General features: G+C 59.2%; 55 protein-coding genes and 3 pseudogenes (2 of these 58 only partly in view). 28 read left to right on the top strand and 30 right to left on the bottom strand.

Annotated elements, in window-relative coordinates:
* The 5 genes from ACEN2T_RS12965 to ACEN2T_RS12985 form a co-directional block, all read left to right on the top strand.
* Positions 1–349: the 3' end of a carbohydrate ABC transporter permease gene (locus tag ACEN2T_RS12965; protein ID WP_003175732.1), read on the top strand. It extends 560 nt beyond the left edge of the window; only the last 349 of its 909 coding nucleotides appear in the window; the start codon falls outside the window, past its left edge; the stop codon is at positions 347–349.
* Positions 342–1,187, top strand: coding sequence for a carbohydrate ABC transporter permease (locus ACEN2T_RS12970; protein ID WP_442116822.1), 846 nt, complete (start codon positions 342–344; stop codon positions 1,185–1,187). Before ACEN2T_RS12965 ends, ACEN2T_RS12970 begins: the two co-directional genes overlap by 8 nt.
* A 2-nt stretch (positions 1,188–1,189) precedes the next feature.
* Entirely contained in the window at positions 1,190–2,350 is a 1,161-nt protein-coding gene (locus tag ACEN2T_RS12975) for an ABC transporter ATP-binding protein (protein WP_032891003.1), read from the top strand.
* An 85-nt stretch (positions 2,351–2,435) separates the two neighbouring features.
* Positions 2,436–3,782 carry a carbohydrate porin gene (locus ACEN2T_RS12980; protein WP_032891004.1) on the top strand — a complete coding sequence of 449 codons (1,347 nt, stop codon included), beginning with the start codon at positions 2,436–2,438 and terminating at the stop codon, positions 3,780–3,782.
* Positions 3,783–3,881: 99 nt separating this feature from the next.
* Positions 3,882–4,727 (top strand): D-hexose-6-phosphate mutarotase, encoded by an 846-nt coding sequence (locus tag ACEN2T_RS12985; protein ID WP_032891005.1) that lies wholly within the window; start codon positions 3,882–3,884, stop codon positions 4,725–4,727.
* A gap of 122 nt (positions 4,728–4,849) precedes the next feature.
* Here ACEN2T_RS12985 and ACEN2T_RS12990 read toward each other — a convergent pair whose 3' ends face one another.
* Positions 4,850–5,710: a MurR/RpiR family transcriptional regulator gene (locus ACEN2T_RS12990; RefSeq protein ID WP_169851198.1), complete on the bottom strand. Its 861-nt coding sequence runs from the start codon at positions 5,708–5,710 to the stop codon at positions 4,850–4,852.
* Between the two features lie 219 nt (positions 5,711–5,929).
* On the opposite strand from ACEN2T_RS12990, the gene zwf reads away from it, so the two are divergent.
* Genes zwf through ACEN2T_RS13005 form a run of 3 tightly spaced genes read left to right on the top strand, consistent with a single transcriptional unit; the run spans position 5,930 to position 8,779 of the window.
* Positions 5,930–7,396, top strand: a complete 1,467-nt coding sequence (gene zwf, locus ACEN2T_RS12995; RefSeq protein ID WP_032891006.1) for a glucose-6-phosphate dehydrogenase — start codon at positions 5,930–5,932, stop codon at positions 7,394–7,396.
* Entirely contained in the window at positions 7,383–8,096 is a 714-nt protein-coding gene (gene pgl / locus ACEN2T_RS13000; RefSeq protein WP_095185733.1) for a 6-phosphogluconolactonase, read from the top strand. Before zwf ends, pgl begins: the two co-directional genes overlap by 14 nt.
* Positions 8,097–8,113: 17 nt before the next feature.
* Entirely contained in the window at positions 8,114–8,779 is a 666-nt protein-coding gene (locus ACEN2T_RS13005) for a bifunctional 4-hydroxy-2-oxoglutarate aldolase/2-dehydro-3-deoxy-phosphogluconate aldolase (protein WP_017735662.1), read from the top strand.
* Between the two features lie 92 nt (positions 8,780–8,871).
* Here the strand turns inward: ACEN2T_RS13005 and ACEN2T_RS13010 are convergent, their stop codons facing one another.
* Together ACEN2T_RS13010 and ACEN2T_RS13015 are read right to left on the bottom strand one after the other, a co-directional pair.
* Positions 8,872–10,047 carry an aminotransferase class V-fold PLP-dependent enzyme gene (locus tag ACEN2T_RS13010; RefSeq protein ID WP_095185732.1) on the bottom strand — a complete coding sequence of 392 codons (1,176 nt, stop codon included), beginning with the start codon at positions 10,045–10,047 and terminating at the stop codon, positions 8,872–8,874.
* Positions 10,048–10,061: 14 nt separating this feature from the next.
* Positions 10,062–10,298 carry a DUF3820 family protein gene (locus tag ACEN2T_RS13015; RefSeq protein ID WP_099602788.1) on the bottom strand — a complete coding sequence of 79 codons (237 nt, stop codon included), beginning with the start codon at positions 10,296–10,298 and terminating at the stop codon, positions 10,062–10,064.
* Between the two features lie 209 nt (positions 10,299–10,507).
* Between ACEN2T_RS13015 and ACEN2T_RS13020 the strand changes: the two genes are divergently transcribed.
* Positions 10,508–10,975: a ferritin-like domain-containing protein gene (locus ACEN2T_RS13020; protein ID WP_032891010.1), complete on the top strand. Its 468-nt coding sequence runs from the start codon at positions 10,508–10,510 to the stop codon at positions 10,973–10,975.
* Positions 10,976–11,111: 136 nt separating this feature from the next.
* Here ACEN2T_RS13020 and ACEN2T_RS13025 read toward each other — a convergent pair whose 3' ends face one another.
* Positions 11,112–11,582, bottom strand: a complete 471-nt coding sequence (locus tag ACEN2T_RS13025; protein WP_024077080.1) for a MaoC family dehydratase — start codon at positions 11,580–11,582, stop codon at positions 11,112–11,114.
* A 69-nt stretch (positions 11,583–11,651) separates the two neighbouring features.
* The gene (locus ACEN2T_RS13030) at positions 11,652–12,596 is read right to left on the bottom strand and encodes an alpha/beta hydrolase (protein ID WP_122680749.1); all 945 of its coding nucleotides are present in this window, start codon (positions 12,594–12,596) and stop codon (positions 11,652–11,654) included.
* 200 nt (positions 12,597–12,796) lie between these two features.
* Between ACEN2T_RS13030 and fadD2 the strand changes: the two genes are divergently transcribed.
* The gene (gene fadD2 / locus ACEN2T_RS13035) at positions 12,797–14,485 is read left to right on the top strand and encodes a long-chain-fatty-acid--CoA ligase FadD2 (RefSeq protein WP_442116823.1); all 1,689 of its coding nucleotides are present in this window, start codon (positions 12,797–12,799) and stop codon (positions 14,483–14,485) included.
* A gap of 388 nt (positions 14,486–14,873) precedes the next feature.
* Positions 14,874–16,565, top strand: coding sequence for a long-chain-fatty-acid--CoA ligase FadD1 (gene fadD1 / locus ACEN2T_RS13040; RefSeq protein ID WP_032891014.1), 1,692 nt, complete (start codon positions 14,874–14,876; stop codon positions 16,563–16,565).
* A gap of 196 nt (positions 16,566–16,761) precedes the next feature.
* Here fadD1 and ACEN2T_RS13045 read toward each other — a convergent pair whose 3' ends face one another.
* Positions 16,762–17,139 (bottom strand): hypothetical protein, encoded by a 378-nt coding sequence (locus ACEN2T_RS13045; RefSeq protein ID WP_032891015.1) that lies wholly within the window; start codon positions 17,137–17,139, stop codon positions 16,762–16,764.
* Positions 17,140–17,338: 199 nt separating this feature from the next.
* On the opposite strand from ACEN2T_RS13045, the gene ACEN2T_RS13050 reads away from it, so the two are divergent.
* From ACEN2T_RS13050 to def, 3 genes are all read left to right on the top strand, one after another.
* On the top strand, positions 17,339–17,524 hold the full coding sequence (locus tag ACEN2T_RS13050) for a CsbD family protein (RefSeq protein WP_032891017.1): 186 nt from the start codon (positions 17,339–17,341) through the stop codon (positions 17,522–17,524).
* Between the two features lie 181 nt (positions 17,525–17,705).
* Entirely contained in the window at positions 17,706–18,662 is a 957-nt protein-coding gene (locus ACEN2T_RS13055; RefSeq protein WP_032891018.1) for a YihY/virulence factor BrkB family protein, read from the top strand.
* Complete coding sequence (gene def / locus ACEN2T_RS13060; protein WP_032891019.1) at positions 18,659–19,198, top strand: peptide deformylase; 540 nt, start codon at positions 18,659–18,661, stop codon at positions 19,196–19,198. Before ACEN2T_RS13055 ends, def begins: the two co-directional genes overlap by 4 nt.
* Positions 19,199–19,268: 70 nt before the next feature.
* Here the strand turns inward: def and ACEN2T_RS13065 are convergent, their stop codons facing one another.
* Both ACEN2T_RS13065 and ACEN2T_RS13070 read right to left on the bottom strand, forming a co-directional pair.
* Positions 19,269–20,087 (bottom strand): class I SAM-dependent methyltransferase, encoded by an 819-nt coding sequence (locus tag ACEN2T_RS13065; RefSeq protein WP_442116824.1) that lies wholly within the window; start codon positions 20,085–20,087, stop codon positions 19,269–19,271.
* Positions 20,088–20,146: 59 nt separating this feature from the next.
* Positions 20,147–20,584, bottom strand: coding sequence for a GNAT family N-acetyltransferase (locus ACEN2T_RS13070; protein WP_442116825.1), 438 nt, complete (start codon positions 20,582–20,584; stop codon positions 20,147–20,149).
* A 501-nt stretch (positions 20,585–21,085) separates the two neighbouring features.
* Between ACEN2T_RS13070 and ACEN2T_RS13075 the strand changes: the two are divergent.
* Together ACEN2T_RS13075 and ACEN2T_RS13080 are read left to right on the top strand one after the other, a co-directional pair.
* Positions 21,086–21,862 (top strand): annotated as a pseudogene (locus tag ACEN2T_RS13075) (PAS domain-containing protein); the annotation flags it as partial.
* A gap of 138 nt (positions 21,863–22,000) precedes the next feature.
* Positions 22,001–22,405, top strand: a pseudogene (locus tag ACEN2T_RS13080) (methyl-accepting chemotaxis protein); the annotation flags it as partial.
* Between the two features lie 81 nt (positions 22,406–22,486).
* Here ACEN2T_RS13080 and ACEN2T_RS13085 read toward each other — a convergent pair.
* The 4 genes from ACEN2T_RS13085 to ACEN2T_RS13100 form a co-directional block, all read right to left on the bottom strand.
* Positions 22,487–22,993, bottom strand: coding sequence for a hypothetical protein (locus tag ACEN2T_RS13085; protein WP_442116826.1), 507 nt, complete (start codon positions 22,991–22,993; stop codon positions 22,487–22,489).
* A 142-nt stretch (positions 22,994–23,135) separates the two neighbouring features.
* Entirely contained in the window at positions 23,136–23,873 is a 738-nt protein-coding gene (locus ACEN2T_RS13090) for an NAD-dependent epimerase/dehydratase family protein (protein WP_442116827.1), read from the bottom strand.
* A 10-nt stretch (positions 23,874–23,883) separates the two neighbouring features.
* Positions 23,884–24,516 (bottom strand): glutathione S-transferase family protein, encoded by a 633-nt coding sequence (locus tag ACEN2T_RS13095; RefSeq protein ID WP_032891026.1) that lies wholly within the window; start codon positions 24,514–24,516, stop codon positions 23,884–23,886.
* A 121-nt stretch (positions 24,517–24,637) separates the two neighbouring features.
* Positions 24,638–25,669: a LacI family DNA-binding transcriptional regulator gene (locus tag ACEN2T_RS13100; RefSeq protein ID WP_442116839.1), complete on the bottom strand. Its 1,032-nt coding sequence runs from the start codon at positions 25,667–25,669 to the stop codon at positions 24,638–24,640.
* A 212-nt stretch (positions 25,670–25,881) separates the two neighbouring features.
* On the opposite strand from ACEN2T_RS13100, the gene ACEN2T_RS13105 reads away from it, so the two are divergent.
* Both ACEN2T_RS13105 and ACEN2T_RS13110 read left to right on the top strand, forming a co-directional pair.
* Positions 25,882–26,415 (top strand): gluconokinase, encoded by a 534-nt coding sequence (locus ACEN2T_RS13105; RefSeq protein ID WP_032891028.1) that lies wholly within the window; start codon positions 25,882–25,884, stop codon positions 26,413–26,415.
* A gap of 84 nt (positions 26,416–26,499) precedes the next feature.
* Entirely contained in the window at positions 26,500–27,852 is a 1,353-nt protein-coding gene (locus tag ACEN2T_RS13110) for a GntP family permease (protein ID WP_032891030.1), read from the top strand.
* 158 nt (positions 27,853–28,010) lie between these two features.
* Here ACEN2T_RS13110 and alaC read toward each other — a convergent pair whose 3' ends face one another.
* The gene (alaC, locus tag ACEN2T_RS13115; RefSeq protein ID WP_032891031.1) at positions 28,011–29,222 is read right to left on the bottom strand and encodes an alanine transaminase; all 1,212 of its coding nucleotides are present in this window, start codon (positions 29,220–29,222) and stop codon (positions 28,011–28,013) included.
* Between the two features lie 195 nt (positions 29,223–29,417).
* Between alaC and ACEN2T_RS13120 the strand changes: the two genes are divergently transcribed.
* Positions 29,418–29,897, top strand: a complete 480-nt coding sequence (locus tag ACEN2T_RS13120; protein ID WP_032891033.1) for a GyrI-like domain-containing protein — start codon at positions 29,418–29,420, stop codon at positions 29,895–29,897.
* Positions 29,898–29,938: 41 nt separating this feature from the next.
* On the opposite strand, the gene ACEN2T_RS13125 is transcribed toward ACEN2T_RS13120, so the two are convergent.
* The 3 genes from ACEN2T_RS13125 to ACEN2T_RS13135 form a co-directional block, all read right to left on the bottom strand.
* A complete protein-coding gene (locus ACEN2T_RS13125; RefSeq protein ID WP_442116828.1) occupies positions 29,939–31,120 on the bottom strand; it encodes a hypothetical protein in 1,182 nt (393 codons plus the stop codon).
* Positions 31,121–31,295: 175 nt separating this feature from the next.
* Complete coding sequence (locus ACEN2T_RS13130; RefSeq protein ID WP_442116829.1) at positions 31,296–31,805, bottom strand: GNAT family N-acetyltransferase; 510 nt, start codon at positions 31,803–31,805, stop codon at positions 31,296–31,298.
* A 124-nt stretch (positions 31,806–31,929) separates the two neighbouring features.
* Positions 31,930–32,787 carry a LysR family transcriptional regulator gene (locus tag ACEN2T_RS13135; RefSeq protein WP_122753100.1) on the bottom strand — a complete coding sequence of 286 codons (858 nt, stop codon included), beginning with the start codon at positions 32,785–32,787 and terminating at the stop codon, positions 31,930–31,932.
* 88 nt (positions 32,788–32,875) lie between these two features.
* Here ACEN2T_RS13135 and ACEN2T_RS13140 point away from each other — a divergent pair, with 88 nt between their 5' ends.
* The gene (locus ACEN2T_RS13140; RefSeq protein WP_442116830.1) at positions 32,876–33,388 is read left to right on the top strand and encodes a multidrug/biocide efflux PACE transporter; all 513 of its coding nucleotides are present in this window, start codon (positions 32,876–32,878) and stop codon (positions 33,386–33,388) included.
* On the opposite strand, the gene ACEN2T_RS13145 is transcribed toward ACEN2T_RS13140, so the two are convergent.
* A complete protein-coding gene (locus ACEN2T_RS13145; RefSeq protein WP_442116831.1) occupies positions 33,287–34,045 on the bottom strand; it encodes an SDR family NAD(P)-dependent oxidoreductase in 759 nt (252 codons plus the stop codon). The genes ACEN2T_RS13140 and ACEN2T_RS13145 overlap by 102 nt on opposite strands.
* A 108-nt stretch (positions 34,046–34,153) precedes the next feature.
* On the opposite strand from ACEN2T_RS13145, the gene ACEN2T_RS13150 reads away from it, so the two are divergent.
* Positions 34,154–35,050, top strand: a complete 897-nt coding sequence (locus tag ACEN2T_RS13150) for a LysR family transcriptional regulator (protein WP_032891043.1) — start codon at positions 34,154–34,156, stop codon at positions 35,048–35,050.
* On the opposite strand, the gene ACEN2T_RS13155 is transcribed toward ACEN2T_RS13150, so the two are convergent.
* Positions 35,047–35,964 carry a LysR family transcriptional regulator gene (locus ACEN2T_RS13155; RefSeq protein WP_032891044.1) on the bottom strand — a complete coding sequence of 306 codons (918 nt, stop codon included), beginning with the start codon at positions 35,962–35,964 and terminating at the stop codon, positions 35,047–35,049. The genes ACEN2T_RS13150 and ACEN2T_RS13155 overlap by 4 nt on opposite strands.
* Positions 35,965–36,069: 105 nt before the next feature.
* Here ACEN2T_RS13155 and ACEN2T_RS13160 point away from each other — a divergent pair, with 105 nt between their 5' ends.
* The 3 genes from ACEN2T_RS13160 to ACEN2T_RS13170 are packed head-to-tail and all read left to right on the top strand — an operon-like array spanning position 36,070 to position 38,734.
* Positions 36,070–36,825: a 5-oxoprolinase subunit PxpA gene (locus tag ACEN2T_RS13160; RefSeq protein ID WP_122756156.1), complete on the top strand. Its 756-nt coding sequence runs from the start codon at positions 36,070–36,072 to the stop codon at positions 36,823–36,825.
* 59 nt (positions 36,826–36,884) lie between these two features.
* Positions 36,885–37,763 (top strand): 5-oxoprolinase subunit B family protein, encoded by an 879-nt coding sequence (locus ACEN2T_RS13165; RefSeq protein WP_122753097.1) that lies wholly within the window; start codon positions 36,885–36,887, stop codon positions 37,761–37,763.
* A complete protein-coding gene (locus tag ACEN2T_RS13170; RefSeq protein WP_095185720.1) occupies positions 37,760–38,734 on the top strand; it encodes a biotin-dependent carboxyltransferase family protein in 975 nt (324 codons plus the stop codon). Before ACEN2T_RS13165 ends, ACEN2T_RS13170 begins: the two co-directional genes overlap by 4 nt.
* A 63-nt stretch (positions 38,735–38,797) precedes the next feature.
* Here the strand turns inward: ACEN2T_RS13170 and ACEN2T_RS13175 are convergent, their stop codons facing one another.
* Both ACEN2T_RS13175 and ACEN2T_RS13180 read right to left on the bottom strand, forming a co-directional pair.
* Positions 38,798–40,414 carry an inorganic phosphate transporter gene (locus ACEN2T_RS13175; RefSeq protein WP_442116832.1) on the bottom strand — a complete coding sequence of 539 codons (1,617 nt, stop codon included), beginning with the start codon at positions 40,412–40,414 and terminating at the stop codon, positions 38,798–38,800.
* Between the two features lie 264 nt (positions 40,415–40,678).
* Entirely contained in the window at positions 40,679–41,698 is a 1,020-nt protein-coding gene (locus ACEN2T_RS13180; RefSeq protein WP_032891053.1) for a transporter, read from the bottom strand.
* A 260-nt stretch (positions 41,699–41,958) separates the two neighbouring features.
* Here ACEN2T_RS13180 and ACEN2T_RS13185 point away from each other — a divergent pair, with 260 nt between their 5' ends.
* Positions 41,959–43,587 carry a methyl-accepting chemotaxis protein gene (locus ACEN2T_RS13185; RefSeq protein WP_032891055.1) on the top strand — a complete coding sequence of 543 codons (1,629 nt, stop codon included), beginning with the start codon at positions 41,959–41,961 and terminating at the stop codon, positions 43,585–43,587.
* Here ACEN2T_RS13185 and ACEN2T_RS13190 read toward each other — a convergent pair whose 3' ends face one another.
* The 3 genes from ACEN2T_RS13190 to ACEN2T_RS13200 all read right to left on the bottom strand — a co-directional run bounded on the left by ACEN2T_RS13190 (position 43,588) and on the right by ACEN2T_RS13200 (position 46,479).
* Positions 43,588–44,760, bottom strand: a complete 1,173-nt coding sequence (locus ACEN2T_RS13190) for a GAF domain-containing sensor histidine kinase (RefSeq protein ID WP_442116833.1) — start codon at positions 44,758–44,760, stop codon at positions 43,588–43,590. It lies immediately after the preceding gene.
* A 181-nt stretch (positions 44,761–44,941) separates the two neighbouring features.
* Entirely contained in the window at positions 44,942–45,256 is a 315-nt protein-coding gene (locus tag ACEN2T_RS13195) for a PepSY domain-containing protein (RefSeq protein ID WP_122753094.1), read from the bottom strand.
* Positions 45,257–45,351: 95 nt separating this feature from the next.
* Positions 45,352–46,479 (bottom strand): glycerophosphodiester phosphodiesterase family protein, encoded by a 1,128-nt coding sequence (locus ACEN2T_RS13200; protein WP_032891060.1) that lies wholly within the window; start codon positions 46,477–46,479, stop codon positions 45,352–45,354.
* A 232-nt stretch (positions 46,480–46,711) separates the two neighbouring features.
* Here ACEN2T_RS13200 and ACEN2T_RS13205 point away from each other — a divergent pair, with 232 nt between their 5' ends.
* Positions 46,712–47,035 carry a DUF2025 family protein gene (locus tag ACEN2T_RS13205; protein ID WP_032891062.1) on the top strand — a complete coding sequence of 108 codons (324 nt, stop codon included), beginning with the start codon at positions 46,712–46,714 and terminating at the stop codon, positions 47,033–47,035.
* Here the strand turns inward: ACEN2T_RS13205 and ACEN2T_RS13210 are convergent.
* Positions 47,032–47,355, bottom strand: a complete 324-nt coding sequence (locus ACEN2T_RS13210; RefSeq protein WP_179179962.1) for an antibiotic biosynthesis monooxygenase family protein — start codon at positions 47,353–47,355, stop codon at positions 47,032–47,034. The two genes, ACEN2T_RS13205 and ACEN2T_RS13210, sit on opposite strands and share 4 nt — an antisense overlap.
* Positions 47,352–48,053 carry a CTP synthase C-terminal region-related (seleno)protein gene (locus tag ACEN2T_RS13215; RefSeq protein ID WP_095185716.1) on the bottom strand — a complete coding sequence of 234 codons (702 nt, stop codon included), beginning with the start codon at positions 48,051–48,053 and terminating at the stop codon, positions 47,352–47,354. The genes ACEN2T_RS13210 and ACEN2T_RS13215 overlap by 4 nt, the downstream gene beginning before the upstream one ends.
* A gap of 80 nt (positions 48,054–48,133) precedes the next feature.
* On the opposite strand from ACEN2T_RS13215, the gene ACEN2T_RS13220 reads away from it, so the two are divergent.
* Entirely contained in the window at positions 48,134–49,018 is an 885-nt protein-coding gene (locus ACEN2T_RS13220; RefSeq protein WP_442116840.1) for a LysR family transcriptional regulator, read from the top strand.
* Here ACEN2T_RS13220 and ACEN2T_RS13225 read toward each other — a convergent pair.
* The 5 genes and pseudogenes from ACEN2T_RS13225 to ACEN2T_RS13245 all read right to left on the bottom strand — a co-directional run bounded on the left by ACEN2T_RS13225 (position 49,015) and on the right by ACEN2T_RS13245 (position 53,051).
* Positions 49,015–49,533, bottom strand: a complete 519-nt coding sequence (locus ACEN2T_RS13225) for a DUF1003 domain-containing protein (RefSeq protein WP_032891067.1) — start codon at positions 49,531–49,533, stop codon at positions 49,015–49,017. The two genes, ACEN2T_RS13220 and ACEN2T_RS13225, sit on opposite strands and share 4 nt — an antisense overlap.
* Positions 49,534–49,617: 84 nt before the next feature.
* Complete coding sequence (locus tag ACEN2T_RS13230; RefSeq protein WP_371260759.1) at positions 49,618–50,199, bottom strand: methyl-accepting chemotaxis protein; 582 nt, start codon at positions 50,197–50,199, stop codon at positions 49,618–49,620.
* 18 nt (positions 50,200–50,217) lie between these two features.
* Positions 50,218–51,024 (bottom strand): annotated as a pseudogene (locus ACEN2T_RS13235) (PAS domain-containing protein); the annotation flags it as partial.
* A 150-nt stretch (positions 51,025–51,174) separates the two neighbouring features.
* Entirely contained in the window at positions 51,175–52,233 is a 1,059-nt protein-coding gene (locus ACEN2T_RS13240; RefSeq protein ID WP_122680730.1) for a diguanylate cyclase, read from the bottom strand.
* A 191-nt stretch (positions 52,234–52,424) separates the two neighbouring features.
* Positions 52,425–53,051, bottom strand: coding sequence for a TetR/AcrR family transcriptional regulator (locus tag ACEN2T_RS13245; protein ID WP_032891070.1), 627 nt, complete (start codon positions 53,049–53,051; stop codon positions 52,425–52,427).
* A gap of 123 nt (positions 53,052–53,174) precedes the next feature.
* Between ACEN2T_RS13245 and ACEN2T_RS13250 the strand changes: the two genes are divergently transcribed.
* Positions 53,175–54,177, top strand: the 5' portion of a protein-coding gene (locus ACEN2T_RS13250; protein ID WP_032891071.1) for an MBL fold metallo-hydrolase. The gene runs 59 nt beyond the window's last position; the window shows 1,003 of its 1,062 coding nt (coding positions 1–1,003); the start codon lies at positions 53,175–53,177; its stop codon lies off the right edge, out of view.

Here is a 54,177-nt window from a genome sequence, read left to right on the forward strand (position 1 = left end):
CGGTTTGCGTGGCGTTGATCAATCGATCATCCGCGCCGCGCAGATCGACGGCGCGAGCCTGCCGCGCATCTACTGGAGCGTGGTGCTGCCGAGCCTGCGTCCAGTGTTCTTCAGTGCAGTGATGATCCTGGCGCACATTGCCATCAAGAGCTTCGACCTGGTGGCGGCGATGACCGCGGGAGGTCCGGGCTACTCGTCCGACCTGCCGGCGATGTTCATGTATTCGTTCACCTTCAGCCGTGGCCAGATGGGCATGGGGTCGGCGAGTGCAATCCTGATGCTCGGTGCGATCCTCGCGATCATCGTGCCTTACCTCTACTCCGAGCTGAGGACCAAACGTAATGACTAGTCTCGCCTCTAAACCGCCCATCAGCCTGAGCCGCATCGCGATTTACGCAGTGCTGATCCTCGCCGTGCTGCTGTACTTGGTGCCGCTGGTGGTGATGCTGCTCACCAGCTTCAAGACCCCGGAAGACATCACCAACGGCAACCTGCTGAGCTGGCCCACCGTGGTCACCGGCATCGGCTGGGTCAAGGCCTGGGACACCGTCGATGGTTACTTCTGGAACTCGATCAAGATCACCGTTCCGGCTGTACTCATTTCCACCGCCATCGGCGCATTGAACGGTTATGTGCTGTCGTTCTGGCGCTTCCGTGGCTCGCAGCTGTTCTTCGGTCTGCTGTTGTTCGGCTGCTTCCTGCCGTTCCAGACCGTGCTGCTGCCCGCGTCGTTCACCCTCGGCAAGATGGGCCTGGCCAGCACCACCACAGGCTTGGTGTTCATCCATGTGGTCTACGGCCTGGCGTTCACCACGCTGTTCTTCCGTAACTACTACGTGAGCATTCCGGATGCGCTGATCAAGGCTGCGCGCCTGGACGGTGCAGGATTCTTCACCATCTTCCGTCAGATCATTCTGCCGATGTCGACGCCGATCATCATGGTCTGCCTGATCTGGCAGTTCACTCAGATCTGGAACGACTTCCTGTTCGGCGTGGTGTTCTCCAGTGGCGACTCCCAGCCCATCACGGTGGCGCTGAACAACCTGGTCAACACGAGCACCGGGGCCAAGGAATATAACGTGGATATGGCGGCGGCGATGATCGCCGGGCTGCCGACCCTGCTGGTCTATGTGATCGCAGGCAAGTATTTCGTGCGCGGCCTGACGGCCGGCGCGGTCAAGGGGTAATCATGGCTACGCTTGAACTTCGCAATGTAAACAAGACCTATGGCGCCGGCCTGCCCGACACCTTGAAGAACATCGAACTGTCGATCAAGGAAGGTGAATTCCTGATCCTGGTCGGCCCTTCGGGTTGCGGTAAATCCACGCTGATGAACTGCATCGCCGGCCTTGAGACCATCACCGGCGGTGCGATCATGATCGGTGATCAGGATGTGAGCGGCATGAGCCCCAAGGATCGCGACATCGCCATGGTGTTCCAGTCCTACGCGCTGTACCCGACCATGAGCGTGCGCGAGAACATCGAGTTTGGCCTGAAGATCCGCAAGATGCCGCAAGCCGACATCGACGCCGAAGTGGCGCGCGTGGCCAAGCTGCTGCAAATCGAACACCTGCTTAACCGTAAGCCGGGCCAACTCTCCGGCGGCCAGCAACAGCGCGTGGCCATGGGCCGTGCCCTGGCGCGTCGGCCGAAGATCTACCTGTTCGACGAACCGCTGTCCAACCTCGACGCCAAGCTGCGCGTCGAGATGCGCACCGAAATGAAACTGATGCACCAGCGTCTGAAAACCACCACCGTTTACGTGACCCACGACCAGATCGAAGCCATGACCCTGGGCGACAAAGTGGCGGTGATGAAGGACGGCATCATCCAGCAGTTCGGCACGCCGAAAGAGATCTACAACAACCCGGCCAACCAGTTCGTGGCGAGCTTCATTGGTTCGCCACCGATGAACTTCGTACCTCTGCGCCTGCAACGCAAGGACGGTCGCCTGGTGGCACTGCTCGACAGTGGCCAGGCCCGTTGTGAGCTGGCGCTGAACGTGACGGATGCGGGGCTTGAAGACCGCGACGTGATCCTGGGCCTGCGCCCGGAGCAGATCATGTTGGCGACGGGCGAGGGCGACAGCGCATCGAGCATTCGTGCCGAAGTTCAGGTCACCGAGCCAACCGGACCGGACACCCTGGTGTTCGTGCAACTCAATGACACCAAGGTCTGCTGCCGCCTGGCGCCCGACGTGGCACCCCAGGTGGGCGAGACCCTGACCCTGCAATTCGATCCGGCCAAGGTGTTGCTGTTCGACGCCAAGACGGGGGAGCGTCTGGGCACTGCTGCCTCAGTGCCGACGCAGGGACATGCCGATAACGTGGCTCAGTTCAAGGGTCGATGAACGATATAAGTCGTTGTTTTAGTTAAAAAATGTAACCCGCGTTAGATAAAAACAGTTTAATAACAATAAAGACGAGGATGTAGGGATGAAAAAGCAACACAACAACACTCGGCTGATCTGCCAACTGTCAGCAGCAGCAGCCCTGGTATTGTCCGCCAATGCGATGGCGGCCGATGCATTCAGCGCCGATTCCAAGTGGATGACCGGCGATTGGGGCGGCGAGCGTACCAAGCTGATCGAGCAAGGTATCGATATCAAGGCCGACTACGTTGGGGAGATGGGCGCCAACCTGCATGGTGGCTACAACGACGACAAGACTGGTCGTTACTCCGACCAGTTTGGTTTGGGCGTAGCACTGGATCTGCAAAAGCTGTGGGGCTGGGATAACACTCAGGCCAAGATCCAGTTGACCAACCGTAATGGCCAGAACATCTCCAACGACCGCATTGGCGATCCGCGTGCCGGCACGCTGAGCTCGTCGATGGAAGTCTACGGTCGTGGCCACATGGTGCGTCTGACCCAGTTCTGGATTCAACACCAGATGTTCGACAACAAGCTGGATGTGAAGCTCGGCTACTTCGGTGAAGGCGAAGACTTCAACACCTTCCCATGCGACTTCCAGAACCTGTCGTTCTGCGGCTCGCAAGTCGGTAACTACGTGAACACTTGGTACAACTGGCCTGTCAGCCAGGCGGCCATTCGCGTGAAGTACAACATCACGCCTGAGTTGTACGCGCAGATCGGTGCCTACAACCAGAACCCATCGCAGCTTGAGCACGGCAATGGCTTCAAGCTCAGCGGCAGTGGCACCAAGGGCACCGTGATTCCGGTGGAATTGGTCTGGTCGCCGAAAGTTAACAACCTGCCGGGCGAATACCGTGTGGGTTACTACAAGAGTGCGGCTGATGCACCGGACGTGCGTGAAGACGTCAACGGCGGCAATGCGGTCCTCACTGGCGCAGACTTCCGTACCCGCAGCAGCAAGAAAGGCTACTGGTTCGTTGCACAACAGCAGCTCACCACGCACAACGGCGATGCTTCGCGCGGCCTGAACATCGCAGCGAACGCCACCTTCCACGACAAGGAAACCAACCTGGTCGACAACTACCAGTCCTTGATGCTGGTGTACAAAGGTCCATTCGACGCGCGTCCAAAAGATGACGTCGGCATTGGTGCTGCTCGTCTGCACGTCAACAATGATGTGAAGAAGAACGCTGAGCTGCTGAACGCCGATAATGGCGTAAGTGACTATGACAGTGCGCTGTACACGCCGATTCGCGAGACCGAGTACAACTTCGAAATCAACTACGGCTTCCACGTCACCAACTGGCTGACCGTGCGTCCCAACCTGCAATACGTTGTCCAACCGGGCGGCGTGGATAAAGTCGACAACGCGTTGGTGGCTGGCCTGAAAATTCAGTCTACGTTCTAACGTTGTTGCGATAAGCTCCTTCTCTCTGTGCGCATTTGCGGGTAGCCATGGCTATCCGCTTTTTTTTGGGTGGCACTGTGATATTTGGGACCGTGGCACATGCATGAGCATCCGCTGCAACGCTTTTTCAAATCCTTGCGCGAGCGTCCTGTGTTCGCCTGGGAGCGCTTTCAGATGCGCGATGTGTTGGTGATTGACCATCCGCTGTGTCAGGCGGTGTTCAGCCGGCAGGGCGCGCAACTGTTGCATTTCCAACCCCGTGGCCAGAAACCCTGGCTGTGGTGCGCGGCCAAGTGGCCGCAAGTCGGCGCCATCCGTGGTGGCGTGCCGGTGTGCTGGCCGTGGTACGGCCGTCACCCGAGCGAGAACGCGTGGCCATCCCATGGCTGGGCGCGATTGATCGACTGGAAACTGCTCGACAGCAGCACCGACGACGACGGTGTACGCCTGCACTGGCAATTGCAGTTGTGCGACTGGCAGGTCGACCTGCACGCGCACCTGGGTGAAACCCTGGAACTGCGCCTGAGCACCGAGCATCAAGACGAACTCCCATGCCAGTTGAGCCATGCTTTGCACGCTTACTGGCGTATTGGTCACGTCGACGAGATAGCGCTGTCTGGGCTCGACGGCGCCCAAGGTTATGACCAGCTCAATCGTCAGGCTTGTCAGCAGGAAGGCGAATTGCGGGTGGACGGTGGGTGCCAGCGGGTGTTCCAGCACGAAGGTGAACTGCAGCTCAAGGATCACGCCTGGCAGCGTGAACTGTGTATCGACACTGGCGACAGTGCGGACACCGTGGTGTGGCATCCAGGCAGCCGGCCGTTGCTGGGGGTCAGTTTTAACGAGGCGTCGGGGTTTGTGTGCGTGGAGTCGGCGATGGCTGGCGCAAGTCTGGCGCCGGGGGAGCGGGCGCATCTCAGCTTGCAGGCACGGGCTGGGGTTTAGCGGTGTGGCTGATGGCCCTATCGGGGGAAAGCCCCCTCCCACAGTTTGATTTGTGAATACATTTCAAATGTGGGAGGGGGCTTGCCCCCGATGAGGCCAGTGAAGCCAACACACAGACTGGCTTAGTTGAACTCATCCCCAACCGGATACCGGCTGTCATTCAAACTCTCTTTGATCTTGCGCAGATGCGGCTGGAAATCCACGCCGCGGCGCAACGTCATACCGGTGGCCAGCACATCCAGCACCGTCAGCTGAATGATCCGCGAGGTCATCGGCATATAGATGTCGGTGTCTTCCGGCAGCGGAATGTTCAGGCTCACGGTACTGGCCTTTGCCAGCGGTGAATTCTCGGCAGTCACGCCCAGCACCGATGCGCCGTTTTCCCGTGCGATACGCGCTACTTCCACCAACTCGCGGGTACGCCCGGTGTAGGAAATAATCACGAACAGCTCGCCGGTGTGCGCCACTGAGGCGATCATGCGTTGCATCAGCACGTCGGCGTGGGCGGTCACCGACAGGTTGAAGCGGAAAAACTTGTGCAGCGCATCCATGGCCACCGGCGCAGACGCGCCCAGGCCGAAGAAGTGGATCTGCCGCGCCTGGATCAACAAGTCCACGGCCTTGCTGATCAGGTTCGGGTCCAAGGCCTGGCAGGCGCTGTCCAGGGACGCAATGGCGCTGCCAAAGATCTTCTGGGTGTAGGCCTCGGGGTTATCATCGGCCTCCACGGCACGGCTGACATAAGCTGCGCCACTGGCCAGGCTTTGCGCCAACTGCAATTTGAGTTCAGGGTAACCGCTGACGCCGAACGAACGGCAGAAACGGTTGACCGTCGGTTCACTGACCGAAGCGGCCTGGGCAAGGGCGGCAATAGAGAAGCGGGTCGCCTGCTGCGGGTTGAGCAGGATGACCTCGGCGACTTTTTTCTCAGCCTTGTTCAATTCTTCGAGGCGGTTCCGGATCTGTTCCAGAAGATTTCGCACGCGGTCCATTCAGTCTTTCCTTCGGGCGACGATGCAAATAAAGGGCGGCAGCCAATCGACGAGTGGCTTTTCGCGGTGGCCTATCCTACTGAGGGTAGCTGAACACCACCACTCGGAATGCGTATTTCGGGAAAATGTTGTGGTTATTACTACATTTTTCCTTGAGTGATGCCTTGAAAAAAGGTATTTGTAGCTTAACTTGATAAAAGAACAAACATCATGCCTTCGATAACCGTAGAACCCTGCACCTTTGCCCTGTTTGGCGCCTTGGGTGATCTGGCGCTGCGCAAGTTATTTCCTGCCCTCTATCAACTTGATGGCGCTGGGCTGCTGCACGACGACACGCGCATCCTGGCCCTGGCCCGTGAAGCCGGTTCCGAGCAGCAGCACCTGGCTCATATCGAAAAAGAACTGCGTAAATATGTCGGCAACGAACTGGACGAAAGCATCGCCCAGCGTTTCCTGGCGCGCCTGACTTATGTCCACGTCGACTTCATGAAGGCCGACGACTACGTGGCCCTGGCTGAACTGGCGGGTACCGAGCAACGCCTGATCGCTTATTTCGCCACCCCGGCCGCGGTGTACGGCGCGATCTGCGAGAACCTATCCAAGGTCGGCCTGGCGGAAAACACCCGCGTGGTGTTGGAAAAACCCATCGGTTCGGACCTGGAGTCCTCGCGCAAGGTCAACGATGCCGTGGCGCAGTTTTTCCCGGAAAACCGCACCTACCGTATCGACCACTACCTGGGCAAAGAGACCGTCCAGAACCTGATCGCCCTGCGTTTTGCCAACAGCCTGTTCGAAACCCAGTGGAACCAGAACTACATCTCCCACGTGGAAATCACCGTGGCCGAGCAAGTCGGTATCGAAGGCCGTTGGGGCTACTTCGATAAGGCAGGCCAGTTGCGGGACATGATTCAGAACCACCTGTTGCAACTGCTTTGTCTGATCGCCATGGACCCGCCGGCCGATTTGTCGGCCGACAGCATCCGTGACGAGAAGGTCAAGGTGCTCAAGGCCCTGGCGCCGATCAGCCCGGATGGCCTGACCACTCAGGTCGTACGTGGCCAGTACATCGCCGGCTACAGCGCCGGTAAAGCGGTGCCGGGTTACCTGGAAGAAGAGAATTCCAACACCCAGAGCGACACCGAAACGTTCGTCGCACTGCGGGCCGATATTCGTAACTGGCGTTGGGCCGGGGTGCCGTTTTATCTGCGCACCGGCAAGCGCATGCCGCAGAAGCTGTCGCAGATCGTCATCCATTTCAAGGAACCGTCTCACTACATCTTCGCCCCCGAGCAGCGCTTGCAGATCAGCAACAAACTGATCATTCGCTTGCAGCCGGACGAAGGGATTTCCCTGCGTGTGATGACCAAGGAGCAGGGCCTGGACAAGGGCATGCAACTGCGTAGCGGGCCTCTGCAACTGAATTTTTCCGACACCTATCGCAGCGCGCGCATCCCCGATGCCTACGAGCGTTTGTTGTTGGAAGTGATGCGCGGCAATCAGAACCTGTTTGTCCGTAAAGATGAAATCGAAGCCGCGTGGAAGTGGTGTGACCAGTTGATCGCCGGGTGGAAAAAATCCGGTGATGCGCCCAAGCCGTATGCGGCGGGGTCCTGGGGGCCGATGAGCTCCATTGCACTGATCACGCGGGATGGGAGGTCTTGGTATGGCGATATCTGAATTGAAACTGCCTCGTGGCGTAACTGCCCATGAGTACCGCACGCCAGTGCAACTGGCGGACGGCCTGGCCAATGACGTGGCAGAGCAACTGCGCACGGCCATCAGTGCCCGTGGCGAAGCGACCCTGGTTGTGTCCGGTGGCCGCAGCCCTGTGGCGTTTTTCCAGAACTTGGCCAAGCAAGGCCTGGACTGGTCCAAGGTCACGATTACCCTGGCCGACGAGCGCTGGGTGCCGGTGGAACACGCCGACAGCAATGCTGGCTTGTTGAAACAGCATCTGTTGCAAGGCCCGGCCGCCAAGGCCAAGTTTTTGAGTCTGTACAGCGCCGCCGCCAATCTAGAAGACGCTGCCGAGCAGGCCGATCGCCTGCTGGCCGAGTTGCCAGCCATTGATGTGCTGGTACTGGGCATGGGCGATGACGGTCACACCGCATCGCTGTTTCCCAACAGTCCGAACCTCGCCGAAGCGTTGCAGACCGACGGTACCCGCCGTTGCTGGCCGATGCTGGCGCCGACCGTGCCGCACCAGCGCCTGACCATGAGTCGCGCGTTGCTGGCCACGGCCAACTACACCGTGCTGTCGATTTCCGGCAGTTCGAAATTGACCACCTTGAGCGCCGCCCTGGCCAGTGACGACGTTGCTGCCATGCCGATTCGCGCGTTTTTGCAACCTACTTTAGAGATTTACTGGTGCCCATGAGCCAAGGATCAGCCGCTATGAAAAGCCCCCAACCGACCGTGTCCATGGCGGATAAAGTTGCCTTGATCGACAGCCTCTGCGCCAAGGCGCGGATCCTGCCGGTGATCACCATCGCCCGCGAACAGGACATCCTGCCGCTGGCCGATGCCCTGGCAGCCGGTGGTTTGACCGCATTGGAAGTGACCCTGCGTTCCGAGTTCGGCCTCAAGGCCATTCAGGTACTGCGCGAGCAGCGTCCGGAACTATGCACTGGTGCCGGCACCGTGCTCGACCGTCACATGCTCGAAGCGGCCGAAGTGGCTGGCTCGCAATTTATCGTCACCCCCGGGATTACCCGCGACCTGCTGGAAGCCTCGGTGCACAGCCCGATTCCTCTGCTGCCAGGTATCAGCAACGCCTCCGGCATCATGGAAGGCTATGGCCTGGGCTACCGCCGCTTCAAGCTGTTCCCGGCCGAAGTCAGCGGCGGTGTGGCGGCGATCAAGGCTCTGGGTGGCCCGTTCGGCGAAGTGAAATTCTGCCCGACCGGCGGCGTTGGCCCGGCCAACATCAAGAGCTACATGGCGTTGAAAAACGTGATGTGCGTAGGCGGTAGCTGGATGCTTGACCCTGAGTGGATCAAGAACGGCGACTGGGCCCGTATCCAGGAAGTCACCGCCGAGGCGCTGGCGCTGCTGGATTGATCTGATTTACCGAATCGTTGTTGCTGTGCTTAACGGCATTTTTGCGGTGCACTTGGTCGGTGTACCGCTTTTTTTTGCCTGTAGAAAAGCGCTTATTCGGCGCTCAACTCGGTAATAGCGTTGATCAGCGCATGAATGTCCTGCGCGGAGGTCACCAACCCTGGCGTCACTCGAATACACGTGCCAAACGCTGCTCCGGTTCGCGTGGTGGCAAACAGGTCGTACTCTTTGAGTAGCCGATCGACCATGCCTTGCTGATCGCGGCCGACGAATTTGAACGCGGTAATCCCGCAATACAGCCGTGGATCATCCGAGGTCAGGACCTCAATGCCTTTCAGTGGTCGCACCTGACTTACCCATAAATCGCGCAGGTAATTCACCCGAGCACCTTTGGCTGCTGCGCCACCCAATGCCCGATGTTCTTCAAATACCAATGGCAGTGTCATCAGCGCCGGAAAGTTCGGCGTGCTGTAAGACGTGCGTGCGCGAACATCCGTGATGGGGTAGTGGAATTCGCCCATGTCCGGATCGATGTCTGCCAGGCGTTCCGGAGCGATATACAGAAAACCCAGGGTCAGCGGTGCACCGATCCATTTATGCAGGTTGAAGCCGGCGAACTGGATGCCCAGCTCGGCGAGGTTGAAGTCGATCTGGCCCAGGGCATGGGCGCCATCGAGGATCACGTCGACGTCATGTTCACGCGCCGCCTTGGCGATGGCTGCGACGGGCATCACCAGGCCGGTGCGGTGGGTGACGTGAGTCAGCGCCATCAGCTTTAAACGCGGGTACTCAGCGAAGGTACTGCGATAGGTCTGCAACAGACTGTCGAAACTGGCCGGGTGCGTGTGGGAAAGCTCGATCACCTCTACACCGCGAACCCCGGCCAGCCAACGCATGGCGCCCTTGACGGTGTCGTACTCCAAATCACTGATCAACACCTGGTCGCCCGGTTGCAGACGGTTGTAGTTGCGGATCAGCGACTGCAACGCTTCGGTGGCATTGCGGGTAAAGGCCACCGACTCAGGATCTACATCGATTAGTTCGGCCAATTGGCGGCGGATCTCGACGTTCTCGCCCTGTTCAAAGCGCTGGCGCACGTGCAGCGAATTGCTGCGGTTGATAAACGCCACATGGTCCAGATACTGCGCCTGTACTGCGCGGCTCATGCGCCCGAAGTAGCCGTTTTCCAGATTGATCGGACCCGGTTCCAGGTCATACCGCTGGGCGATGGCGTGCCAGTGACGTTCGTTGTTTGCATTCCCTTGCATGGCGCAGTTCCTGATTAATAGCGCGGGGCGGGCTTGCCGTGTTTAGTGCGCAAGGGTTCGAGCAGTTCCGACAAACCGTTGTGGTCGATTTCCTGCATCAAGGCCAGCAAACCGCCCAGCTCGCCGTGGGGAAAGCCTTCGCGGGCAAACCAGTTCAGGTAAGGACCCGGCAGGTCGGCGATGATCCGGCCCTTGTATTTGCCGAAGGGCATTTCGCGGGTGATCAGCAGTTCGAGTTTTTCGGGGTTCATGGGGGGATTCAATGGCGTGAGTCGAGACGTTCGAAAATACAGGCATTCTGCATGAAGGCCAAATGACAGATCATGCAAATAACGTACATACAGATCGTTCAAATATTTTTAAGTTGTTGAAATTAAACATAAAAGTTGTTTTTCAAAACCTGGCACGAGCGCTGCAATCATTAAGACAACCCTTCGTAACCTGCCTAAGGAATTGAAAAATGACTGACATCAATAAAGAATCGATCTCCGTACTCAATGACCTGATCGAGACCAGCATCGACGGCCAGAAAGGTTTCAAAGAATGCGCCGAAGACATCAAACACCCAGAACTCAAGGCGCTGTTTGCCAAGCGTTCCGCTGACTGTGCAACCGCCGCCGCCGAGCTGAAAACCGCCGTGCGTGCTCTGGGTGGTGATCCGGAAGATTCGGGTAGTGTGGCCGGCGCCCTGCACCGTGGCTGGGTCGACGTGAAGTCGATGGTTACCGGTAAAGATGAAGAGGCTGTTCTGAACGAAGCCGAGCGCGGCGAAGACCACGCACTCAAGGCTTATAAAGAAGCGATCGAGAAGATCAACAAGCACAACCTGCTGGGCATTCGTGACTTGGTTGAGCGTCAGTACCACGGCGTACAGCGCAACCACGACCAGGTGAAAGCCCTGCGTAACCAGGCTCGCGCTCAGTCGTAAGCCCTGCTGTGTAACAACTGTGGGAGGGGGCTTGCCCCCGATAGCGGTGGATCAGTCGATATTTCAATGACTGACACACCGCAATCGGGAGCAAGCCCCCTCCCACATTTGTATGGCGTTGGCCTTGAAACCAGACTCAGCCGATGCTGATCGGCGGCAGCTCGGTCAAGGTCACGACCTGCTGTTTGCGTGGCGCGAGGATTTCCGCCTCGCCATCCACTACCAACTCGTCACGCTGATTGAACACGCGAGTGGCGATACGTACGCGAAACTTCGGCAGCTTCTCGAGGATTTCCAGACGCACGGTCAGGGTATCGCCGATTTTTACCGGCTTCTGGAAGGTCATCTGCTGGCCGATATAGATAGTGCCCGGCCCAGGCAGCTCGCAGGCAACGGCCGCGCTGATCAAGGCGCCGCTGAACATACCGTGGGCGATACGCTCCTTGAACATGGTCGCCTTGGCGTATTCGGCATCCAGGTGCACCGGGTTGTGGTCACCGGACATGGCGGCGAACAGCTGGATGTCGCGCTCTTCGACGGTCTTGCTGTAGCTGGCGGTCTGGCCGACTTCAAGGGCTTCGTACGGGGTGTTGGTTACCTGAGTCATCTAAAGGTGCATCCTGTGGCTAAACGGTAATTATCGGCCGATTTTAAACGGCTGATTTTAAAAGAAAAGTTATTCGCAGCGGGCTGGCCTGCGCAAGGTCAGGGCTTGGTCGAGCCACGTCAGCACATCCGCGGTGACTTCATCGCGGTTGGTTTCGTTGAACACTTCGTGACGCGCCTGCGGGTACACATTCAATTGCAGATGCTGGCAGCCGGCCTCACGCAGGGCGTGGGCCAGGTTTTTGAGACGCTTGCCCTCACTCACCGGATCACATTCGCCGCCCATCACGAGGATCGGCAGGCCCGGATCAATCTGGGCGAGATTGGACGCTTTGCTGATTTGCTGCAAGCCGCCAAGCAGGTCGATCCACAGCTGGTTGGTACACCGGAAGCCGCAGAGTGGATCGCTGATGTATTTGTCCACTTCATCCGGGTCACGGCTTAGCCAGTCGAACGCCGTGCGGTTGGGCTTGAAGGCCTTGTTGAACGAGCCGAACGACAGGAACTCGATCAGCGCACTTCGTCCCCGTACACCCTGGCGCAGACGTTCGGCCCGAGCGATCACCCGCGCTGCGCGGTACAGCGCTACCGGTTGGAAATTCGAGCCACTGAGAATTGCCCCGTGCAGGCTGGCGCTGTGGTGCAGCAGGTAGGCTTGGGCGATGTAGCTGCCCATGCTGTGGCCCAGCAGGATGATCGGCAGCCCTGGTTGCTGCTGGCCGATGTGTTGATTGAGGCTTGCCAGGTCGCCTACCACTTTGTTCCAGCCATCCTTCTCGGCGTACAACCCCAGCGTACCTTCGTCGGCGGTACGTCCATGGCCACGCTGGTCCGGTGCATACACGCCATAGCCTGCGCTGCATAACGCTTCGGCCAAGCGTCCATAACGCCCGCTGTGCTCGGCCATGCCGTGGGACAGCATGACTACGGCGTGAACCGGGCCGTCGGGCATCCATTGATTGACGTACAGGCGGCTGCGGTCATTCGCGGTCAGCCAGAAGGTGCTGTGGTTCATGGCGCTTCCTTTGCTATGGGTCGTTGCAGTGTATAGCTGATCTGCCGAGGGGCGGGGTATCTGCCTACGCATCAGAGGCAAGATTCATACAATCAATGACACGATTTAGCGTATTTGCCTGTTTGGTCATAGCTGCTAACGTCCCCAAAGCTCCGCTTGTTATAAGCGGCCGGACATACTCAGGTAAGGGGACAAGAATAATGCAACCTGGTTTCTGGAATGACAAACGCGCGGCGGGCGTTCCCAACGATATCGACCTCACGGCCTACAAGTCGGTGATCGAAGTCTTCGAGCGCTCGTGCAAGGCCTTTGCCGACCGTCCGGCATTCAGCAACATGGGCATCACCCTGACCTACGCCGAGCTTGAGCGCCAGAGTGCGGCGTTCGCCGGTTACCTGCAACAGCACACCGACCTCAAGCCCGGCGAGCGCATCGCAGTGCAGATGCCTAACGTGCTGCATTATCCGATTGCCGTGTTCGGCGCCTTGCGCGCGGGGCTGATCGTGGTCAACACCAACCCGCTGTACACCCCGCGCGAGATGCGCCACCAGTTCAAGGACGCCGGCGTGCGTGCGCTGGTCTACCTGAACCTGTTTGGTTCGCGGGTACAGGAAGTGTGCAACGACACCGAGATCGACTACTTGATCGAAGCCAAGATGGGCGACTTCCTGCCCGCCGCCAAAGGCTGGCTGGTCAATACCGTGGTCGACAAGGTCAAGAAGATGGTCCCGGCCTATAGCCTGCCGCGCGCGGTGTCATTCAAGCGTGCCCTGCGCATGGGCTCGGGCCTGGCGGTGACCCGTCACCTCGTGAACCTGGATGACATCGCCGTGCTGCAATACACCGGCGGCACGACCGGCCTGGCCAAGGGCGCGATGCTCACCCATGGCAACCTGGTGGCAAACATGCAGCAGGCGCGTGCGTGCATGTCTCAGGTCGGCGACGACGGCCATCCTTTGATCAAGGAAGGGCAGGAGGTGATGATCGCGCCGCTGCCGCTTTACCACATCTATGCCTTCACCGCGAACTGCATGTGCATGATGGTCACGGGTAACCACAACGTACTGATCACCAACCCGCGGGACATCGGCGGGTTTATCAAGGAGCTGAAAAAGTGGCGCTTTACCGGGTTGCTGGGGCTTAACACGCTGTTTGTGGCGTTGATGGACCATCCGGAATTCAAGACCCTGGATTTCTCCCACCTCAAACTCACCAACTCCGGTGGTACGGCACTGATCAAGGCCACGGCCGAACGCTGGCAGCAAGTCACCGGCTGCACGATTGGCGAGGGCTACGGCCTGACAGAAACCTCACCGGTGGCGTGCACCAACCCCTATGGCAACAAATCGCGCCTCGGTACCGTGGGCATTCCCGTGCCGGCTACCGCGATGAAGGTGATTGATGACGAAGGCGTGGAGTTGCCTCTGGGCGAACGCGGCGAGCTGTGCATCAAGGGCCCGCAGGTGATGAAGGGCTACTGGCAGCAACCGGCCGCCACGGCCGAGAGCCTGGACGCTGAGGGTTGGCTCAAGACCGGCGACATCGCGGTGATCGATGAGGATGGCTTTGTACGCATTGTCGATCGCAAGAAAGACCTGATCATCGTCTCGGGTTTCAACGTGTACCCCAATGAGATCGAAGACGTGGTGATGGCCCACCCGGCCGTGGCCAACTGCGCGGTGATCGGCGTGCCGGACGAGCGCACGGGGGAGGCGGTTAAGTTGTTTGTGGTGGCGCGTGCCGAAGGCGTGAGCCTTGAGGAGTTGAAGACCTACTGCAAGGCCAACTTCACGGGGTACAAGATGCCCAAGCAGATTGTGTTACGAGACTCGTTGCCGATGACGCCAGTGGGCAAGATTCTGCGCAGGGAGCTACGCGACATCGCCTGACCATGAATTGAAATGCAATCAAATGAGGGAGGGGGCTTGCTCCCGATAGCGGTGTATCAGTCACTGAATGTGTTGACTGAACCACGGCAATCGGGAGCAAGCCCCCTCCCTCATTTGGTTTTGATTGTTCTGAAGGCCCCATTCCAGAGCCTTTCAGTGGGTAATTCGAGCGCCAAAATAATTGTGACTAAATATTGTCCTACAGTCGAGTTTATGACTGTAAGGCCCGCTTTTGGCTCTAGTCGGCCCTTGGCAAAGCTGCTACTCTCGGCGCGCTTTGTGACGTCTAGGCCTGCTTGAAAGCGCCAGATTCACCTAAAAAAACATACACCAATAATAATCGCATCAAATGCGATGATGAATTCGCGTCGCTGAGGAGTGGGCTTCCATGAACGAAGACTTTTGGAAGGATAAGTACCCCGCCGGGATTGCTGCAGAAATCAATCCAGACGAGTATCCAAATATTCAGGCGGTACTGAAACAGTCCTGCCAGCGCTTCGCTAACAAACCGGCTTTCAGCAACCTGGGCAAGACAATCACCTACGGTGAACTGTACGAATTGTCCGGTGCCTTCGCCGCGTACCTGCAACAACATACCGACTTGAAACCCGGCGATCGCATCGCCGTGCAACTGCCCAACGTCCTGCAATACCCGGTCGCGGTATTCGGCGCCATCCGTGCCGGCCTGATCGTGGTCAACACCAACCCGCTGTACACCGCGCGGGAAATGGAACACCAATTCAACGACTCCGGTGCCAAGGCCCTGGTCTGCCTGGCCAACATGGCCCACTTGGCGGAAAAGGTCGTGCCCAAGACCGCCGTCAAGCATGTGATCGTCACCGAAGTCGCCGACCTGTTGCCGCCGCTCAAGCGCCTGCTGATCAACAGCGTCATCAAGTACGTTAAGAAAATGGTCCCGGCCTATCACTTGCCACAGGCGATCAAGTTCAACGACGTACTCGCCAAGGGCAACGGCCAACCAGTCAACGACGTCAACCCGGCGAGCAGTGACGTGGCCGTGTTGCAATACACCGGCGGCACCACCGGCGTAGCGAAGGGCGCGATGCTCACCCATCGCAACCTCGTTGCCAATATGTTGCAGTGCAAGGCGCTGATGGGCTCCAACCTCAATGAAGGCTGCGAGATCCTGATCACGCCGCTGCCGCTGTACCACATCTATGCGTTCACCTTTCATTGCATGGCGATGATGCTGATCGGCAACCACAACATCCTGATCAGCAATCCGCGTGACTTGCCGGCAATGGTCAAGGAACTGTCGAAGTGGAAGTTCAGCGGCTTTGTCGGTCTCAACACCTTGTTCGTGGCGCTGTGCAATAACGAAGGCTTCCGCAAGCTGGACTTCTCTGCACTCAAGGTCACCCTGTCGGGCGGCATGGCCCTGCAACTGGCGGCCGCCGAGCGTTGGAAGGCCGTGACCGGGTGTGGCATCTGCGAAGGTTACGGCATGACCGAAACCAGCCCGGTAGCCACTGTGAACCCGATCCAGCACATCCAGATCGGCACCATCGGCATTCCGGTGCCGTCCACAGTGTGCAAAGTCATTGCCGATGACGGCACCGAGTTGGCGCTGGGCGAAACTGGCGAGCTGTGCGTCAAGGGCCCGCAGGTGATGAAGGGCTATTGGCAGCGCCAGGACGCCACCGACGAGATGCTCGACAGCGAAGGCTGGCTGAAGACCGGCGACATCGCGATCATCCAGCCGGACGGCTACATGCGTATTGTCGACCGCAAGAAGGACATGATCCTGGTCTCAGGTTTCAACGTGTACCCCAATGAGCTGGAAGACGTACTGGCAGGGCTGCCGGGCGTGCTGCAATGCGCGGCCATCGGCGTGCCGGATGAGAAATCGGGGGAGATCATCAAGCTTTTTATCGTGGTCAAGCCGGGCGCCACCCTCACCAAGGATCAGGTGATGGAGCATATGCGCGCCAACGTCACCGCCTACAAGGTGCCCAAGGCTGTTGAGTTCCGCGACGCATTGCCGACCACCAACGTAGGCAAGATCCTGCGTCGTGAATTGCGTGATGAAGAGTTGAAGAAGCTGGGCCTGAAAAAGTAAGCCGATAAAAAACCCGCCGATGCGGGTTTTTTAATGACTGGATTGGAATGCAATCCAATCCAGTGTGGGATGGGCGGTGCGACGATTCGACTTGCCTCCGATAGGGGGGATCAGTCACCAGATTCAGTGACTGACACTCTGCTATCGAGAGCAAGTCATATCGTCGCACCGCGCCTTCCACCTTTAAATCCGGTGCTTACAGGGCGAAATGCGCGAAGCTCACGTTAGCGCCTGCTGGGCGTACGTCTTTAAGGAACGAATCCTTGTCCGCGCTCAATTCCAACGTAATCTCGGGCTTGCGCTTGCCCGAATTGCGCACTACCAGACCTTCGATATGCTCGCGCAGGAACGCCGTCGGCACCTTCAGGTGCAGCAACTGGTCCGTCTCGGCGTTGTGCATCAACAAGTGAATCCACTCGTAATGGCCCACCGCAATACGGCCCAGCGGCAGGTCGAACCACCAGATATTGCGCTTGCGGTCCAGGTCGGTGAAATGGCAGTTGTTGACGCCGAGTACGGCACCGCCCAGTTCCTGGTTTCTACGGGCGATGGCCTGTGCTTTATTGAGTTTCATAACCTTCCTACGGGATCTGTTATTCAGCGTTATAGCCTGAATGTGCCGCGCATTCTCGTGGGTTGGCCGCCAAACATAAAGTCAAACCTGCCGTTTTGGACGAAATGCCCGCTGAAAATAATTGAAACTCTGCCGAACGGCCTCTGGTCAATCTTTGTGTAATCACCAAAACCCTTGATTGTTCTTTCGGAGAAATACCATGAGCAGCACATCGGACAAGGCAAAAGGCTTGGCAAACGAAGCGATCGGCAACATCAAGCAAGGCGTCGGCAAAGTGACCGGCAACGACAAGCTTCAAGCTGAAGGTGTGATTCAGGAAAAGAAAGGCGAAGTGCAGAAAGCAGTCGGCGATACCAAAGATGCGGTCAAAAAAGCGACCAAGTAAGTCTGTATCACTGGCTGTATTCGTACAGCCCGGCGGCCATCCACGGATGGCCGTTTTTGTATCCCTTATTGCAACTAAACTTTCGAAATTGTTTCAAAGTCGCCATATGGGCTACTTTGATGTAGAAAACGGCCCCTGAGTCGCCCACGATCTCACCCTCTTTGCGGCGAAAGGAGACGCTATGATCTTTCCGGTTCTCGATGGTCTCAAGCTGCACAAGGTGCTGGTACGCACCGTCAAGGAATTCGTCGACGACGAGATGTCCACCTACGCGTCTGCACTGGCCTACCAGATGCTGTTCTCGCTGTTTCCCTTCCTGCTGTTCCTGATTGCCCTGATCGGTTTCCTGCACCTGCCAGACTTCTTTACCTGGCTGCGCCTGCAGTCGGAACTGGTGTTGCCGCCCCAGGCTTTGGAGCAGGTCAACCCGGTGATCGACCAGTTGCAGCAATCCAAGGGTGGCCTGCTGTCGGTGGGTATCGTGATTGCGCTGTGGACCGCGTCGGCTGGTGTACGGTTGATGATGAGCGCCATGAACGCAGCCTACGACGTGGTGGAAGGCCGGCCGATTTGGAAGCGTTTTCCGCTGTCGATTTTCTACACCATTGGTATCGCCGGCATGCTGTTGGCCGCTGCGGCGTTGATGGTGCTCGGCCCCCAAGTGATGGAATGGGTGGCGGGGCAGATCGGCATGCAGGAGTTCGTGGTCACCTTGTGGACCATCCTGCGCTGGCCGCTGATCGTGATTTTGCTGATGTTTGCCGTGGCGTTGATGTACTACGTGATGCCTGACGTCGAGCAGAAATTCCGCTTTATCACCCCCGGCTCGGTACTCGCAGTGGTGGTGTGGATCGTGGCCTCCCTGGGGTTTGGCTACTACGTCAAAACCTTCGCCGACTACAACGCCATGTATGGCAGTATCGGTGCGATCATCGTCCTGCTTTTGTACTTCTATATTTCCGCTGCCGTGCTGCTGCTCGGCGCGGAGATGAATGCCGTGATCGAACACATGTCGGCCGAGGGTAAAGATCCCGGTGAAAAAGAGTTCGATGAACCCGGCCACACCGATGAAAAACAGCACGTCTCAGGCCTAGGCCGTGACCACTCCAAGCCCACCCCCGTTGAGCCTGATCAATGATTCGTGAAATCCTGAAAATGGGCGATGAGCGCCTGCTGCGTATCGCGCCACCGGTTCCGCCGGAGATGTTCGACAGCCCCGAGCTGTGGCAATTGATCGACGACATGTTCCAGACCATGGAGCACGTCGGCGGCGTAGGTCTGGCGGCGCCGCAGATTGGCGTCGACTTGCAACTGGTGATCTTTGGATTTGAAGCCAGCGAGCGCTACCCGGACGCGCCGCCGGTGCCGCAGACTATCCTGATCAATCCGTTGATCACGCCGCTCAGCCCAGTGCTGGAAGAAGGCTACGAAGGTTGCCTGTCGGTACCCGGTCTGCGCGGCGCAGTGGACCGTTACCAGCAGATCCGTTACGAAGGTTTCGACCCCAAAGGTGAGCCGATCGTCCGCACTGCCGACGGCTTTCATGCGCGGGTGGTGCAGCACGAGTGCGATCACCTGATTGGCCGGTTGTATCCGTCGCGGATCACCGACTTCAGCAAGTTCGGGTTTATCGAAGTGATGTTCCCCGACATGGACCCAACGGCTGACGAGTAATCCCCCAGACACACTGAAAAAATGTGGGAGGCCAAGCGCCTCCCATATTTGAATCGCGCTTCACATCGGGTTATCGGGTCGGCTTCACGAACTTCAACGTCATCCGATCCGATTCGCCAATCGCCACATACTTGGCCTTGTCCTGCTCTCCCAGCTTCAATGCCGGCGGCAATGTCCACACGCCCTCCGGGTAGTCTTTGGTGTCTTTCGGGTTGGCATTCACCTCGCTTTGCCCCTCCAGTTTGAAGCCCGCGTCGGTGGCCAGTTTTACCACATACGCTGTGGTCAGATAGCCGCTGTGCTTGATGTCTTCCAGCGACGCTCCGTCTTTGGCGCGGTGATCCACAACACCTAGCACGCCACCGGGTTTAAGCACCTTGTAGAACGCGTTGAAAGTGGCCCTGTCGGTATCAGCCAGCACCCAGTTGTGCACATTGCGGAATGTCAGCACCGTATCGACCGAGGCCGGTTTGCCGAATACCGGTGCCTTGGGGGCGAACTCGATCACCTCGGCCTTGGCATAACGCGTAGGGTCGGCGGCAAATTTTTTCTTGAGGTTTTCTTCGGACGTACGCGCGTAAGCGCTGCTGCTCGCGGCCTGCACCGCAGCGATGTAGTGCCCTTGATCCTTGAGCAATGGCGCCAGCACCTCGCTGTACCAGCCGCCGCCGGGGGTGATTTCGATCACGCTCTGTTTGGCGCCCAGGCCAAAGAATTCCAAGGTCTGCTGTGGATGCCGATACCCATCGCGGGCGCTGTTTGCCGGGTCGCGCCAACTGCCGGCGAGCACGCTGGCGTATTGCTGGGCACTGATGGGAGCGTCGGCTGCCTGGCTCAAGGCCGGGGCGAGGAGGGCGGTGAGGGCGAGGGCTGCAAGCGTCGGTTTCATGATCATCCTGGTAAAGGCCACTGTGCTGCCGAGGCTAGCATGGGCGCTTTACCGGCCGATCACACATTATCTGAGGTCGACCTCACCAACGGTTCTAAGCCCATGGCGATCATCGGTTTGTTGCGCTTGTAACGCACCAGCCGTTCGCTGAGGGATTGGGGCAGGATCGTATCCTGGGTGAATCCAATGCGCTGATACAGGCTTTCCAGGTCTGGATGGCACAGCAGCCATACCGTGCCTTGCACATCAGCTATTGCCTGAAGAATCAAGCGCGCCGCCAACCCTTGGCGGCGATACGCCGGAGCCACAAACACTCCGGTCAGCCATTGCCCGCCTACCACCGGCGACAGGCACAGCCCGGCGACAATTTCACCATCGCGCGCTACCCATAAACGCCCACCTTTAAGGGCCTTCATCGACGAGTCGTGGCTGCGGTAGAACTTGTTCAGCAGCTGCCACAGAGGCTCTGCCAGCAGATCAATGGACAACTCAGTCATGGTGTTCAGACAAGCTTTATAAAGGGGCGCGGATTATAAACCCCTTCTGGCAGGTGATCGGTGTTATACCCAGTGTTACATCCCCTTTCAGTGGAGCACGCATCATGGCCAAAGGTATGGATTCAAAGAAAGCAGCGAAGAAGAAACCGGCAAAGACCGCCGATGAAAAACGCGCCGACAAAAAAACCAAGAAATCCGAGAGCGGCCTGTTCGGTCACTGATCACCCTTCAACTGAAGGATTTTAAGCGGCCAACGCAACCCGCTCTGTTGGCCGTTCCCTGCCCCGCGCTCAACCTCCCTTCCTGCCCTGCCTTGCCATAACTAATGGCTGACTGATGGCCTTGCATAGCGCCAAGCCCTGTCTATGCTCACCCAGAACCGTTGATGACGCTCGGCGTGTAAAGCGTTTCGGATGGTTATCCCATAAAGGTCTGCCAGCACTATCCAACTGATGAATGGAATGCGCCTAGCCAGGCGCGGGTTACTTAAGGGTGTCCGACATGTTCAACCTCCATCACAAGTCTGACCTGCTTGAAATCCAGCGTTTCTCCTGTGCACTCACCGAATCCAACGCCAAACTCGCCGCTATCAGCCGTTCCATGGCCATGATCGAATTTGATCGCGATGGGGTGATACTCGATGCCAACGACAACTTCTGCAAAACCATGGGCTACAGCGCCGAGGAAATTCGCGGCCAGCATCATCGGATCTTTTGTGACGAGGCCTACACCCATACCGACGCCTACGCCAAGCTTTGGCGCGACCTGGCGCGGGGCGAGGCCCTCAGCGGCACGTTCGTACGCTTGAACAGGCACGGCCAGGAGGTGTGGCTCGAAGCCAGCTATATGCCTGTGCTGGACAGCGACAACCATGTACAGAGTGTGATCAAAGTCGCGTCCGATATTTCCGCGCGGGTCCACCATGAACATGAAAACCAGAGCCTGATCGATGCCATCAGCCGCTCCATGGCGATGATCGAGTTCACCCCTCAAGGCCAGATTCTCAAGGCCAATAACAACTTTCTGAAGACCGTGCAGTACTCACTGGATGAAATCGTCGGCCAGCACCACAGCCTGTTTTGCCATCGCAGCGAAGTGGAGTCGCCGGCGTACAAAGCGTTCTGGGCGTCCCTCAATCGCGGTGAATACCACTCGCACCGCTTCGAGCGCAAAAACAAATACGGCAAAACCCTGTTTTTGGAAGCGTCCTACAACCCGATTTTCGACACCAACGGGCGCCTGTACAAAGTGGTGAAATTCGCCAGCGACATCACCGACCAAGTGACCACCCTGCGCACCGCCGCCGATTCGGCTCACGCCACCTCGGTACAAAACGACGCCTGCGCGCGCAAAGGATCGGAGGTGGTGCAGCAAACCGTGCAGATCATCGAAGAGATTTCTCACAATTTGAACCAGGCGGCACAGAGCATCGACGCGGTGAGCAAGCAGTCGGACATCATTGGCGCCATTGTGCAGACCATCCGCAGCATTGCCGAGCAAACCAATATGCTGGCGCTCAACGCCGCGATTGAAGCGGCACGAGCCGGTGAGCACGGACGCGGGTTTGCGGTGGTGGCCGACGAAGTGCGCAGCCTCGCCGCACGTACCAGCCACGCCACGGTGGAGATTGTGGAGGTGGTGCGCAAGAACCATGATCTGTCGTTGAGCGCAGTGTCGAGCATGCAGTCGAGCTTGAGCCGAACGGGGTTGGGGGTGGAACTGGCGAACGAGGCGGGGCAGGTGATCCTGGAGATTCAGGAAGGGTCACGGCATGTGGTGGATGCGATCGGGCAGTTCAATTCGACGCTTCAACTGCAATAGCCAACCTATCCATTTCCAATTTGGAAAGCCAATCCCTGTGGGAGGGCGCAAGCACTCCCACAGGTTGATCCGAAGTGTGGCTTAGATTGCCGCCAGGGTTTCTTTCACCGAGTGCGCAGGATCAGTGGCTTTCGCCGCTACTTGCTGCTCTTGTTGCTGCTTCAACCGGTCGGCCACTTGCTTGGAAATCGCGTCCTGTTTTTCCAGGGACATGTTCTGTACATCCGCCTCAGTCAAACCCTGCTCCTTGAGCAACTGCTCACGGATGCGTTCGGCCGGGGTTTTGCTCATGTACTCCGTGAATTCCGAGCGCGCGCCGGAGGTGGACGTGGTGGCAGGCGTCTCGGTCGAGGAGGTGGTTGCCGTGGTGGAGGCTTGCAACTGCACGCGGGTCTTGGCGAAGGCTTCGTCGATACGGTCGGTGGCTTTGTCCAGATCCTTCTGCGCGACCGGTAGGGTCACACTTTGCTGCGCGGCTTGAACGGCGCCGCTGTACAGCGCACTGGCGGCAGCGTTGGCTGGATCCATATCGGGGCGTTTGAGCTGTTGGACGGTCGATACGGCTTGGGTGTTGTTGTTAACCAGCATGATCGGGCACCTGGAGGAAATGTACGGTGCTACAGCTGGAGCAAATAGCGTGCCGGGCGCAAAAGCCCAGGTTTTGCTGGGGGCGGCTCGGCTGTTGCGGCAAGTGCTGGCCCATCGACGGCCAGCCATTGCCGCCTGCAACTCAGTAGGTGATGGGAATCTCGAATGTCTGAAACGCATCATCCACCGGTTGATAGCCCAGCACACGCGTGGTTTCGCTCAAGTCCAGACGCTTGAAACGGTTATTGGAAATGCCGTGGGCGATCAAGTGCTTTACGTCTTTAGTTTCAACCGAACGTTGCAGCAATTGCACTGCATCCCGTGGGCTGAGCCAAGCGCTGAGGTCGCGGGCGTTGTTCAGGTCATGGCTTTCGGGGAATTCAAAGGCGCCAATGCGCAGAGCAATGGTCGACAGTGGCGTTTTCGCCGCGTAGTAGCCGCACAGCGCCTCGCCATAGCATTTGCTCACGCCATACAGATTGGCGGGCAGCACTGGCATGCCAGGCGTGATCTGCCGATCCACCGGGTAGCCTTCGACGGTCTGGGCGCTGCTGGCGAAAACCAGACGCTTTACCCCGGCGGCCACGGCAGCTTCGAACAGGTAGGTGGTGGCGAGGATGTTGTTTGGCAGCAGTTCGTCGAACGAGGCGCTGGCATGGGGGATGCCCGACAGGTGCACGATCACGTCGATGCCATCGAGCAGCGCGACGAGCGCGGATTTATCGCTCAAGTCGGCGTGTACGAAGCGATGGTCGCCCAGTTCAAAATCCGGCGTGACGCGGTCTGTAAGCGTAAAGCGGTAGCGGTCTTTCGAGGCTTCGAAAAACGTCTTGCCGATTCTGCCGCAGGCGCCGGTGAGCAGTATGTTGAGTCCTTTCACGTGCATGTCCTTAGTTGTGGCCGTCGAGGGCAAAGGTCTGGAAGCCCGGATGCTGGCTGAGGCGTTCGTAATACGCTGCGATGGCGGGGTAGGGCGGATGTTCCATGGGCGTCATGCGCCAGCGGTGCACCGAAAGGCCGATAAGGACGTCGGCGAGGGTGAATTCGTCGCCGGTGACGTAAGCGTTGGTTTTGGTCAACTGTTGTTCCAGCAGGCCCATCTTGTCATTCCAGCCCTGTACGCCGGCTGCGATTCGTTGCGGGTCCTGATGCTCAGGACTCTGACGCACCAGCGCTTGGAACGCGTAACCCCAGGAAGGGTTGAGCTCGGTGGCTTGCCAGTCCATCCACTGCTCCACCCTGGCCCGTGGCGCGGGTTCGGCGGGCAAGAGGTCGTGGCGTTGGTAGAGGCTGACCAGGTAGCGGCAGATGGTGTTGGATTCCCACAGCACGCCGTGGTCGTCGATGAGCACAGGTATTTGCGCGTTAGGGTTCAGGGCCAGGAATTCGGGGGATTGGGTGGGGGTGTAGCCGATGCCCCAATCTTCGCGTACGTATTCGATGCCCAGTTCGTGGCATGTCCACAGGACTTTGCGTACGTTGATGGAAGAGGTGCGGCCCAAGATTTTCAGTGAGTGTCCCATGGTGCTTCCCTGGCAGTGGAGAAGGGACAATCTAGCAGGGGCCGGGGAGGTTAAGCGAGCGCGGTCAAATTGAGGGAGCCGGCAGGCTAGCTCCCTCGATGGATCACGTTCGGCTTGAAGGTCAGGTGCTTTCCCGCACCTGCAACTCAAAGCCCATGTCCACTACCGGCTTGGCGACCTTGTTGCCCGCCATGATCGTGAGCAGATGCTCCGCCGCACGGCGGCCAATGGCTTCGCGTGGCGTGCTGATGCTGCTCAGGCGCGGCACCATAAAGGACGACGCGGGCAAATCGTTGAAACCCAGCACCGCCAAGCGCTCTGGCACCTTGATGCCATGGCGCAGGGCTTCCAGCAGCGCGCCTTGGGCCAGGTCGTCGTTGCCGAAGAAGATCGCATCCACGTCCGGATGGGCGGCCAGCAACTGCAGGAACAACTCACCGCCCAGGCCCACGGAAGAAGGACGCGGTGTTAGCAGCTCCAGCGCCGGGTCGTACATTCCGGCCTGTTGCAGGGCGCGGCGGAAACCCTCGCCACGCAGCAAGGTACGTTGGTCCAATTGCGCGCCGATATAGGCCAGGCGCTTGCGGCCACGGGACAGTAAATGCGCCGCGGCTGTTTCACCGGCGGCCAATTGCGAGAAGCCCACGCAATTCACGCCAGCGTTAGGGTCCAGGTCCATCATGTAAACGCAGGGCACATTGCTGGCCTCGACCATTCGTCGGGCGCTTTCGGTGCGGTCGAAGCCCGTCAGCAGTAAGCCCCGTGGCTGATAGGCCATGTAGTTGCGCAGCAGGTTTTCTTCTTCATCGCGGGAGTAGTGAGAGTTGCCGATCAGCACTTCAAAGCCTTTAGGCCGTAGCACCTGATGGATGGCTTCGAGGGTTTCGATAAATAGCAGGTTGGACAACGACGGTACCAACACCACCACCGAATGGCTTTGAGCCGAGGCCAGGGCGCGGGCGGCGGGGTTGACTACGTAGTTGAGCTCGGCAGCTGCCTGTTGGACTTTTTCTACCAGTTCGATGGCCACAGTGCTGATGCCGCGCAGGGCGCGTGAAGCGGTGATCGGACTGACGCCAGCCAGGCGGGCAACTTCGTTGAGGGTCGGGCGACCCGTGGTGCGCGTATTTTTATCGTTCTTAGAGGTCATCAGGCGGCTTGCCAAACAAAAATCGAGGCACTAAGGTAGCGCTGTCTCCAAATGGCTGCAAATTATTGAACTTTGGGTTGCCTGATCCGGTTCAAATGATTGGAGCGGATGCACGCGTCACTCCATAAAAATGACAAGACGGCGCGGGAAAAGCCTGTTTTTGCACGTGCCTTACAGCGTGCGAAGGTAGCGCTATCTGCGTCTTGAGGTGTTTCATGAGTCAACCTGTTACCGCCCTGGTCATCATGGGTGTTGCCGGCTGTGGCAAGACCAGTGTCAGCGAGGCCTTGTGCCGGCTGAACGGCGCTACCGCCATTGAAGGCGACAGCTTTCACCCTGCCGCGAACATCGAAAAGATGAGCGCCGGCCACCCCCTCAACGACGACGACCGCGCCGGCTGGCTCGACATCCTGTGCGATGAACTGCGCCGCTCGCTTAAAGCGGGTGAACATCCGGTGCTCACCTGTTCGGCTCTCAAGAAGAAATACCGTGACCACCTGCGCGAAGCCGCGCCAGGTCTGGGTTTCGTATTCCTGGAACTGACCCGTGAAGTCGCGTCGGACCGTGTGTCCCATCGCCCCGGCCATTTCATGCCGGCAAGCCTGATCGACAGCCAGTTCGCCACCCTTGAATCGCCCAAAGGCGAGCCACTGACCCTGGCCCTCAACGCCAGTGAAGACAGTGTCGAGGCGTTGGCCGAGCAGACCAACGCTTGGTGGCTGCAACACGGCTTTGAACGAACTCATTAATTTTTTGCCGGAAAAGATAGCGCTATCCCCGGCAAGAAATTCAACACCCGCTTTAATAACAACAACAAACAGGAGAGACCCCCCATGTTTGGCATGTCCCACGAGTCGTACCTGCTGCTAGACGCAGTCGTCACTATCATCGGGTTGATCGTTCTGATCACCAAGTTCAAGGTCCACCCGTTCATTGCACTGATCATCGCGGCCGGCTTCCTCGGCCTGACCTCGGGCATGCCCGTGGACAAGATCATCAAGGCCTTCCAGGACGGTTTCGGCGGGGTGCTCGGCTTTGTCGGCATCATCCTCGCGCTGGGCACCATGCTCGGCAAGATGATGGCCGAATCCGGCGGCGCCGATCAGATTGCCCAGACCCTGATCCGCGCCTTCGGCAAAGAGAAGGTCCAGTGGGCCATGATGTTCGCCGCGTTCCTGGTGGGCATCCCGCTGTTCTTCGAGATCGGCTTTGTGCTGCTGATCCCGCTGGTGTTTATCGTCGCGCGCCGCACCGGTGTGTCGCTGATCAAGATCGGCATCCCGCTGCTCGCAGGCCTCTCGGCAGTGCACGGCCTGGTGCCACCGCACCCGGGCCCGCTGCTGGCTATCGGCGTGTTTGGCGCGGACATCGGCAAGACCATCCTGTACGGCCTGATCGTCGCACTGCCGACCGCCATCATCGCCGGCCCGATCTTCGGTACGTTCATCGCCAAGTACATCCCCGGTAATCCCTCCCAGGAACTGGTGGATCAACTGGCCCGCGAGACCGATAACAAGTCGCTGCCAAGCTTCGGCATCACATTGGTCACCGTGCTGCTGCCGGTGTTTCTGATGTTGCTCAAAACCTTCGCCGACATCGCCTTTGCCGAAGGCAACGTGGTGCGCAACTGGATGGACATGATCGGTCACCCGATCACCGCCTTGCTGCTGGCGCTCCTGCTGTCGCTGTACACCTTTGGCAGCCGCCAGGGCATTCACTCCAAGCAAATCCTCAAGCTGCTCGACGCCAGCCTTGCGCCGACGGCCGCGATCATCCTGATCATCGGTGCCGGTGGTGGCTTCAAGCAGATGCTGGTGACCAGCGGCGTGGGTGACGTGATTGGCCATATGGCGGTGAATGCGCAGATCAACCCGATCCTGCTGGCCTGGCTGGTAGCGGCGGTGATTCGTATTGCGACCGGTTCGGCAACCGTGGCGACCATTACCGGCGCGGGCATCGTAGTGCCGGTGGTGGGGATGATCCCAGGGGTTAACCGTGAGCTGTTGGTGCTGGCGACGGGGGCGGGTTCGTTGATCCTGTCTCACGTCAACGATGCGGGGTTCTGGCTGGTGAAGCAGTACTTCAACATGACCGTGGCCGAGACCTTCAAGACCTGGACGGCGATGGAAACCATTCTGTCTGTGGTGGCGTTGATCTTCATCATGCTGCTGTCGTTGGTGGTCTAACAGACACACCAGCAGCAAGGGTGAAAACCCAATGTAAATGTGGGAGGGGGCTTGCCCCTGATGGCGGTGGGTCAGTCACCAGATGCAGTGATTGAACCTCCGCTATCGGGGGCAAGCCCCCTCCCACATGTTGACCACATTTGTTCAGGTGGATCGGGTCAGGCTTTAGCGACCAGCCCATCCGCCCGGAACATCCCGCGAATCCCCCGCACCGCCTGGCGAATCCGGTCCTGGTTTTCGATCAGCGCAAAGCGCACATGATCATCCCCATACTCGCCAAATCCAATCCCCGGCGACACGCAGACCTTGGCTTCCAGCAGCAGCTTCTTGGCAAACTCCAGCGAACCCATGGCGGCATACGCCTCGGGAATCTTCGCCCAGACGTACATCGACGCCTTGGGATTCTCCACCATCCAGCCCAACTCATGCAGGCCCTTGACCAGCACATTGCGGCGCTGGCGGTACTGCTCGGCGATGTCTTTCACGCACTGTTGATCGCCTTCCAGCGCAGCAATCGCGGCGACTTGCAGCGGGGTGAAGGTACCGTAATCGTGGTAACTCTTGATCCGTGCCAGGGCGTTGACCAGTTCCGGGTTGCCCACCATGAAACCGATGCGCCAGCCGGCCATGTTGTAGCTCTTGGACAGGGTGAAAAACTCCACCGCAATGTCCTTCGCCCCCGGCACCTGCATGATCGACGGGGCTTTCCAGCCGTCGTAGACGATGTCGGCGTAGGCCAGGTCATGCACCACCAGCACGTCGTACTGCTTGGCCAGGGCGATCACCCGTTCGAAGAAATCCAGCTCCACGCACTGCGCAGTCGGGTTGGACGGGAAGCCGAGGATCATCATCTTCGGCTTCGGGATCGACCCACGAATCGCCCGTTCCAGCTCGGCGAAGAAGTCCACGCCCGGAATCAGCGGCACCGAACGCACCTGGGCGCCGGCAATCACGGCACCGTAGATATGAATCGGGTAGCTAGGGTTGGGCACCAGCACCGTGTCGCCCTGGTCCAGGGTGGCCAGCATTAAATGCGCCAGGCCTTCCTTGGAACCGATGGTGACGATGGCTTCCGTCTCGGGGTCGATGTCCACTTCGTAGCGGTCTTTGTACCAGCGCGAAATCGCCCGGCGCAGACGCGGAATGCCTTTGGAGGTGGAGTAACCGTGGGTGTCTTCACGCTGGGCGACGGTGACCATTTTCTCCACGATATGGGGAGGCGTGGCGCCGTCGGGGTTACCCATGCTCAAGTCGATGATGTCTTCGCCGCGCCGACGCGCAGCCATCTTCAGCTCGGCAGTGATATTGAAAACGTAAGGGGGGAGTCGATCTATGCGCGCAAAGCGGCGCGGCGAACCTTGGTCGGCCATTGTTGCCTCGAAGTACGTAAGCGCCCGGAACCGTCCGAGCGACGTCGGCCACTGCGGTGGCCTGCGGAGCAGACAATACGGTCGATGATGGCCAGTTGTCCATATGCGTAGGAAAATTTTCTGCATGGAGTACGGCACGGATATGCCCCTATACTCGATGCGGGTTTGTTCCCTCATAAGAAGGAGACTGTTCGTATGGATCAGCAGACAAAACAACCGTTAGAGCCACGCATGGAAGCAGGCAAGGCCTTGGTGATTGCTGGGGTACAAGGGCGTTATTCCAAGGCGACGGTGGGCGATATTCCCAAGTTGTGGGAGTTGTTCGACACCTGTATCAAGGACATCAAGAAGCGCATCGGCGGTGTGACCTATGGCGTTTGCCATAACCCCAATCACGGCGAATTCGATTACATGGCGGGGGTGGAAGTCCCGAGCAAAAGCGACGTCCCGAGCAACTTCGAAGCCATTGAAATTCCACCGCTCAACTATGCGGTGTTCCCGCATTACGGACCGGTGCAGGCATTGGAACAGACGTACGAGCGCATCATGTTCGAGTGGTTGCCACATTCGGGCTACAAAGTGGCAGGGCCGGATTTTGAACGCTATAGCGCTGATTTTGACGTGAGGAAAGGCACGGGGACGGTGGAGATCTGGTTGCCGGTAGTCAAGGCCTGATGTCACACGACTGAGCTGCGTTGGCAGCTCAGTCGTGGGTATCACTGGCTGAGCAGGCGGCCGATGAAGGAGTGGACACCTTCCAGCACACCGCTGGTTTGCAGTGTTTCACCCGCATTTACCCATTCAAGCTTGTTGATGTTGGAGATTTGGGGTCTTGATTGCGGGTCGCGCCATGCATCGGCCACACCCTGATCGCCAAAGGTGAGGTCCAACTCCCCAGTCGCGGTGTACCTGGTCAGTTCGACGAGGCTGCCGTTTGTATTGCGCCACAAGACGACGATTTTCCCATCGGGTTGAACCGTCACGCTGTCATAACTTCCATGACGAGCATCGTTCTCCTTGGGGATTCCGCCATTGAACTGCGGATCAGGTTGGCCGTTGGCAAGCAGGCTCGTCACGAAGTTCTGCTTGCGCGGCAACCGGTGCTCACCGCCGACGACAACTATCCGGCCATCGGGTCCTTTGGCCAGCGCTGAGGCCTGTTTTCCCCCAGTACCTGAAAGCTCCAATTGGACGTAACCTGCGTTACCAAAAGCCGTGTCCGCATCTCCAGCATGTGTGAATCCTTTAATAAGGGCCTTGCCGTTTATAGAGCCCGCAATCAAAAAACCCCTCTCAGTGGTCAATACTGGGCCCATAAGGGCGCCGCGCTCTTCAAGCGGATCTAAAAAGCCGAAGTTGAGTTCCTGGCCGGAACTGCTGAGTTGATAGATAAAACTGCTTGTACCGTCATTAAATACACAAATGATCTTGTCATCGGACTGTAAAGCTAAACCGGCTTTGCTGTTTAAATTCAACTCAATCCGCTTATTCAGCACCACCTCGCCATTATTGCCGAACCTGAAGTCTGAATTGCCGTTTGCTTCGTTGAATCGACTGATAGAGACCGCCACATTATTGATATGGGTGGCCAGTAACAGTTGCCTGCCATTAGGCTGAATGAGCATGTCGATGAAGGTTTGGCGTTGCTGCATCGCCGTCAGCCCTCGCCCGAATCGAGCGTCGTTCTCTCCCGTAGGCGTTTGTTTGGTGATGCCAATGAAGGGGCCATCCGGCTCGCTATACGGGCCTGCTGTGATGGTTGAACCGTCTTCGAGGACTCGGGAGATCCCTGCGGTGCGGGTGTTTATAACGGTACCGTCTTTGAGTGGAGGGGTGCCAAAGGAAAGATCCGGGCTCCCCGCAGTGTTAAGCGTATTGTTGCTCGGTGGAATATTCATGGAGGGTCTCCGTGCTGGGCGTTGAGCGTTTCCACGCCTGCTCTTTGCACCGCTTGAGCGACTACCTTGGCATTCCAGTACAGAGCAATCGGCAACGCCTGTATAGCTGTGAACTTTGACAGTGGACAGCCAGGGAGGGTGGGCCAGAGTGGTCGATTTATCGGCGTTGGGATATTTAAAGCAGGCTGGGGTCGCCTCGTCCAAACACCCACTTTAACTTTCGCTCATACCCAACCCGCCCCTTATACGCCTCCCCGCTGTCTACCCATCCCGCGCCCAGATACAACCCCATCGCCGCCACATTGTCGGTGTCCACCGACAACTCCAGCGCCTTGATCTGTGGCCACGTCTCTATCGCTGCGGTCGGCAATATCTGTAAACACGCCTTGCCGAACCCTCGCCCTTGCTGGCGCCGATCCACCTGGAACGCATGCAGCGTGGCGCTGTGTGCATCGGCCCAATGGGGCAGGCAAGGCGGGCGTTTGAGCAAGAGGAAGGCCACCGGAATGTCATCGGCCAGCAGGGCGAACCCTTTGACGCCTGGGCTCGGTTTGGCCAGCAGCGAATTGAGCGCGCAATACATATCGCCGCAAAACGGCAGTTGTTCGGGATGAACTTCGATGGCGCTGGCTTGCTGTCGTTGCACAGCAGTGAGCGCCTCGTAGGCGACAAGGCGGGTTTGCATCGGAACGTCCGAACGGCTGCAAGGAAGCGCGCAGTCTAGCGGGTTTGAGGGCGACACAGTGCTTAGTGATGAGCGCGCTGGCTCTGAGCGAGGCGCGCCAATTCACCACATACTCTGAGCCTGATCACTCATCCAGCATCTGCGCCAGCATCCAGCTGCCCGCCGGTCCCGGTGGATACTGCCGCGACCACAGCGCATCCACCGCTACCAGTCGCGGCCAACCGCGCACTGGGAGTTCCACCAACCCAGTGTTGCCAAAGCGTTCCACCAGCCAACGCGGCAGCTCGGCCCAACCGAAACCGAGCTGGGCCATTTCCATCAGCATCAGAAAACTCGGCGCCGACCAAACGCGGCCGCTGGGGCGGGTTTCATTCGGGTTGATGATGCTCGCCAGCCGAAGTTCGCGGTGTTGCTGCAAGCGCTGCGCGTCGACGTTCGGCAGCGTGGCCAACGGATGCTCGGGCGCGACGAACAGCGCGATTTCCGTGCGTTCAGCCACGGGCGCGCGGCTGAGGTCGGGTGGGTAATGCGCCTGGGCTTCGACAAACGCGATCTGCGCACGACCGCTCTGCACCAGCGCGATCAAGTCTTCGCACTCGGCGATCAGCCATTCCAGTTCAAGGTCCGGGTAACGCTGCTCGAAGGCCTTGAGCGCGAGTTCGAAGCGCTCAGATTGATAGGTATCGGACATGGCAATCGTGACTTTCGGCTCCAATCCCATGGCCAACTGACTCGCGGCCAGCGCCAGGCGACTGCTGGCTTCCAGGACTTGCTCGGCGCGTTGCAGCAACACCAGGCCGGCGGGCGTGAGCGTCGGCTTGCGGCTGCTGCGATCAAACAGCACCACATCCAAATCAATCTCCAGGCTGGCTACCGCCGCGCTGACGGTGGACTGGCTCTTGCCCAGTTTGCGCGCCGCCGCCGAGAACGAGCCTTGGGTGGCCGCCTGCACAAACGCTTGCAGCACTTCATTAGAGGCCATGACTATCGCCTTGATCGATGGTTATTGGTTATGAAGTATCGATTCAAAGGGTAATGATGGCAACCGTCGTCACTCTCGGAGACGGGTCATGAACCCTACCAAATCCATCACTGAACGCTTTTGCCAGGCTGTTGGTTTCGAAGCCCTGGCGTTGTTGATCTGCACCCCTTTGTTGGCGTGGATCATGGACAAACCCGCCCTGGAAATGGGCATGGTCACCCTGGCGATCAGCCTGATGGCGCTGACCTGGAACGTGATCTTTAACGGCCTGTTCGACCGACTCAAGGCACGCCTGCAACTGGCCAACAATGGCTGGACCCGTGTGTTGCACGCGCTCATGTTTGAAGGTGGCTTGATTTTGGTGTGCGTACCGCTGATTGCGGCGTGGCTGAATATCAGCCTGATGCAGGCATTTATCCTCGACATAGGTGTATTGCTGTTCTTCCTGCCGTACACCTATGTGTATCACTGGGGCTATGACGTACTGCGCGACAAGCTCCTACAGAAACATGCCGCCCGACGCCTCGATGCGCTGGCCGGTGATCCAGTGGCTGCCGTCGGCCAGCAGGCTGGCAATCGCTCCACCGATATCGTCCGGTAAGCCGGCGCGGCCCAGGGCGGTGTTGCTCGCGACCATGGCATTGAGGTTGGCGTTGTCGCGTACAGCGCCGCCGCCGAAGTCAGTTTCGATCGCGCCAGGGGCCAGGATGTTGACGCTGATCCCGCGCCCACCCAGCTCTTTGGCCTGGTAGCGGGTCAGCACTTCCATGGCGCCTTTCATCGCCGCGTAGGCGGCATAGCCCGGCAGGCTGAAACGCGCCAGGCCGCTGGAGACGTTGAGGATGCGGCCGCCGTCGCGGATCAACGGCAACAGCTTCTGCGTCAGGAAAAACGGACCCTTGAATTGGATCGCCACCAGTTGGTCGAACTGGGCTTCGGTGGTCTCGGCAAAACTGGCGTGAATGCCGATCCCGGCGTTGTTGATCAGAAAGTCGATGTGATCCTGTGCGAAAACATCCTTGAGCACGCCGGCCACGTCGCCGACAAAACCTTCGAATGTTGCGCTTTGGCTCACATCCAATTGCAGCATGGCGGCGCGGCCACCCAATTGTTCGATCTCGGCCACCAATGCCCGCGCCTCGTCGGCCTTGCTGTGATAGGTGCCGATGATGTCTACGCCTTGCGCCGCCAGGTGCAATGCAGCGTTTTTACCCAAGCCACGGCTGGCGCCGGTGATCAATGCGATTTTGCGGGTCATGGTGCAGTCCTCTTCAGATGTGAACGTGGGACTGAGTGTATTTGTCCGCTGCTAACGTGATAAACAGGGCCAGGCCGGAATCACTGGCCGGATAAGGCGAACAATCCTATGAACAAACTTGAGTTGCTGCGCACCTTCGTGCGGGTCACCGAACTGTCGAGTTTTACCCAGGCGGGCGAGAGTCTGGGGCTGCCGCGTTCCACGGTGTCCGAGCATGTGCAGGCGCTGGAAGAACTGCTCGGCGCGCGTCTGTTGCAGCGCACCACACGTAAAGTGCAGGCGACCCAGGACGGGCGCGTGTTGTACGAGCGCAGCAAGGACCTGCTCGCGCATATGGAGGAACTCGAAGGGCTGTTTCGCCAGGACGAAGCGCAACTGAGCGGGCGCATCCGCGTCGACATGCCCAATGTGATGGCGCGGGAACTGATCCTGCCGCGCTTGTCGCAGTTCATGGACGCGCACCCGTTGATCGAATTGGAGATCAGTTGCACCGACCGCCAGGTCGACCTGCTCGCCGAAGGCTTCGACTGCGTACTGCGCGTCGGCGCCCAACCGGACCACAGCGTGGTCGCACGCGTGCTGTGCCGCATGCCGATGATCAACTGCGCGAGCGCGGGTTACGTGCAACGTTACGGCGTGCCCGCGACCTTGGCCGATCTGGCGCAGCATCAATTGGTGCATTACGTGCGGCCGTTGGGTTCACGCTCGGCCGGTTTCGAGTATCAGCAAGGCAACAAGGTGCAGCGCATCCCCATGGCCGGGCGGGTGACGGTCAATAGCACAGATGCGTATCGCGTGGCGTGCCTGGGCGGTTTTGGCATTACTCAGGTGCCGGCCTTGGGTATTCGTGACTTGCTCGCCAGTGGCGAGTTGGTTGCCCTGCTCCCGGACTACCCGGCGCCGCCGCTGGATGTGTCCTTGCTCTACGCGGGCCAGCGGCATTTGCCGTTGCGGGTGCGCGTGTTCATGGACTGGTTGGCGGCCACCCTGCAAGCCCATCTTTAACGGCGCGCCGACAGTTGCTGCGGCGCCAGGAACGCGTCGTGAAAGTAATCCCGGAACGCCTGCATCGCCGGGGTAAATGCCCGCTCGCGGTGCCAGGCCAGTCCGACGCTCATGGGCGTGACCGGGTCGGTGACGGTCAGGGTTTCGATGCGCTTGCCTTCCAGTGACCACGGGCGGTGCACCAAGTCCGACAGAATCGCCACGCCGCTGCCATTGGCGACCATGCTGCGTACTGCCTCCACCGAACTGGTGCGCAGTCGCACCTTAGGCGTTTGCCCGGCCTGTTCCCAATAGCGCATGGCGCTGTGTTCGGCTTCATCGACGGTCAGCAGGATGTAGGGCTCTTGCGCCACATCCGCCAGGCTCACGGCGCCGCGCTCGCACAATGGGTGATGGCTGGGCAGCCACAGGCGACGTTCCGAGTTGAACAGAATCTCGGAAACGATCGCCGGGTGAGTCAGGTTGGCGGTGAGCACCACGGCCATGTCGAACTGGCCGTCGAGCAGACCTTGTTCGATCGCCTGGCGTTCCTGCTCGAAGACCTCGATGGTCACGTCCGGATGCCAATGCTCCATGCGCTGCAAGTGATGGGGCAGGAAGTAACCAAGCACGGTGTAACTGGCCGCTACCCGCAGCACGCCGCTGGCGCGGTAGTCGGGCAATGGACTGTTCAGCGCATCGTCCACGCTGCGCACAATTACATAGGCGCGGTTGAGAAAGTGCCGCCCGGCATCGGTCAAGTTCATGCCTTGGGCCGAGCGCACAAACAGTTGCACGCCGAGCATCGCCTCCAACTCCTTGATCGCCGTGGTCACCGCCGACTGCGAGATGTTCAGGTGGATCGCTGCCTGGGAAATCTGGCCGATCTCAGCGGTGGCGACGAAGTAGCGGATTTGGCGCAAGGTCAGCGACATGAGCGATATCTGTTTTTCAGAAGATAGGGCATCTGATAATAGATCTTCCCAAGGGGTCAAGGCGCAGCCTACTTTTCCAACATCATTTCTGGCGGAGCGACCCCGATGCAGGCAGTGGATTTCAATTCGGACATGGGCGAAGGTTTCGGCCCCTGGACCATCGGTGATGGCGTCGACGCGGAGCTGATGGCCTACATCAGCTCGGCCAATATCGCCACCGGCTTCCACGCTGGCGACCCCGGGACCATGCGCCGCACCGTAGAACGCGCCAAGCAACTGGGCGTGGCCATCGGCGCCCATCCCGGCTTTCGTGATCTGGTCGGCTTTGGCCGTCGGCATATCAACGCACCGGCCCAGGAACTGGTGGACGATATGCTCTACCAACTCGGTGCCCTGCGGGAAATCGCCCGCGCCCAAGGCATGACGCTGCAACATATCAAGCCTCACGGCGCGCTCTACATGCACCTGGCCCGTGACGAAGAAGCGGCCCGGCTGCTGGTGCAAAACCTGCAACTCATCGAACCGACGCTGTTGCTGTACTGCATGCCCAACTCGGTGATCTGGCGGGTGGCCAAGGAGTTGGGGCAACCGGTGGTCCGGGAATTCTATGCCGATCGTGAGTACGATCTGACGGGCTCCATCGTGTTTACTCGCACTGTTCGCGCGCTTGATCCTGCAACGGTGGCGGCACGAGTCCTGCGGGCTTGTCAGACGGGGTTGGTGCGCACCGTAGAAGGCGAAGACCTGTTTATCGAATTCGATTCCATCTGCCTGCACAGCGACACTCCCGGCGCCCTGGAACTGGTGGAAGCCACCCGCGAAGCCTTGGACCAGGCGGGTATCACGGTCAAAACACCCTAATAAGATCGATCCCTTACTTTTTTGCCTGCCTTTCCATAACCATTCCAAGAGGAAGCGACATGGCTGAAACGACCCCCATCCGCTACAGCTTCGGCGGTGATGAACACCTGTTTGCCGAGGTCAGCGACAGCATGTCGTTGGAGGCCTTTTTCAAGGGCATGGCGGTGACCCGAGCGGTGGAGCGCCTGGCGCTGGAAGGCGTGCTGGATGTGTGCCTGGCCAACGCCTCGTTCCAGATCCGTTTCGACCCCGACCGCATCGCGCCCCATGTGTTGCTCGACGCCGTGCAAAGCGCCGAAGCCCAGGCCGTGGCCGAACGCACCTTGCGCACGCGCATCATCGAAATCCCGGTGCTGTACAACGACCCCTGGACCCATGAAACCCTGATGCGTTTTCGCGATCGCCATCAAGACCCCAGCGGCACCGACCTGGAGTACGCCGCGCGCATCAATGGTCTGGCGGATGTGGACGCGTTTATCGCCGCTCACAGCGGCGCGCCGTGGTTTGTGTCGATGGTCGGGTTTGTCGCGGGTCTGCCGTTCATGTTCCAAATGGTCGAGCGTGAGCGGCAGTTGCAGGTGCCCAAATACCTGCGCCCGCGCACCGACACGCCCAAACTCACCCTCGGCCATGGTGGCTGCTTTGGGTGTATCTACTCGGTGCGCGGCGCTGGCGGTTACCAAATGTTCGGCGTGACCCCGGCGCCGATCTACGACCCGGCGCAGCAGTTGGCCTACCTCAAGGAGCACATGGTGTTCTTTCGCCCCGGTGACATCGTGCAGTTCAAGCCCATAGAACGTGATGCCTACGACCTGGCCGTCGCCGAGGTGGACGCAGGACGTTTCGACCTGCGCATCCGCCCGGTGGAATTTTCCCTCGACGCCTTTCTGGCCGACCCGGTGGGCTATCCGAAAACCCTGCAGGAGGCGCTGGCATGATCAAAGTCCTCAAACCCGGCCTCGCCACCTCTGTGCAGGACCTTGGCCGCGAAGGTTATTACCACTTGGGCATTCCGCCGTCGGGGGCGCTGGACCAATACGCGCTGAGCGCGGCCAACCATCTGGTGGGCAATCCGGTCGGTGCGGCGGGCCTGGAATGCACCTTGATCGGGCCTGAATTGGAATTCCAACAGGATGCGTTGGTGGCACTCAGCGGCGCGCTCATGTCGCCGCGCCTTGACGGTGAAGTGGTGCATCAGGACACCGCGTTCCAGGTGCGTGCCGGGCAGGTGCTGCGTTTCGAATTTCCCAAGGCCGGCGCACGGACTTACCTGGCGGTGGCCGGCGGCATTGATGTGCCCGTGGTGCTCGGCAGTCGCTCCACTTACACCCTGGGCGCGCTTGGAGGGTTTAAAGGTCGGCGCTTGCAGGAGGGTGATGAATTGCCCATCGGTGAGCTCTGCGGGCAGGGGCGGGCGGGCAACAGTTTGCCCATGGCCTTGCGCCGGTCGGTAGGGGGCGATATCACCCTGCGTGTGGTGCCTGGCCTGTATTACGAGCGCCTGACCGGTGCCGCCAAAAGCAGTTTTTTCGCCGAACCGTGGACCGTGGGTTCCGAAGCGGACCGCATCGGCTATCGCTTCAAGGGCGGTAGCGCGTTGAGCTTTGAACCACGGGAACAGCCGTTTGGCGCGGGCTCGGATCCGTCGAATATTGTCGACAGTTGCTACCCCATCGGTTCTATCCAGGTACCGGCGGGGCTGGAGCCGATTGTGTTGCATCGAGATGCAGTGTCGGGCGGAGGTTACGCGATGATCGGCACGGTGATCAGTGCCGATCTGGATTTGATCGGGCAGATGCAGCCCAACCAGCGCGCGGGGTTTGTGGCGGTGACGCTGGAGGAGGCCCTTGAGGCGCGGCGGGTGTACAAGAAGCGGCTCAAGGCAATGACGGGACTTTTCAACAACTGACACAACACACATCCAACTGTGGGAGGGGGCAAACCCCCTCCCACAGTTTCAATCTATGTTGTGTCAGAAAAGTTGGGTGAACAGCCAGTAGAGGCTGCCAGACAGAAGAATCGCCGCCGGCAACGTCAGCACCCACGCCATCAGCAAATTGCGGATCGTCCGCATCTGCAACCCAGCACCATTGGCCACCATGGTCCCCGCCACACCGGATGACAGCACATGGGTTGTCGACACCGGCAACCCATACATATCTGCGGCCCCGATGGTCAGCATCGCCACTGTTTCCGCCGCCCCACCTTGGGCGTAGGTCATGTGGGTCTTGCCGATTTTCTCGCCCACCGTGACCACGATGCGCTTCCAGCCGACCATGGTGCCCAGGCCAAGCGCAATGGCCACCGCGATCTTCACCCAAAGCGGAATAAAGCGCGTGGCGTTGTCGATCTGTTGCTTGAACAGCTGCAGTTTGTCTTGGGTGTCGGCGTCGAAATTGCCGACCTTGCCCTTGTCCATCAGGCGAATGGTTTCGCTGGTCAGGTACATGTCGTTACGCACGTTGCCGACCGCCTCGGCGGGGACTTTGGCCAGGGAGCCGTAGCCTTTGACTTCTTCGCCGATATGCCCGGTGAGCGCGGCGAGGGCCGGCACCAGGTCCGGTGTGGCTTGCTTGGTGCGTACGTAGGTCGACAGGACGGGGCGCGGGTCGCCGGGCAATGCCTGTGCCGTGGTTTTCATCAGGGCGGCCTGGGTCACTTCGGCCACCGCCGCGAACTGCAACGACTGCTCGGCGGGCATGGTGCGGTTCAACGCATAGGCCATGGGCAATGTGCCGACCAGAATCAGCATGATCAGGCCCATGCCTTTCTGCCCATCGTTGGAGCCGTGGGCGAACGACACGCCGGTGCAGGTGGCGATCAACATGCCGCGAATCCACCACGGCGGCGGAGTGTTGCCTTTGGGCGCCTTGTACAGCGATCGGTTCTTCACAAAGGCGCGCATGGCCAGCAGCAACAAGGCTGCAAACACAAAGCCGATCAAGGGGGACAGTAGCAACGCATAACCAATCTTGGTCGCCTGGGCCCAATCTACCCCGCTGGTGCCGTCACGCCCGTGCATCAAGGCATTCGCCACGCCGACGCCGATGATCGAACCGATCAGCGTATGGGATGACGAGGCCGGTAAACCTAGCCACCAGGTGCCGAGGTTCCACAGGATCGCAGCGATCAGCAGGGCGAAGATCATCGCGAAACCGGCCGATGAGCCCACCTGCAAAATCAGCTCCACCGGCAGCAGGGCGATGATGCCAAACGCCACCGCGCCGCTGGAGAGCAGCACGCCGAGGAAGTTGAAAAAGCCTGACCACACCACCGCAAAATGCGGTGGCAGCGAGTTGGTGTAGATCACCGTCGCGACGGCGTTGGCGGTGTCGTGGAAACCGTTGACGAACTCGAAGCCCAGAGCGATCAACAACGCGACGCCCAGCAGCAGGAACGGCGTCCAGGTGGTGACCACCGTGCCCAGTTCGTGCATGTCATGCATCAGGCTGTAGGCGGTGAACAACAGTCCCATGGCGAGGACGGCGAAGAAAATGATTACGGTCACCAGGCCAGGTTTCTTGTCCAGGCGCGGTTTTGAATCGACGGAAGATGAGTGCGTGGAGGCAGTCAGGGAAGGGGTGGCCATGCCGGAGCATCCAGGTGATGAAGGATGTCGTTCATAGTCATTGCAGAATGTTACAACGGTGCTGCCGCAGGTCAGTGTTTGGTCAATCAGGCACGCCATTAGTCTGTCTTGCAGCGCACACAGCCGCGAAACTCATAGACACCACCGATCCCTGTGGGAGATGTCGAGCTTCAGCGAGGCTTCGATAGCGGCGGCAGGGCTGGCAGAGGTGTTGGCTGACACACTCTCATCGGGAGCAAGCCGCCTCCCACAGCGGATCTCATTTCAATTTGAAAATCTGCGAAACGCCCAACGCCCGGCAATCAAGGTAAAGGTCGCGACCAGCGCCACCAAAATCCAGAAGCCTTCCGGGTCTTGTGAAAGCGGCACGCCGCCGACGTTCATGCCAAAAAAACCGGCGATGATGTTGATCGGCAGTGCCAGCACCGTCACCACCGTAAGGGTGAACAGTGTGCGGCTGCTTTGCTCGTTGAGGTTGGCGGCGATCTCTTCCTGCAACAGTTTGATGCGTTCGCCCAGAGCCGTCAGGTCGTTGATGATCAGCGCAAACTCTTCGGTGGATTTGCGCAACTCCTTCACGTCTTCCTTTTGCAGCCATTGCGGCGGTCGGTTGAGCAGGCGCAGCAACGAGCCCGGCTCCAACGCCAGCAAGCGTTGCAGGCGCACCAGTACCCGGCGCGCGGCACCCAGTTCGGCGCGGTTGGTGGACAGGCGCGAGGACAGTAATTGGTCTTCGATATGGTCGACGCTGATGCTGGTCTTGCGCACGATCTGCGTCAGCACTTCGCCCTGGTCGCGCAGCAAATGCACCAACAGTTCCAGTGGCGAGCGAAAGTGTTCTCCGGCCTTTACCGACGAGCGCAACTTGTCCACCGAGTGCAACGGTTGCAGCCGCGCGCTGATCAACAGGCGGCTGCGAGCGCATACCCACAGCGTGGAAATATCCGACGAGACCATGCTGCTGAAGTTGAACACCACGTCGTTGACCACCGCCAGCAAGGCCGAGTCGACGTGTTCGATGCGGGTGGAGCGCGAGCCCTCGTGAAGGGCCTCGAAAAACTCTTCAGGCAGTTCCAGGTGCGCCTGCATCCAGCGCTCGCAGGCGGCGTGGGCGAGGTTCAGGTGCAGCCACAAGAACTCCTCCGGGTCCTGCGGTTGCTTCAATGCCGCCAGGGCGGTAGCCGAGTCAATCTGCTCCCCCTTAACACCTGGGCGAAAACGAAAACCGTAAAGCAAGCCAAACAGATCGGAGTCCTGATGGCTGTGATCGATGCTGTGATTCATGGAGGCTCGCAGAGAAAAGGCCTGTAGGACATTTCACAGGTCGCGTGGCGAATAATTACAGGGTTATTTGACATTTTTATGACAGTCGTTGGTTTATTTCGCATTCGTGACATTTTATTGACCATTTGTCCGAATCCCTTCAAGAAGGCTCTATTCCGGCCGATTCAGCTCATTAACAACCGTTAGGGATGTGCGGTGTCTTTGTCGACAGGGAGGTCAAGGCGTGCACACGCCACTTACCTGTATCGAGGCTTTCCCCGATGAATGTTTTGCGAACCTCCTTGAGAGCACAAATCCTGTCGCTGCTCGGTGGCAGCTTGCTGGCGATATTGTTGATCGCCCTGGCCTGTTTCAACTTCCTCTCCAACGGGGTGCAGAGTTATCGCAGTTTGATTGACGGGCCGTTGCTCACTTCGCAATTGATCGACGAAGCCAATCTGCAGTTCAAGGTGCAGGTGCAGGAATGGAAAAACGTGCTGCTGCGCGGCAAGCAGCCTCAGGATATGGAGAAATATTGGGGCCAGTTCCAGGACCGCCAGCGCGATGTGCAAAGTATCCTCGCTCGCCTGGTCACCCAGACCAGCAGCGACGCGCCGTTGAGCCGACGCATCGAAACCCTGCGCCTGGAGCACCAGCAACTGGGCGTGGCCTATCAGAAGGGCCGTGATGCCTATATGGCGGCGGGTGGTGATGCAACCGTCGGCGATACGGCAGTCAAAGGCGTAGACCGCGCCGCCAGTGAGCAGATGAGCGCTCTGGTCAGCGACCTGCGTGCCCAAGGCAGCCAGCAATCTCAGGCCATCAGTGCCTACGCCGAGCGCACCGTGCTGGTGGGGCTGGCGATTATGTTGCTGTCTGGTGTGCTGATCGGCCTGTTCAGCCTGTGGCTGATCAACCGCAACCTGATCCTGCCGATTCGTGGCTTGATCGACTACGTCACGCAACTCAGCCACGGCCGCTTTGCCGAGCGCGTGGCCAGCCGTCGCCAGGATGAACTGGGCCACCTGGCCGCCGCCGCGAATACGCTGCGCGACTTCCTCGCTGAAACCTTCAGCCGCTTGCAGCGCAGCGCCACCGACTTGGTCAGCGCCAGCGGCGAGTTGAACTCGATTGCCGGCCTGATGGCTACCGGCACCCAAGAACAATTCAACCGTACCGACCAAGTGGCCACGGCCATGACCGAAATGTCGGCCACCGCCCAGGAAGTCGCACGCCACGCTGCCAGTGCCTCGCGCGCGGCCGACGAGGCAGATCACTCGGCCCGCGAAGGCGGTGAAGTGATGAAGGTCACCATCGCTACCATCGGCCAGATGCGCACGGAAATCCTCAACACCGGCACCATCATCCGACGCCTGGAAGCTGACAGCGTACGTATCGGCAAAGTGTTGGAAGTGATTCGCGGCATCGCCGAGCAAACCAACCTGCTGGCGCTCAACGCCGCTATCGAGGCGGCGCGGGCGGGCGAGGCGGGGCGTGGTTTTGCAGTCGTCGCCGATGAAGTCCGCAGCCTGGCGCAACGCACGGCCGCGTCGATCATCGAGATCAACCAGATTATTCAGGCGGTGCAGACCGGCGCGATCGATGCGGCCGAGGCGATCGTCAGCGGCCAGTCGTGCAGCGATGACAGCGTGGAAAAAGTCAGCCAGGCCGGCGCCATGCTCGACCACATCACTCAGGCGGTGGAAGCGATCCGCGACATGAACCGCCAGATCGCCACGGCGGCCGAGGAGCAGACGTCGGTCGCCGAGGACATCTCGCGCAATATCACCCAGATCACCACCGTGGCCACGGCCAACCTCGACAACGTGCAACGCACCGAAGCCGCGAGCCACAATCTGCGCGGTTTGTCCGGTGAGTTGAATGAGGTGACGGCGCGCCTGGGCGCCTGATCAGCCGGTTGGCAGGCTGAAGCTAAACATCGTGCCGTGCTCCGCGGTGGTGGACACTTTGAGTTCACCGCCATGAGCTTCGGCAATCTGCTTGACGATATACAACCCCAGGCCCAGGCCGGCCTGGGGCGTGTTCGTCGCTGGGCGTGAGTAAGGCTCAAAGAGCCGGGGCAAGGCTTGCGCGCTTATCTGGCCGGCGTTTTTCACTGACAGGTGGAAATGGTCGTCCTCAACCTGCGCGCGCACCTCCACCGGGCCGTCATGGCTGCCATGGTGAATGGCATTGGCCACCAGATTAGAGAGCAACTGCGCCAAGCGGTCGCGGTCGCCACTGACCCCTTGCAGATCACCGATATCCGCACGAATCTCGCGCTGCGGGTGCACGCTCTGCACTTCCGATACCACATGCTGCAACGCCGCCTGTAACCCCTGGCAGTCGCCGATGTTGAGTGGGATGCCGCTGCCCATGCGGCCCCTGGCGAAATCCAGTACGTCTTCCACTAACTGCGCGGCGCGTCGGCCGCTGGTGAGAATGTGCCGCACGAGGGTATCGGTGGCGGGGTCCGGGTATTTACGCAGCAGTCGTTCGGCACCGAAGTTAATTGCAAACAACGGGTTGCGCAGGTCATGGCCGAGCACGGCGATAAATTGCTCGCGCAGTTCGGCGGTACTGCGTTCTTCCTGCAATTGCGCTTGTGTTTGCTGCGCGGCTTCTTCGGCTTCGATCTGCAATGACAACACCCGCGCAAACGATTCCATGGTCGATCGGATCGTGCTGCTGCGCAGCATGGCGGGATTGGGGTCCAAGGCGCAGATCGTGCCGAAGAAGCGCCCGTCGGTGCGGAATACCGGCACCGAAATGTAGCTTTCGAAGTGGTACAGGCGCGGTGTGTGGTGGTCGTGGTAGATCGGGTCTTCGCTGGCCTTGTCGATCACCACGGAGATATGGGAACCGCGAATCTCGTGGCAAATGGTGGTGGTCAGGTCCAACTCGCCTCCGATGCCGAGGCCGAATCCCAGGCGGTCGAGTACGGCGCAGGCGGTCCAGGTTTCGTCGGTCACCCGCGCAACGGCGGCAAAGCGCAGGCCAGTCATGTCGCTGATCACTTGGAGCATTGCGGGAACGGCACTGATTCGGCCAATGGTGGCAATGTCTACGGCTTTTTGCTCCATGACGTGTTCTCGGTGTGCTGTGCGATGGCGTAATGCCCTGGCTGATGCGGGGAAGTCTAACGACCTTGAATTGAGTCGGGGGAATTTGATTCATTGCGACGGCGCTTTTTCCAGGCATTACTGACGAGCGCCCATAAAAAAACCGCGCCACCCGAAGGTGGCGCGGTTTTGAGGATTCAACTCAGGTGTCTTGCTTGTTTTCCAGCACGGCACCGGTCTTGGCGTCGAGCTTGACTTCAAACTTCTTGCCAGCGGTGTCGGTCAGGTCTACTTCGTAGACATATTGATCGGCTACACCGTGTTTGTTGTCCAGCTCGGTGTCGGTAATTGTCGCGCCAGGGTGAGTGGCTACGGCCGCGGCGTTGAGCTTGTCAAAAGGCATCACTGCGCCGGATTTGACCAGGCCTTCAATATGATCCGGACGAACATCCGCTTGGGCCAGGCCGGCAGTCAGCGTCAGGGCAGTTGCGGCGAACAAAGTGGTCAAAGTTTTCATGGTGTATGTCCTTCTTTGGTGAGCTGTTTAAGTGGCGCCAGATTAACTGGCGCAACTTAATTCATCCTTAATGGCGCACTGACACCAACGATGCCTCAGTACTTATAGTCGTTGAGCAAATCCTGCACGCTGGACGACGGCCAGCGCTTGTAGAACTTCAGCAGCTCGGCGGCGCGGTTGGTGAAGATGCCGTCGACGCCGGCTTTCATCACTTTCTCGAAATCCACTGGCTCATCCACGGTGTAGACATGCACCAGCAGACCTTTGTCGTGGGTCAGCTTGTTCATTTCAGGCTTCACCAGGTCCGAATAGCTCTGGTCGCCGTGGTCGGTCAGCTCGGCGGATGGGCCGGTGCCGATGGCGCCGAGGCTCTTGGCTTCGTCGACCCATTTTTCGAACTCGGCGGCGTCTTTCGGTTCTTGCTTGGCGTAGTAGGCGGCCTTGGTTGGCTCGCCGGATTCGGCGAAGGTCTGCTTGGATTTCGGCTCGATGCTGCCTTCACCCACCCACAACAGCAGGATCTTCGGGGTGTTCGGCATTTCTTTCTGCAGCTCTTTGAGGCTGGCGGTCTCGAAGGTTTGCAGCACTACGCGGCCCTTGCCCTGGCCGACGCCGGTGTTGCTCTTGCCCAGCTTGGAGCCGGCGGAGCTCAACCAGCCTTTATCCAACAGCTTGTTTTTGAGGTCGGCTTCGATGCCCGGGAACTGCTTGGGCTCCTTGGTCTCGATGTACAGGCCGGGTTTGTGCTGCGGATTGCCTTCGGCGATCTTGATGATGTCGTCCAGGCTCAGGATCTTCAGACCGACGAAGCCTGGACGCGCGCGGTCCGGGTAGGCGGCGTTGAACCAACTGCCGGCATCGAGGCTTTGCAGTTCCTTCCAAGTGAATTCGTTGGCAGGCGCGTCTTTGCGCTCGGGAAACTTGGTGGCCACATCGGTGGTGCGCTGCAGGTTGTTGTCGTGCAGGGCGAACAACACGCCGTCCTTGCTGCGCTGCAGGTCCAGTTCCAGGTAGTCGGCACCCAGGTCGCGCGCAACTTTGTAGGCGGCGGCGGTGGATTCCGGAGCGTCGTAGGAGGCGCCTCGGTGAGCGATCACGGCAGGGTGGGGAATGCCTTCGTTGGTTGCCAATTCAGCCGGGCTGATCGGGTCGGCAGCCTGCGCCTGGCCAAGGCCGAGCATCAGGGCCAGCAGCAGGGCGCTCTTGGTAAACGTGACAGGCATATGCGAAGTCCTTTCGTGGAGGTAGCTTTTAGAAGGCCTCCTTTTTAACAATTGATTGCGAAAGGCGCTATCACCAAACCGACATTAACGTGCGCACCCGTCAATTTTCTCGGTTTTTTTGCCAGGCATTGCAGTACTCTTGACCGCAGCCGCCCCGCTAGAGGGCAGTACTTTCCGCCACGCGTGTAAACCATCTTTCCAGTCCCTGTGGGACTTTTCAGTGAGGTTTACCATGCGCATCACTTCCGAGCTCATCTGCCAGGCCGCCGACCAACTCCACGGATTTGTGGGCCTTAATCGCAAGACTGGCCAGTACATCGTACGTTTCAGCGAAGACTCCTTCGGCATGGACGTGGCCGATGACGGGATCATTCCTACCGCCGAATTTGTCTGGCTGCCCGCCCCCGAGCAGACCATGACCCTATCGCGTGAACGCATTCAGTTGCTGCTGGACCAAAACATCGATGACCGCATCAACATTACTGAGCCGCTGCGCGTGTATATGCGTCGGGTTGAGATTCCACAGATCAGTGCGTTGCGCAGTCTTGTGAGCTAGTTCGCTTCAAAACCGTAGGCCCGCTCCACCTTGCACACCCGTGTCTGAAATGCCGAGTACCAGGTGGCGCGGCCCAGCTCACGCACGTTCCGGTGCTCGGCCTGCTGCTTCCACGCCAGGATTGCCGCCTCGCTGCTCCAGTACGACACGGTAATCCCCAGGCCATCTTCCCGCGCCGATTCCACGCCCAGAAAACCAGGTTGCTGCCGTGCAAGTTCCAGCATGTGTGCGGCGGCCTCGCCGTAGCCGTGATCGCCCTCGGTGCGCAGTGAGCTGAAAATCACTGCGTAGTAGGGCGGGGTGGGTGTCTTGGCGATCATGCCGATTGCTCCTGGCACGCCTTGAGCAGGGCGATCGCCAGGGGCGGCGCGATGCCCTTGAGCGCCGCGCGTTCGGGCTGGAACAGAGTGGCGACGAAGAACGGATGGCCGAGCAATTCCACTGCTCGCAGGTCCCCTGCGCAGTCGTGGCCGGTGGCGATCAGATCGCCCTCCAGCAACGCGCTGGCGAATTCGGGGTTCACCCCGTAACGGCAACGATAACCTTCTTCAAGATCAAGGGTGCCGTAGGCCTCGGCGATGCGCGTGTAGGGCAATAAACGTACGGTGTCGGTCGCCTCCACCAGCGCGCAGGTCAAGGGTGTGATCACGGCGCGTTTTGCGTCAGGAGCCACTTCACCGTGTTCGGCGTCGGCCCAACCCAGCGCGTTACGGGCATATTCCAGCAATGCATGTTGAAAACCACCGCAGGTGCCGAGCAATGGTCGGCGCTGCTCGCGGGCAAAGCGGATCGCCCGCAGTGCGCCATCGGTATCCCGGTAAGGGGTGGCGGGTACACACCAGAAACCGTCGAAGTCGTGCAGGGATTCCGGCAGGGTGTCGGTGTCGAGCCAGTGCACATCAACAGTCATGCCCAGCGTATCGGCCGCCCGTTGCAGGGCCACGGGAATGGCTTGGTGCGCGGTGACATGCGGGTTGTAATCGCCAATCAGCGCGAGGCGTAAGGGGGTGGCTTTCATCGTGTGCGTTCCATGGCTTGTTGTGGGCTGAGGCGCACTATAGATTGGCGTTCACGCAATCAATATTGGCGTTTGCCCATATGCTCAATGCACCGACGCACTATTCAATTGACTACGCTGACCTTTCGCTGATCCTTGCACTTGTGCGCGGCGGCTCCCTGGCGCGGGCGGCAGCGTTGTTGCGGGTGGATGTGTCCACGGTGTTTCGCGCGATACGACGCTTGGAGGCGGCACTGGGCCAGACACTGTTTGAAAAAAGCCGCGCCGGCTACCTGCCCACCAGCCTGGCCAACAACTTGGCGCAGCAGGCTGAACGCGCCGAACTGGCCCTCGAAGCGGCGCGCATCGGGGTGGAGCAGGGGGGCGAGGTGATCAGCGGCACAGTGCGCCTGACCTGTACCGACTCGGTGCTGCAAGGTCTGTTGCTGCCAGCATTGGCGCAGTTCATGCCGGACTATCCTGCGCTGATCCTGGAACTCAGCACCTCCAATGATTTCGCCAACCTCAGCCGCCGCGATGCAGATATCGCCCTACGCCTGACCAAGACTCCGCCTGAGCATCTCGTAGGACGTTGCCTCGGCACCGTGTCGTACCAAGTCTACGCAAGCGCTGACTATGCCCGCCGTCATGCAGGCCGTGAACTGGCCGACCTGACCTGGATCGCGCCGGATGACTTCCTGCCCGATCATCCCACCGTCGCCTGGCGCCGCGAACACTTGCCGGAAATTCGGCCCAGCTATCGCTGCAACAGCATGTTGTCGGTGACTGAATTGGTACGGGCGGGAATGGGTGTGGCGGCGTTGCCGGACTTTCTGCTTGATGAGGGTCTGCAACCACTGGGCCCTGCATTGGCAGGGTATGACACGGCGCTGTGGTTGCTCACACGTCCCGATTGCCGGGCATTGCGCTCTGTGGTCACGTTGTTTGATGAGTTGGGACAGCATGTACGGTTGCCGGATCGTTAGGTTTTTCGTACGAAGTGCTCATGCATTTCGCACGTCAGGCTTTCGATATGCTCGGTCAGTTGCTTGGTCATCTCCGTCAGTCGGGTGTTTTGCTCCAGCAATTCCAGCAGCTGTTTGGTGGTCTGCGCGGCCTGGGCCTGGCGTTCGGTATTGGCAGTGGCCAAGGCTTCGCGATGCTGTGCGTCGGCGTCTGACTGCGCCTTGTCTCGCGCAGCCTGGCGAGTCTGGGCCAACAGGATCAGCGGCGCGGCATAGGCCGATTGCAGGCTGAACGCCAGGTTGAGCAGGATGAACGGGTACACGTCGAAGTGAGTGATGCCGGTCGCATTCAGAACCACCCACAGCACCACAATCGCGGTTTGCGCGCCGAGGAAGGTCGGGGTGCCGAAGAAACGGGCGAAGGCTTCGGCCTTCAGCGCGAAGGTATCGTTACCGAAAGTCGGCGCCAGGTGAGCGTGGGGGCGGTGGAAACGCATGTGGTCAATAGGTGCGGTTTCAGGCTTCTCTGGGGTCATGGCGGGCTCGGGTCATCACGGTTAAGACGTTGGTTCACTATAGTCCTGGCGACCTGTCTTACACATGAATAACCCAAATCCTACTTAGTGGCGGACACGGTCATTGGCAAACGCACTCACCGCCTGTAATGCCTCGTTAGTGCCTTGGCGTATTTGCAGGATCACGGTCCCGGCGCGGTTGGCCAAGTCCACGCCCTGGGCTGCACGGTCGCGGGTACCGTCCATGCTGTCGATGGCTTGGCGCGTTTCGTTCTGGATCATTGCGATCATGCTGGAAATTTCCGCCGTCGAACGGCTTGTGCGTGCGGCCAGTTGCCGAACTTCATCGGCCACCACGGCAAACCCACGCCCTTGCTCACCCGCGCGCGCCGCCTCGATGGCCGCGTTGAGCGCCAACAGGTTGGTCTGGTCGGCGATGCCGCCAATGGTGTTGACGATGGCGGTGATCTGCTGCGAACGCTCACCCAGCTTGGCGATCAGTTGCGAAGAACCGTCGATGTCTGAGGCAATTTCGCGCATGCCGTTGGCACTTTGCTGAATCACTTCGGCGCCTTTTTCCGCGATGTCCTGGGTGTTCAGGGAAATGTGATACGCCTGAGACGCGCTTGCCGCATCGGCGGCATGTTGCTCCACCTTGGCGGTCACGTCCGAGGCAAATTTCACCACTTTGCACAGGCGCCCGCTGGCGTCATATACCGGGTTGTAGTTGGCTTCAAGCCACACCGTCCGGCCGTTCTTATCCACGCGCTCGAATTGGCCGCTGAACAGCTCGCCTTGGTTGAGGCGCTTCCAGAACTCGGTGTAGGCCGAACTGTTGGCCAGCTCCGCAGAACAGAACAGGCGATGATGCTTGCCCTGGATTTGCGCGAGGCTATAGCCCATGCGCTGCAGGAAGTTAGCGTTGGCCGTGATGATGGTGCCGTCGAGGTTGAACTCGATCACCGCCATGGCCCGGTCGATCGCCTCCAATTTGGCGCTGGCTTCGCTCTCGGCTTGCAGGCGCGGGGTCACGTCCAAGGCGAACTTAACCACCTTTATCACGTGCCCTGCCTCATCACGGACTGGGTTGTAGCTGGCTTCCAGCCACACCGATTCCCCATTGCTCGCCTGGCGTTCGAACGTTCCGGATTGAAATTGGCCATTGCGCAGGTTCGACCACAACTGGTCATACTCGGCGCTGCGGGCGAACGCCGGTGTGCAGAACATTCGATGGGGCTTGCCCACAACTTGCTCTGCGCGATAGCTCATGGTGTTTAGGAAATTGTCATTGGCCCGCAATACATTGCCTTGCGGATCGAATTCGATCACCGCCATGGAGCGCTCGATGGCATCCAGCATGCTGGCTTGGTGGGAAACCGTGTGCTGCAGGGCGTTGATGGTTTTTTTATGGGTGTTGAATAGCATGGTGGCGGCTCGGGCAGGCAGAGTCTGAGTTTTCCATGTATAGGCGCCTGCCCCGTACGGCGCTCGGCCTACGGTTGACGTGCTCATTGTCGGCTTCCTGCTGCCGACAGAGGGAGGTGGAACAAGGGATTCAGAGTGATCAGATTGCCAAGAAGTTCGCCCCAAGGGCAGGACCTTTTTTGGTTAGGCGACAGATGGTGGCTCTGTGCTATCTCGGCGGGTGCGCTGGAGGCTGCATCAGGCCGAATAGGCGACTCTTTCGTCGCTGACATTCACCCGGTTGCGACCGTTATCTTTCGCTGCATATAGCGCTCGATCTGCCGCATTCAGCCACATGGCGGCGCTGGTGAAGGAGGGCTGGAAGTCCGCCAAGCCAATGCTCAGGCTCACGCGCAGCTCAGGGATGTGTGGGGCGCGGTAGTTGCTGAAGGTTTCGCGCATGCGCTCCATAACCTGTGCGGCTTCTTCTTGGTTCATTCGCGGAAGAATCACACAGAACTCGTCGCCCCCGTAACGTCCAGCCAAGTCGTTTTCCCGCAAGTGGCGCCTTAATTCCAAGCTCAACTGGCGCAGCACCGCGTCGCCGGCGATATGCCCATGAGTGTCGTTAATCTGTTTGAAGTGATCGATATCGATCAGCGCAATGGTGCCGTGGGTTTGTTGTTGCTGGCACTTGTGGAACTTGAGGTGCAACAAGTCTTTCCAGGACCCGTGATTGAGTAATCCCGTGAGGCTGTCGATGCGGCTCAAGGCACGGAGGGCGCGTTTGTGGTCCGAGAGTTTGATCGCCAATTGATAGCAGATCATGCCGATGGCCATGGGGTAGAAGGTCAGCATCGGCAGGCATGCGTAGACCTGGACCACGCTGATGCCAGGGTTGAAGTGCAGGCCAAACAGCAAAATCGCGACGCCGGCGCCGAGCAGTTGCGCCAGTGCTCCGCGTAACAGCAGGTATCTGCCGCCAGCGGCGACGTTGTTCATGGACACCATGGACAGCAAGGTCACGGTAGTTAACGGCGCGAACTGCAACGTCGCTACCCAAAAGCCGCTGAATAACGCGTCGTACACCAGATTGCGTCGCTCGGCGTCGTAGGGGACTTTGGCGCGGGTCGCCAGTTGATACGCGAGGTGCGGCCAGACAAAACCATTGGCCAACAGCGCTGCCCAGACCCACCCCGGCATCGCCAACGGATACAGGGCGGCTATTACACTGATGCTGCACATGGCAGAGCCGATGATTCTGGGCCTGTAGATGCGCCTGGCAAACGAGAGTCCTTTGCCTTGTCTGTTTTCCATAAAGTCCTGATTGAGCTGCTTTTCTACCTATATGAAGGCGCACGTTCGCTGGATGAACCGTTGATCGGATAAGGCCGATGAATATTGTCAGTTATTCCCGTGGGAATAATCAGTGTCCTTCCAGGCCATTTACGCAAAACAGAGGGCGAAAGCGTCAAATACGACCTTAAGTGTCGCTTACACAACAGGCATTATTGGGCGGGTGTGGGCCTGACTTCGTAGCCGGCCAGGAACAGGTCAATGGCGGACTCGATCACGCTGGCCTGGTTGGCGGCGTCCAAGGTTGGTTGTCCGAGGGTAATCTGCGGCCAGAATGCGAAGGCTTTGAGCAGACTCTGGATCTGATGGGCGGCAAATGCCGGGTCGGTGCAGGAGAGACGGCCGTCTTCCTGGGCGGCGCGCACCCACTGGGTGAAGCCTTCTTCGCGCTGGCTCAGGCGGGTAACCATGTCTTGCGCACGTTCCGGCGAATGAATGGTAGCCGCGATGGCGACTCTGGCGAGATCGAGGAAGTTGGCGTCCGACATCATCTTCATCTTTGCCTCCAGCAATCCGCGCAATTGCTCACGCAGCGGCCGGTCGCTGGCATAGCAGACGTCGAGCTGAGCGACGCTGCTGGCCCAGAGCTGGTGGAGAATCTCGGCGAACAACTCTTCCTTGCTGGGAAAGTGGTTGTACACCGTGCGCTTAGAAACGCCGGCGGTGGCGGCGATCTTGTCCATGCTGGTGACCTCGAAACCGTTATCGCGAAACTCAGCGATGGCAGCAGCCACGATGGCTTGGCGTTTGCGGTCGGTGAGGCGTTGAGGGGCAGTCATGGAGGGCGCTCAGCTCTTGAAGGAAAATTACACTCGGTAGTTTACTTGCTCTCGGTTTTGTTGCAATCTTGAAACTACACTGTGCAGTGTAATTTATGAGCGGACCGTAGGAGTCACTCTGCAATGGCCACCATCTCACCCCGCGTCGACCGCACGTCTGCAGCGCTCAAGCCAGCAGAGCAGGGCAAGGCGCACTTCAGCAACGACGCCCCTGTGCAACATGGCGGGCTTGGCAAAACGCTGCGTATTTTTTGGAACATGGTGTTTAACAAGCCGCGCACCACGCGACCGGTGGGGGCGATTCCGGTAGAGCCTCTAACGCGCGAGCAACTGTTGGCGGCGCCTGATCACAGCGTATTTCGCTTGGGGCATTCCACCGTATTGCTGAAAATGCGCGGTAAGTTCTGGGTGACCGATCCGGTGTTCGCCGAGCGTGCCTCCCCATTCAGTTGGGCCGGCCCCAAACGCTTCCATCAGCCGCCGATCAGCCTTGAAGAGCTGCCTGATCTCGAAGCGGTGATTCTTTCCCACAACCATTACGACCATCTGGACCGCAAGGCTGTCGTCCAATTGGCCAACAAGACCCGTCATTTTCTCGCACCGCTTGGCGTGGGTGACATTTTGATCAAGTGGGGTGTCGACGCCAGCAAGGTTCGCCAACTGGACTGGTGGCAGGGCACCGAGGTAGACGGCATCCGTTTTGTGGCCACGCCGGCTCAGCACTTTTCCGGGCGTGGCCTGTTTGATGCCAATCAGACCCTATGGTGTTCGTGGGTGATGATCGACGGTGCGCGGAGGATTTTCTTCAGCGGTGACACGGGTTACTTCGATGGCTTCAAGCGCATCGGCGAGCAATACGGCCCGTTCGATCTGACGCTGATGGAAACCGGTGCTTACAACGTTGACTGGCCCCATGTGCACATGCAGCCGGAGCAAACCCTACAAGCGCACATCGACCTCAAGGGCCGCTGGTTGCTGCCGATCCACAACGGTACCTTCGACCTGGCGTTTCATGCCTGGCACGAACCGTTTGACCGCATCATGGCGCTGGCTTGGGAGCGCAATGTGTCGATCACTACGCCACCCATGGGCCAGGCGTTTAGCTTGAATCAGCCTGAGCGTGGGT

Source organism: Pseudomonas sp. W22_MBD1_FP4 (assembly GCF_052113765.1).
In the GTDB taxonomy this organism is placed as follows: Bacteria; Pseudomonadota; Gammaproteobacteria; order Pseudomonadales; family Pseudomonadaceae; genus Aquipseudomonas; species Aquipseudomonas sivasensis.

Excerpts from the sequence above, each read along its gene's own strand:
- ACEN2T_RS12970 (WP_442116822.1), top strand. The coding sequence starts at position 342 with ATGACTAGTCTCGCCTCTAAACCGCCCATCAGCCTGAGCCGCATCGCG.
- ACEN2T_RS13030 (WP_122680749.1), bottom strand. The coding sequence starts at position 12,596 with ATGAACCACAGCACCTTCTGGCTGACCGCGAATGACCGCAGCCGCCTG.
- ACEN2T_RS13085 (WP_442116826.1), bottom strand. The coding sequence starts at position 22,993 with ATGCTGGTTAACAACAACACCCAAGCCGTATCGACCGTCCAACAGCTC.
- ACEN2T_RS12975 (WP_032891003.1), top strand. The coding sequence starts at position 1,190 with ATGGCTACGCTTGAACTTCGCAATGTAAACAAGACCTATGGCGCCGGC.
- ACEN2T_RS13155 (WP_032891044.1), bottom strand. The coding sequence starts at position 35,964 with ATGTCGCTGACCTTGCGCCAAATCCGCTACTTCGTCGCCACCGCTGAG.
- ACEN2T_RS13190 (WP_442116833.1), bottom strand. The coding sequence starts at position 44,760 with ATGGAGCAAAAAGCCGTAGACATTGCCACCATTGGCCGAATCAGTGCC.
- ACEN2T_RS13025 (WP_024077080.1), bottom strand. The coding sequence starts at position 11,582 with ATGACTCAGGTAACCAACACCCCGTACGAAGCCCTTGAAGTCGGCCAG.
- ACEN2T_RS13010 (WP_095185732.1), bottom strand. The coding sequence starts at position 10,047 with ATGCAAGGGAATGCAAACAACGAACGTCACTGGCACGCCATCGCCCAG.
- ACEN2T_RS13175 (WP_442116832.1), bottom strand. The coding sequence starts at position 40,414 with ATGGCCACCCCTTCCCTGACTGCCTCCACGCACTCATCTTCCGTCGAT.
- ACEN2T_RS13095 (WP_032891026.1), bottom strand. The coding sequence starts at position 24,516 with ATGGGACACTCACTGAAAATCTTGGGCCGCACCTCTTCCATCAACGTA.
- ACEN2T_RS13145 (WP_442116831.1), bottom strand. The coding sequence starts at position 34,045 with ATGACCCGCAAAATCGCATTGATCACCGGCGCCAGCCGTGGCTTGGGT.
- ACEN2T_RS13015 (WP_099602788.1), bottom strand. The coding sequence starts at position 10,298 with ATGAACCCCGAAAAACTCGAACTGCTGATCACCCGCGAAATGCCCTTC.
- zwf (WP_032891006.1), top strand. The coding sequence starts at position 5,930 with ATGCCTTCGATAACCGTAGAACCCTGCACCTTTGCCCTGTTTGGCGCC.
- fadD2 (WP_442116823.1), top strand. The coding sequence starts at position 12,797 with ATGCAACCTGGTTTCTGGAATGACAAACGCGCGGCGGGCGTTCCCAAC.
- ACEN2T_RS13205 (WP_032891062.1), top strand. The coding sequence starts at position 46,712 with ATGCGCATCACTTCCGAGCTCATCTGCCAGGCCGCCGACCAACTCCAC.
- ACEN2T_RS13120 (WP_032891033.1), top strand. The coding sequence starts at position 29,418 with ATGGATCAGCAGACAAAACAACCGTTAGAGCCACGCATGGAAGCAGGC.
- fadD1 (WP_032891014.1), top strand. The coding sequence starts at position 14,874 with ATGAACGAAGACTTTTGGAAGGATAAGTACCCCGCCGGGATTGCTGCA.
- def (WP_032891019.1), top strand. The coding sequence starts at position 18,659 with ATGATTCGTGAAATCCTGAAAATGGGCGATGAGCGCCTGCTGCGTATC.
- ACEN2T_RS13070 (WP_442116825.1), bottom strand. The coding sequence starts at position 20,584 with ATGACTGAGTTGTCCATTGATCTGCTGGCAGAGCCTCTGTGGCAGCTG.
- ACEN2T_RS13110 (WP_032891030.1), top strand. The coding sequence starts at position 26,500 with ATGTTTGGCATGTCCCACGAGTCGTACCTGCTGCTAGACGCAGTCGTC.
- ACEN2T_RS13130 (WP_442116829.1), bottom strand. The coding sequence starts at position 31,805 with ATGCAAACCCGCCTTGTCGCCTACGAGGCGCTCACTGCTGTGCAACGA.
- ACEN2T_RS13055 (WP_032891018.1), top strand. The coding sequence starts at position 17,706 with ATGATCTTTCCGGTTCTCGATGGTCTCAAGCTGCACAAGGTGCTGGTA.
- ACEN2T_RS13180 (WP_032891053.1), bottom strand. The coding sequence starts at position 41,698 with ATGAATCACAGCATCGATCACAGCCATCAGGACTCCGATCTGTTTGGC.
- ACEN2T_RS13210 (WP_179179962.1), bottom strand. The coding sequence starts at position 47,355 with ATGATCGCCAAGACACCCACCCCGCCCTACTACGCAGTGATTTTCAGC.
- ACEN2T_RS13105 (WP_032891028.1), top strand. The coding sequence starts at position 25,882 with ATGAGTCAACCTGTTACCGCCCTGGTCATCATGGGTGTTGCCGGCTGT.
- ACEN2T_RS13185 (WP_032891055.1), top strand. The coding sequence starts at position 41,959 with ATGAATGTTTTGCGAACCTCCTTGAGAGCACAAATCCTGTCGCTGCTC.
- ACEN2T_RS13170 (WP_095185720.1), top strand. The coding sequence starts at position 37,760 with ATGATCAAAGTCCTCAAACCCGGCCTCGCCACCTCTGTGCAGGACCTT.
- ACEN2T_RS13005 (WP_017735662.1), top strand. The coding sequence starts at position 8,114 with ATGAAAAGCCCCCAACCGACCGTGTCCATGGCGGATAAAGTTGCCTTG.
- ACEN2T_RS13140 (WP_442116830.1), top strand. The coding sequence starts at position 32,876 with ATGAACCCTACCAAATCCATCACTGAACGCTTTTGCCAGGCTGTTGGT.
- ACEN2T_RS13220 (WP_442116840.1), top strand. The coding sequence starts at position 48,134 with ATGCTCAATGCACCGACGCACTATTCAATTGACTACGCTGACCTTTCG.
- ACEN2T_RS12985 (WP_032891005.1), top strand. The coding sequence starts at position 3,882 with ATGCATGAGCATCCGCTGCAACGCTTTTTCAAATCCTTGCGCGAGCGT.
- ACEN2T_RS13200 (WP_032891060.1), bottom strand. The coding sequence starts at position 46,479 with ATGCCTGTCACGTTTACCAAGAGCGCCCTGCTGCTGGCCCTGATGCTC.
- pgl (WP_095185733.1), top strand. The coding sequence starts at position 7,383 with ATGGCGATATCTGAATTGAAACTGCCTCGTGGCGTAACTGCCCATGAG.
- ACEN2T_RS13050 (WP_032891017.1), top strand. The coding sequence starts at position 17,339 with ATGAGCAGCACATCGGACAAGGCAAAAGGCTTGGCAAACGAAGCGATC.
- ACEN2T_RS13125 (WP_442116828.1), bottom strand. The coding sequence starts at position 31,120 with ATGAATATTCCACCGAGCAACAATACGCTTAACACTGCGGGGAGCCCG.
- ACEN2T_RS13065 (WP_442116824.1), bottom strand. The coding sequence starts at position 20,087 with ATGAAACCGACGCTTGCAGCCCTCGCCCTCACCGCCCTCCTCGCCCCG.
- ACEN2T_RS13165 (WP_122753097.1), top strand. The coding sequence starts at position 36,885 with ATGGCTGAAACGACCCCCATCCGCTACAGCTTCGGCGGTGATGAACAC.
- ACEN2T_RS13245 (WP_032891070.1), bottom strand. The coding sequence starts at position 53,051 with ATGACTGCCCCTCAACGCCTCACCGACCGCAAACGCCAAGCCATCGTG.
- ACEN2T_RS13135 (WP_122753100.1), bottom strand. The coding sequence starts at position 32,787 with ATGGCCTCTAATGAAGTGCTGCAAGCGTTTGTGCAGGCGGCCACCCAA.
- ACEN2T_RS13240 (WP_122680730.1), bottom strand. The coding sequence starts at position 52,233 with ATGGAAAACAGACAAGGCAAAGGACTCTCGTTTGCCAGGCGCATCTAC.
- ACEN2T_RS13160 (WP_122756156.1), top strand. The coding sequence starts at position 36,070 with ATGCAGGCAGTGGATTTCAATTCGGACATGGGCGAAGGTTTCGGCCCC.
- ACEN2T_RS13020 (WP_032891010.1), top strand. The coding sequence starts at position 10,508 with ATGACTGACATCAATAAAGAATCGATCTCCGTACTCAATGACCTGATC.
- ACEN2T_RS13045 (WP_032891015.1), bottom strand. The coding sequence starts at position 17,139 with ATGAAACTCAATAAAGCACAGGCCATCGCCCGTAGAAACCAGGAACTG.
- ACEN2T_RS12980 (WP_032891004.1), top strand. The coding sequence starts at position 2,436 with ATGAAAAAGCAACACAACAACACTCGGCTGATCTGCCAACTGTCAGCA.
- ACEN2T_RS13225 (WP_032891067.1), bottom strand. The coding sequence starts at position 49,533 with ATGACCCCAGAGAAGCCTGAAACCGCACCTATTGACCACATGCGTTTC.
- ACEN2T_RS13215 (WP_095185716.1), bottom strand. The coding sequence starts at position 48,053 with ATGAAAGCCACCCCCTTACGCCTCGCGCTGATTGGCGATTACAACCCG.
- ACEN2T_RS13195 (WP_122753094.1), bottom strand. The coding sequence starts at position 45,256 with ATGAAAACTTTGACCACTTTGTTCGCCGCAACTGCCCTGACGCTGACT.
- alaC (WP_032891031.1), bottom strand. The coding sequence starts at position 29,222 with ATGGCCGACCAAGGTTCGCCGCGCCGCTTTGCGCGCATAGATCGACTC.
- ACEN2T_RS13150 (WP_032891043.1), top strand. The coding sequence starts at position 34,154 with ATGAACAAACTTGAGTTGCTGCGCACCTTCGTGCGGGTCACCGAACTG.